Source organism: Mycobacteriales bacterium, assembly GCA_030697205.1.
Taxonomy (GTDB): Bacteria; Actinomycetota; Actinomycetes; order Mycobacteriales; family SCTD01; genus JAUYQP01.
This window is the reverse complement of the sequence record JAUYQP010000040.1, coordinates 1-57671: the sequence shown is the minus strand read 5'-3', so window position 1 is coordinate 57671 and position 57671 is coordinate 1. Positions and strand designations below refer to the sequence as shown.

Sequence of the window (57671 nt, the reverse complement as noted above, 5' to 3'; positions counted from 1 at the left end):
CTGAGGAAGGACTCGCTCTCGCAGCAGTGGACCCAGCGCAGCAGCTCGGGGTCGTCGACGCGGTACGCCGTGCCGCTCTCCGGCTCGATCCCGCCGAGCTTGCGGTGGATGCCGCGCACCCGCCCACCGGCGCGGCGCGCCTGCTCGGTCGTGCCGTAGGTGGTGATCCCGACGTACTCCGCAGTCCTGAACAGCCGGCCCCACGGGTCCTGCCGGAAGTCGCTGTGCTGCGCGACGCCGGCCATCGCGAGCGGGTGCACCGCCTGCAGCAGCAGGGCCCGCAGCCCCGCCAGCGCCATCGACGGGTCGGCGTGGACGCGCCACGTCACGCTGTCGGGCCCGTAGAGGCCGGGGTCGGGGGAGTCGCTGTGCTCGACGTTCATCTCGCCTCCAGTGTCGCCGACCGGCAGACTGGCCGCATGCCGTACGTCGCGATCAACGTCTTGTCCGTGCCCGAGGGCGCGGGGTCCACGCTCGAGGAGCGCTTCGCCGCGCGGCAGGGTGCCGTCGAGGGCGCGGAGGGCTTCGAGCGCTTCGAGCTGCTGCGCCCGGTCGAGGGCACCAGCGACTACCTCGTCTACACGCGCTGGCGCTCCGAGGCCGACTTCGTCGCGTGGCGCGACGGTCAGCGCTTCGGTGAGGGGCACGCGGCTTCGACGCAGCGCCCGGCCGGTGCGGGACCCGCGGCGACCGGCTCGACGATCATGGCGTTCGAGGTCGTGCAGAGCTCGGGGAGCTAGTCCCAGAAGGCCAGCAGCGCGGCCACGGTCTCGTCGGGCCGCTCGGCCGCGGGGGAGTGCCTCGACCCGGGTACGACGACGTGCGCCGCGCCAAGGCGCTCGGCCATCGCGGCCTGCACGGCGGGTGGCCACGCGTCGTCGTGCTCGCCATAGAGCACCAGCACCGGCAGGCCGGTGGCGGCGAGCTCGTCCACCCGGTCGGGCTCGGAGGTCAGTGCGTCGCCCATGCCGAGCAGGCCGGCCGCCGAGGAGGTGAGGAAGCGGCGGCGCAGGAAGTCGCGGATCTCGCCGGGGAGCTCCTGTCGCAGGGGGTCGAGGGCCGCGGCCGCGTCCATGAGGTCGGCGACCGCGACGAGATCGCCGGCCTCGACGAGCGGGCGGACGTGGTCCATCGCCTCGACCCGCGGGCCGGACAGCGCGGCGGGGCCCGACGACATCAGCACCAACGAGGCAACGGCGGTGGGCTCGGCGATGGCGGCGGCGCGGCAGACCAGGCCGCCGAAGCTGTGGCCGACGAGGTGCACGGGGCCGTCGAGCCGTGCGATCACCTGCCGCAGGTCGGCGGCGAGCGACTCGACGGAGTAGGCCGCGAGGTCGTCGGGGCCGGGTGACTCGTGCTGGCCGCGCTGGTCGAGCGCGACCGCGTGCCAGCCACCCCCGGCGATCCCCTCGAGGACCGGGGAGAAGTCCTCCTTGCTGCCGGTGAAGCCGGGAACCAGCAGGGCCGTGCCACGCGCGCCCGCTGGGCGGAGCGAGACGGCGGCAAGGCGCCCGCCGACGACGTCGTACGACGTGAGCTCGCTGCCGGCGGGCAGCTCGCCTCCGACGACGCTCATGCCCGGCTCGCGATGCGTGCAGGCAGGTCGTGCAGGACGACGTCGTGCAGTGCGCCGTCGGCGGCCGTGGCGGTGAGGTAGGTGCAGGTCGGCATCCGACGGCGGTCGGTCGGCGAGCCCGGGTTGAGCAGCCGCATCCCCGCGAGGGTCGTCGTGTCCCAGGGCAGGTGCGAGTGGCCGAAGACCAGGACATCGGTGTCGAGGTGGGCCAGGTCGGCGCGGCGCTCCCGACCGGACGCGCCACCGGTCTCGTGGACCACCGAGAGGCGGACCCCCTCGACCTCGGCGCGGGCTACCTCGGGCAGCCGGGCGCGCAGCTCGGGGCCGTCGTTGTTGCCCCACACGCCGAGCAGCCGCGCTGCGCGGGCCTCGAGCGCGTCGAGCAGCGCGACATCGACCCAGTCACCGGCGTGCACGACGAGGTCCGCGCGGTCGACCTCGTCCCAGAGCTCGGCCGGCAGGTCGCGCGCCCGCTTCGGGACGTGGGTGTCGGCGATCAGCAGCAGGCGCACGCGCGCCAGTCTGCGTCAGAGCCCGGCGACGACCTCGGCCAGGGGGGTCCCGTCGAGCACGACGTCGGTCAGCCCGTCGACGCGGCCGCACTCGACGCACCGGCAGGCCAGCACGACCCACTCGACGTGCTCGCCGTCGGGCAGGGACAGCCCGGCCGCGACCTCCGCGATCGACTGGCCACAGCCACCGCACGCCCACATGGGCGGGTGCGTCCAGCGCTCCTGCGAGTCGAGCAGGCCGACGGCTGTGCCGCACTGCAGGCAGCGGCGGCGCGCGACGCCCGCGACGGCGTCGGCCTCGACGTAGACCCAGGTGGGCCGGTCGTCGCCGTGCCCGCCGCAGCCGAGCACCACCGTCTCGTGCACGTCAGGGGCGCCGTCGAGCGCCTTGAGGAAGGCCCGCAGGTCCTCCACGTCCTCGCCTGTTCGGACTCCACCCACGACCCTCAGCACCATGATCCGGGCATCGGCACCCGGACACGCAGGACTGAAGCGTCCGAAGAGGGAAGATCAGTCCGCGGTCGGCGCGTCGGTGCCACCGGACTCGCCGCCGGCCGCGCCGCTGCTGCCACCCCGGCCCCGGCCACCGCGCCGGCGCCGACGGCGCGCGTCGTCGCCTTCGCCTGCCTCGCCGCTGGGGTTGCCGCTGCCTGCCCGGGTGGTCGTGCCGGCGGCCGTGCTGCTGGAGGCGCCGCTGGACGTCGTCGTGGAGGTGCCTGCCTCGGCGGCGGTGCCCTCACCGCCCCCACCACGGGTGCGGCGGCGGGCGCCACCGCTGCGCTTGGGCAGCTGCGGCGCGTCGTCACCACCGGCGTCGCCGCCTGCGTCGCCACCGCGCGGCTCGTCGCGGGCACCCGAACGGCCGCCCCGACTCCGGCCGCTGTCGCGCCCGCTGTCACGGCCACCGTCACGGCCGGCCGGGCCGCCGGTGCGCGGCTTGTTGCGCCGACCGGTCTCGCCGAGGTCCTCGACGGCCTCGGCGTCGAGGCCCGCGCGGGTGCGCGAGGACCGCGGGAGCCGGCCGGTCGTCCCCGAGGGGATCGAGAGGTCCTCGAACAGGTGCTTGCTGGAGCTGTAGGTCTCGACCGGCTCGGGGTAGGGCAGCTCGAGCGCGTCGTTGATGAGCTTCCACTTGGGCATGTCGTCCCAGTCGACGAACGTCACGGCGACACCCTTGGCGCCCGCGCGGCCGGTGCGGCCGATGCGGTGCAGGAAGGTGCTCTCGTCGTCGGGGCACTGGTAGTTGACGACGTGGGTGACGTCCTGCACGTCGATGCCGCGGGCGGCGACGTCGGTCGCGACGAGCACGTCGATCTTGCCGCTGCGGAAGGCACGCAGGGCCTGCTCGCGGGCGCCCTGGCCGAGGTCGCCGTGCACGGCGGCGGCCGCGAAGCCGCGGTCCTCGAGCTCGAGGGCGACCTTGTCGCAGGTGCGCTTGGTGCGGCAGAAGACCATGGTGAGGCCGCGGCCCTCGGCCTGCAGCAGCCGGGCGAGCACCTCGACCTTGTCCATCGCGTGGGCGCGGTAGACGAAGATCTTGGTGTCGGGAACGGTGCGCTTCTCGTTGGCCTCCTCCGCCCGGATGTGGGTCGGCTGGCGCATGAACTTGCGGGCCAGGGTCACGACCGGGCCGGGCATCGTCGCGCTGAAGAGCATGGTCTGCCGCTCCGGCGGGATCTGCTCGAGGATCCGCTCGACGTCGGGCAGGAAGCCGAGGTCGAGCATCTCGTCGGCCTCGTCGAGGACGAGGACCTTCACCGACCCGAGGTCGAGGTGGCCCTGACGGGCCAGGTCGAGCAGTCGGCCGGGGGTGCCGACGACGACGTCGACGCCCTTGCGCAGCGACTCGACCTGCGGCTCGAACGCGCGACCGCCGTAGATGCTCTGGACGCGGACCTTGCGGGTCTTGCCGGCGTTCTCGAGGTCGCCGGCGACCTGCACGCACAGCTCGCGGGTGGGGACGACGACCAGCGCCTGCGGCAGGCCGTCACCGCCCTCGGCGGCGTTGTGGACCCGCTCGAGCAGCGGCACGCCGAAGCCGAGGGTCTTGCCGGTGCCCGTGCGGGCCTGGCCGATGAGGTCGTGGCCGCCCATCGCGATCTGCAGCGTCATGTGCTGGATCGGGAAGGGGGAGGTGATGCCCATCGCGTCGAGCGCCGCGACCGTCTCGGCCCGGGCGCCGAGGGCCGCGAAGCCGTTGACCTCCGGTGCTGCGGGAATGCTGTCGGGAGTGGCAGCGGGCTCGGGGGCGGGCAGGGTCGCGTCAGTGTCGCTGGTGGTGGTCAGGGTCGTGCCTCTCGGGAGTCGCGCCGACCCTCGGCAGGTGCGGGCTCGCTGCGGTCGGCGCCGGGAAGGACCCGGTGGAGACCGGCGCGCCGGCGGGAGTGGAGGTCCGCGCACACGGTGCGGAGCGGCGTACGCCGGTCCGTCGAGCCTCAGCCTACCCACTAGGGTCCGTGCGCAGGCCTGATCGAGGGAGTGGCGCAGGTGGCGGGACGGCTGGACACGGCGACGGTGGACCTGCTCGGCGTGCTCGCCTATGGCGAGCTGACCGCTTTCGAGCGGCTCGCGAGCGACGCGCAGCTCGCCCCGACGATCGCCGACAAGGCCGCGCTCGCGCAGATGGCGGCCGCGGAGTTCGACCACTACCGACGGCTGCACGACCACCTCATCGCCGAGGGCGAGGACCCCATGGTGGCGATGGCGCCCTTCCAACGCGCGGTTGACGGCTTCCACGACTCGACACTGCCGAGCGACTGGCTCGAGGGGATCATCAAGGCCTACGTCGGGGACGGCCTCGCGACCGACTTCTACCGCGAGGTCGCGGTCTTCGTCTCCGACGCACCCACCCGCGGGCTGGTGCTCGAGGTCCTCGCCGACACCGGGCAGGCGCGCTTCGCGGTGGCGAAGGTCGCCGAGGCGACGGCTGCCGACCCGGCGGTCGCCGGTCGGCTGGCGCTGTGGGCTCGACGGCTCGTCGGCGAGGCGCTGATCCAGGCCCAGCGGGTGGCGATCGAGCGCGACGCCCTGGTCGAGATGCTCGTCGGCGGCAGCGGTGACCTGGCCGGCCTGGCCCGGCTGCTGTCCCGCCTGACCGACAACCACACCGAGCGGATGGCGTCGCTGGGCTTGCAGGCCTGACCGTCTTCACCTGCTTCGCGGTGAGATGTCCGTGATGCGGCGTGAGACAGGTCGCCCCTGACCGCTGTAGGTGCCCGTGCCGCCATGGGCGAAGGTGGTGTCCAAGAATCAGAGGACCGCCCCGACCTGTGGAGCCCCCATGCCCCGTCCCTCCCTCCTTCGTGCCGCTACCCGGGGGACCGCCCTTCTCGCCCTGGTCGGAGTCGCCTTGCCGGCCGTCGGCCTGCTCGCCACGACGGCGACGGCCTCCACCCCGACGGCGCCCGGCGCGTCGGTACCGGCGGAGCCGCCGAGCACCGCGACCATCGGCGGCCTCGCCATCGAGAACTCCTTCGTGTCGAGCGTCGGCTGGGTCAAGCCCGGTGACAGCTACCCGTCGCGCATCCTCGTCCGCAACCCCGGTACCGCCGCGGTCAGCGGGCTGTCGGTCCGGATTCCCGAGACACGCGGGATGAGCTGGACCGGGTCGCGCAGCCAGGTCGGCACGACCGCCGTGTCGGGCGGCGTCGTGACCTGGAGCGTGCCGTCGGTGGGCGCCGGCGCGAGCGTCGCGCTCGTGCTCGAGGCCGCCGCCGACACCCTCGCCGAGGAGCCGACCGTCGTCTGGCGCAACATCTCGAGCACCGCGACGGTGTCGGTGGGATCGACGAGCAAGGCGCTCGCGAGCCACGGGCCGAAGGTCATCCCGCCGTCCGGCGGCTACGAGACGGCGCGCTATGGCGACCGGCCGTTCCCCGTCGTGCCGGTCGACTACGTGGACTTCACGCACACCGCCTCGGCGGGCGACCTCGACAAGGTCATCAACGACCCGGCCAATCCCGCCTCGACGTTCAACCTCTTCCAGGAGATGAGCTACGGCCAGCTCTACCCGAAGGGCACCATCGGGTCGGTCGCCATCGGGGACGCGCCCTACGAGGCCGGCGAGAGCTCGCTGGCCTTCACGACCATCGACCCCGAGACGGTCAACACCTGCACCGGCGTCACGACGGTCGACCCCACCAACGGCGCCCCGACGCCGCTCTACACCGAGCGCATCGTCGACGGCTGGTACCAGCTGCCCGGTACCCGTAGCTACTACGGCCAGGACGCCAACGGCTCCGCGCTCGTCGGCGCGCTCGCCGGTGTCGGAGCGCTGCAGAACATCGACTCCGGCTGCGGCCCGGCGGCCAAGGCGGCGTACGACGCTGCCGTCATCGCCGACCCGGACATCGACTACAACGACTTCGACACCGACAAGGACGGCGTCGTCGACTTCTTCGAGGTCGTCTTCCAGGGCTGCGGTGGCAACGGCGTCAGTCAGCTGTCGGTCGCCGGTGGCTGCACCGAGGCGCCCAACGACAACGTCTGGCCGCACTCGTCCTCGCTGGAGTTCTCCTACACCGACGCCGTGACTGGCCTGACCGGTTACGTCTCGAAGGACCGGCTCAAGGACCTCGAGGGCAACCTGCTCTGGTACACCGACGACAGCTTCACCAAGACCACGACGACCGACACCGGTGACGCCCTCGCGGCGTTCGTCCGGGTCGGCCCCTACAACCTCAACCCCGAGACCTCGATCGAGTTCGCGAGCGTCATCTCCCACGAGTACGGCCATTCGCTCGGCCTGCCGGACTACTACTCGACCGGCTCGCGGGAGACCTACGGCGACTTCAACCTCATGGCCTCCGACGCGTCGCAGAACATGGACGTCATCGGCAAGAAGGAGCTCGGCTGGATCGTGCCGCGCGTCCTGCGGACCGGCACGACGACCCTGTCGGACTGGCGCGACAGCAAGCTCGACACGGGCCGCATCGACTGGGTCACCCCCGACGGCCGGCCCTACACGCTGTCCGCGCAGGGCGGCGACTACGGCATCCACAACGGTGAGGCCTACGTCGCATCTCTGCCGGGACGTCAGCTCATCGACCCGGCGATCATCGAGCAGGGCGCCTCGGGCAAGCGGGTCTGGTACTCCCGCCAGGGCAACGACTTCGGCTGCGCCCCGATCGGCGGGCACAACCTCGACGTCGTCGTCCCCGGTCTCGGCGACCTGCCGGACGGCGCGACCGTCACGGCGACCTTCTCGAGCTTCTGGGACATCGAGTGGGACTACGACTACGGCTTCGTCCTTGCCGGCACCCCCGACGAGAAGGGCAAGCTCACCTACGCCGGGCTCGCGTCGCAGAACGGCTACTCGACCCCGTCGACCCAGAACCCCAACGCCAACTCCTGCCTCACGAAGTACGGCAACGGCCTCACCGGCACGAGCGGCTCCTACGAGGCCGGCACCCAGGCCCTCGACCGCGTCCTCGGCAACACCCCCAAGGGTGGCTTCCTCGAGGACAGCTACGACCTCAGCTCGCTCGCGGGCGTCGAGGGTGGCGTGCTGCGCTTCAGCTACGCGACCGACCCGGGCCTGGCCCGGCCGGGCTGGCTCATCGACGACCTCAAGGTCGTCGCGACCGTCGACGGAGCCGAGCAGGTGCTCTTCGACAGCGACTTCGAGGACGGCGACGGTGGCAGCGACGACCCGCGCGTCTACAACGGCGGCTGCAAGGAGGACCTCTCGGTCTCCGGTGGCGTCTGCACCGAGGGCTGGAGCTACCTCGAGGCCGGCACGCCGTCGTCGCAGGAGCACGCCTACCTGCTCGAGATGCGCGACCGCTCCGGCTTCGACTTCGACGGCCGCGGCGAGTCCGAGCGCGGCGCCCCGTCGTTCCAGTCGGGGCTGCTGCTGACCTACACCGACGAGGCGCACGGCTACGGCAACGTCGGGACCGACAACCCGCCGGCGCAGAGCCCGCTCGACAGCACGCCGGAGCCCGAGTCCGACACGCCCAACCTCGACGACGCGACCTTCACGGCCGCCGACGCGCGTCGGTCGTTCACCGACTCCAAGGCCACGCCGCACGTCGACAACTACAGCGAGCCGACCCGTGACGCGGCCAAGGACCCCGACGCCGACGGCGTGCAGCCGTGGGTCTTCGACTACGACTGCCTCGCCTTCGACGTCACGTCGATGGACGGCGACAGCGGCGGTGCCACGGAGGAGTTCGACCTCGTCGGCGACGTGAAGGTCACGACGGCCGGCGGCTGCGCGGACTTCAACTACGGCTTCGCCGACACGCGTGCCGTCGCGCCGCCGATCGGCGGCCCTGGCCTGCCGAACGCGCCGAACCCCGAGACCGACACCCCGCCGACCGCTGCGCCGGCACTGCCGGCCACCGGCGGTCTCGGCGCGCCGGTCCTCGCGGCCCTGCTGCTCGCCGGCGCGGTCGTCGTCCGCCGGCGGCTCGCTGTCTGACCCGGCGACTGCACGACGAAGGCCGGTCCCCGCGGGGACCGGCCTTCGTCGTGCGCTGCTGGTGCTGCCCGGAGCTACATGGCTCCGAAGCCGACGCGGCGGGACTCCGCCTCGGCGATCTCGACGTAGGCGAGCTTGTCGGCGGGCACGAGGACCCGACGCCCCTTGTCGTCGACGAGGGAGAGGACACCGAGATCGGCCTTCAGGGCGTCAGCGACGGCCTTCTCGACCTCCTCCGGGCTCTGGGCGCTCTCCAGCACGAGCTCGCGCGCGGCGTACTGCACACCGATCTTGACCTCCACGACGGTCCTCCGGTCTCAGGGGTTCTCGGGCCAACGCTAGCCCGTGGGCGGTCGAGGGGCACCCGCGTACGCCGTGGGCGGAACGCGGGCCGGCGGTGAGGGTGCAGTGGAGGCGGCGGTGGGGGTGGGTCAGCCGTGCAGCGGGGCGCCGCTGATGCCGCGCCAGGACAGCCCGACAAGCAGCTCGACGGCGCGCTCCTTGGGCACCGAGCCCGGTCCGTCGACCTGGGCCGCGAGCCACCAGCGCGCGCCGACCTCGGCCATCCCGGTCAGCCCGACGGCGAGCAGCTTCGAGTCCTCGTGGCCGAAGCCGGTGTCGTGCGCGATGGTCTCGGAGATCGCCTCGACGCACTCCGCGGTCATCTTCTCGACCCGCGCCCGCACGGCCGGGTCGTTGCGCAGGTCGCTCTCGAAGACCAGCCGGAAGGCCTCGCCGTCGCCGTCGACAAAGTCGAAGTAGGCAGCGACGCAGGCCGCCACGCGTAACCTGTTGTCGGTCGTCGACTGCAGGGCGGCCACGACCTTGCGGGTCAGGTCGGCGGCGTGCTCGTCGAGCAGCGCGAGGTAGAGCTCGAGCTTGCCGGGGAAGTGCTGGTAGAGCACGGGCTTGGAGACGCCGGCGCGCTCGGCGATGTCGTCCATCGCGGCGGCGTGGTAGCCCTGCGCGACGAAGATCTCCTGCGCAGCGCCGAGCAGCTGCTTGCGCCGGGCCTGTCGCGGCAGCCTCGTGCCGCGCGGCACGTCGCGCTCGGCGGGCGTGGGCGTCATGCGCAGACCCTAGGCGACGGGTCGGGTCGTGGTCCGCTGCTCTCGCGCACCCGTCGTACCTGCGCGTCGTCCGGAGTGGGGCCCTTACTCCTGGCCCGCGAGCTCCCGTGACCCGTGGCGGGTGCGTCGCGCGTCGAGGACCCGGTCGGGGTTGCGGCGCAGGTAGTCCTCCTCGAGCTCGGTGGTACGGGCGGTGTGGAAGTGCAGAGCGTCCTCGCTGCCGTGCAGGAAGGTGTCGTGCCGGGTCTCGTGCAGGTGCTTGAGCTCGCGCTCCAGCGCCTCGTCGCTCAGCTGCACTGCAGGCACTCCGGACATCGCTGCCTCCACTCGAGTCGCGCGCGGTCGGACCCGTCCTGCCCTGGTGGGCCGGGGTCCATCACCGATCCTGCACCCCGGCGCAAGCGGCGCCGGTTGCGAGGGCGCGTGCCGGGGTAGCACGCGACCATGATCACCAGCACGCTGCCGGAGCGGCGGTCGCTCGCCCAGGTGCGCAGGGCACGCAACGCCAGGCGGGTCGCGCTCAGCCTCCTCGTCCTGTTCGTCCTCTGCGGGGCTGCAGGGGTCTTCGGCACCCGCACCGCCGAGCGGTCCGCGAGCGGCGGCGGCTTCGACGTCACCGTGACCTACCCCGCAGTGACCCGGCCCGGCCACGCGGTCAAGTACGAGGTCCAGGTGCGCCGGGCCGGCGGCTTCGGTGGCGAGCCGATCCGGATGCGCTTCGCGGCCGACTACTTCGACCTGTTCGACGAGAACGGCTTCACACCCGACCCCGAGGCCGCGAGCGCCGACGGCGACTATGACTACTTCGAGTTCCTCCCGCCGCTCGGCGAGGTCTTCCGGGTGTCGGTCGACACCCGGGTCGAGCCGGCGGTCCAGCGCGGTCGGCGCGGCGAGGTCTCCGTCCTCGACGGCAGTGCCCGGCCCGCTGTCACCGTGACCTACCGGACGAGGGTGTGGCCCTAGATGGACGTCGTCTACCGCGCAACGGTCATCTACTTCTTCCTGTGGTTCGTCACCCGCGCGCTGGGCAAGCGCGAGCTCGGCCAGATGACCGCCTTCGAGCTCGTGCTGCTCGTGACGATGGGAGACCTCATCCAGCAGGGCACTACGCAGGAGGACTTCAGCGTCACCGGAGCGATGCTCGCCGTCGGCACCTTCGCGAGCCTGCTGCTGCTCTTCAGCTGGATCAGCTTCCGCTTCCCCCGGACCCGTACCACCCTCGAGGGCGCCCCCGTCGTCGTCATCAAGGACGGCCGGCCGTTGGAGGACGTCATGCGGCTGGAGCGGCTGTCGGACTGGGAGCTCAAGGAGGGCCTGCGCGAGCAGGGGATCGACGACGTGCGCACCGTCGCCGTCGGCATCCTGGAGCCCGACGGCAAGTTCTCGTTCTTCACCGACTCGAGCCGTGACTCCAGCAGCGACGCGCCGCAGCCGGCCGAGGGTCCCGCGCTCTGAGGGCGCGGCTCACAGCAGCGGCGCGAAGAGGTCACCCGTCGCAGCCACGCGAGCGAGGACGTCGTCGGTGACGAACACCAGGTCCGACGGCGACGTGCAAGCGGCGACCTCGTCCCAGGTGACCGGGGTGGAGACGGTCGGCCGCTCGCGGGCCCGCAGGGAGTAGACCGTCACGGTCGTCTTGGCCGGTGAGTTCTGGGACCAGTCGACGAGCACCTTGCCTGGCCGGAGGTCCTTGGCCATCCGGTGCACCACGAGGTCGGGGCGGGCCCGCTCGAGCTCCTGCGCGACGGCCTTGGCGTAGTCGTTTGTGCTCGTGCCCTTCGGTGCTCGCGCGTAGAGCTGCATCCCCTTGCTGCCGCTGGTCTTCGCGACGGGATCGAGGCCGTCGGCGCCGAGCCGCTCGCGCAGCAGCAGGGCCACCTCGCAGCACTCGACGATCGTCGCGGGCGGCCCCGGGTCGAGGTCGAACACGAGGAGGTCCGGGCGCCGCGCGACGTCCTTCGTCCGCATCACCCGCCACATGTGGGTGTGCAGCTCGAGGGCGGCCAGGTTGGCCGTCCAGACCAGGGTCGGCAGGTCGTCGCAGACGACGTAGTCGATCGTCTCGCGCTGCGTCGACGACCCCGGCGAGGGCAGCGTCACGGTCCGCACCCAGTCGGGCGTGCCCCGGGGTGCGTTCTTCTCGAAGAACACCTGCCCGTCGACGCCGTCCGGGTAGCGCTTGCGCGTCAGCGCCCGGTCGGCCAGGTGCGGGAGCAGCACCGGCGCGATGCGGGTGTAGTAGTCGATCACCTCGGCCTTGGTGAAGCCGACCGCCGGGTAGAGCACCTTGTCGAGGTTCGACAGCACCAGGGTGCGCCCCTCGACCTGCACGGGGACCTTCACTCGCGCACCACCTGCCCGGGGTCGAGGTCATCGCGCAGGCCCTTCCACGACGGGTGCCGCAGCCGCCCGTCGCGCGTCCAGGCGGTGACCTCGACCTCCCCCACGAGCACCGGTTCCACCCATCTCGCGTGCCTGGCGTGCTCGCGGGGCACCTCGTCGGCGTACGCCGGTGATGCGCGCGCGAGCGGCTCGAGCAGCTGCTGCAGGTGCGCGAGGGCTGCGCTGCTGAAGCCGGTCCCGACGTGGCCGGCGTAGCGCAGACCGCCCTCGCCGTGGACGCCGAGCAGCAGCGAGCCGATGCGTCCGCTGCGACCCCCCTCGCCGGCCTTCCAGCCACACACGACCACCGACTGGCGCAGCACGTGCTTGGTCTTCACCCAGGCTGGGCTGCGGCGGCCGGGTGCGTAGCGGCTGTCGCGCCGCTTGCTCACCAGCCCCTCCATGCCCTGGGCGCGGGTCGCGTCCGCGACCGGACCGCCCGCGCCCAGGAAGGCGGGCGGGACCTGCCAGTGGTCGCCGGAGAGCCCCAGCCCCTCGAGCACCTCCCGGCGTACGTCGTAGGGCTCGGCGAGCAGCGAGCGCTCCCCGAGGTGCAGGACGTCGAAGACGAGCAGCGTGACGGGGGTGGCGCGCATCAGTGCGGGCGACGGACCGCGGACGTGCATGCGCCCCTGCAGCAGTCCGAAGTCGGGCCGCCCGCTGTCGTCGAAGGCGACGAGCTCGCCGTCGAGCAGCGCGGGCTCGGGCGCGGTGAGACCGGCGAGCTCGGGGTATCCGGCGGTCACGTCGTTGCCGTTGCGCGAGGTCACCCGGACACCGCCGCCCTCGACCGCGACCAGGGCGCGCACGCCGTCCCACTTCACCTCGTGGGCCCAGCCGTCGTCACCCTGGGGAAGCGCACCGGTGGTCGCCAGCATCGGGGACAGGCCGCGCGGGAGCACCTGGCCAGCATGCCCCCCCTTGCACGCGAGGGGTGTGCGACGGAGGCACGAGGCGATACCGTCCCCCCGGGAGGGGGCCGAGGCGGGTGTGTGGACCCGCCTCGGTCGCCTCTCAGCCCCGCGGGGCGGACGGTCGGACGGCGGCTCGACCTGCCGCGAACGGGGTAGGGAGACGGCGTGCGGGCGATCTGGAAGGGCAGCATCAGCTTCGGGCTGGTGACGATCCCGGTGAAGCTGTTCAGCGCCACCGAGGAGAAGGACGTGTCCTTCCACCAGGTCAGGCGCTCGGACGGCTCGCGGATCAAGTACAAGCGGGTCGCCGCGGCCGACGGTGAGGAGGTCGCCTACGGCGACATCGCCAAGGGCTACGAGCTGAGCTCCGGTGAGACCGTCGTCCTGACCGACGACGACTTCAAGGACCTGCCGCTCACCACGAACCGCGCCATCGACGTGCTGCAGTTCGTGCCGCTCGAGCAGGTCGACCCCATCTACTTCGCCAAGAGCTACTACGTCGAGCCGGACAAGGCCGGCACCAAGCCCTACGTCCTGCTGCGCGACGCCCTCGAGGACAGCGGCAAGGTGGCCGTCGTCAAGGTGGCGCTGCGCAACCGGGAGTCGCTCGCGACCCTGCGGGTCCGCGACGGCGTCTTCGTGCTCGAGACGATGCTGTGGCCCGACGAGGTGCGGGTCCCGGCGTTCGACTTCCTCGGCGAGGACGTCGAGGTCCGGCCGCAGGAGCTGGTCATGGCCGGCTCGCTCATCGAGACGCTGTCGGGCGACTTCGACCCGACGCAGTACACCGACTCCTACCGCGAGGCCTTGCAGGCCGTCATCGAGGCGAAGGTGGAGGGCCGCGAGGTCGTCCAGCCCGAGGCGGCGCAACCGACCTCGGGCACGGTCGTGGACCTCATGGCTGCGCTCCGCGCGAGCGTCGAGGCGGCCAAGAGGGAGCGCGCCGACACCGGGGGTCAGGCGGCGAACGAGGCCGCGGCCGGGAAGGCGCCGTCCCGGGCGCCCGCGAAGGCGGCTGGGAAGAGGGCCCCCGCGAAGCCGTCTGCCACCACGAAGAAGGCAGCCACCACCACGAAGAAGGCAGCCCCCGCGAAGAAGGCAGTGCGCAAGAGCGCCTGACTCAAGCGCGGGCTCTCCGCCGCCGATGCACGCAAGGGGGCGTCGTCGCCCTGCCACTGACAGGGAGCCGCGCTGTGACCGCCACGGACTATCGCGACGTCGTCGACGCGCTCCGTGCCGTGCCGGGCGTCTCCGAGGCGCAGGTCGAGCCCGACGACGAGGGCGGGTTGGGCGTGCTGCGGCTCGGCCTCGACCCCGGTGTCGACGAGGTCGAGGTCGCGACGAGCGTGGGCCGGGTCCTGCGCGAGCAGTTCGGCCTCGGGGTCGACGCCGAGCGGGTGCAGATCGTCGAGGACGCCGACATCGCCGACCCGATACCGCACGTCACCACCCTGGTGCCGGAGCAGCGCGTCCGGCCGGCCATCAACCGCATGCACCTCGTGTCCTCGGGGCTGGACGTCACCGCCACCGTGACCCTGTCCTCCGGTGACCGTCTGCTCGCCGGTGAGGCCAGGGGCACCGCGTCGCAGAGCGGCGTGCAGCGCGCGGTCGCGAACGCGACCTTGCGCGCCGTGGAGGAGCTGCTCGACCACGCGGTGCGCTTCGAGCTCGACCACCTCGAGGTCACCGCCGTCGGCTCCGACCGCACCGTCCTGGTGTCGCTCACGATGGTGAGTACGCGCGGCTCCGAGCGGCTCACCGGCGCGGCACACGTCCGCGAGGACGTCCGGCAGGCAGTCATCCGCAGCACCCTCGACGCCCTCAACCGACGGCTCGAGACCCTGCTGTCCTGACGGGTCCGCTCGGGGCTCGACCGTGGGCTAGCGTCCCCCGCCATGACGGGGACGGTGTGCCTGCAGGGCGGTGGCGAGTTCTCACCCGGCTGCCGCGCGATGGACGCCGACCTGCTCGAGCGAGCAGGCGGGCGCGCGGCGCGCGTCGTCGTCACAGCGCTCGCCGGCACGCCAGGCCGCGACTACGCGACCGCCACGGCCAACGGCGTCAGTCACTTCAGGGCGATCGGGGGCACCGACGTCGTCGCTGCGCCTGACGTCCGCGAGGACCGTGCCGGAGCCGTCGACGCGATCGGTGCGGCCCAGCTGCTCGTCCTGCCCGGCGGGTCGCCGAGCCGGCTGCTCACCGCGCTGCGCTCCACTCCCATCGGTGGGCTGGTGTCCGAGGTGCTGGCGCGAGGCGGCGTCGTGATGGGCGCGAGCGCCGGTGCGATGGTGCTGTGCCCGTGGACGGTCCTGCCGGACCGCTCCGGGCCGGAGGGGTTTGGGATCGAGGTGGGGCTGGCGGCCGTGGGCGACGTGTCGGTCGTTCCGCACTGGAGCGGTGGGTCCTCGCGAGGTGACTGGCTGCGGGCGCTGGCCTCGACCGGGACCGTCGTGCTCGGCCTGCCGGAGGAGTCCGGGGTGCTCGTGACGGGCGACCGGGTCACTGCCGTGGGACGGGCCGGCACGACCCTGGTGTCGGAGGGGCGGCTCCTGGAGCTCGGCGAGACGGTCGAGCTGGCCTGATCTGCGCGTCTGGGGGCGCGACAGGCACCCGAGATCATCGTTTCCAGGGCTTGCGGGTGGGATGCTCGCGCTGCCGCTCTCAGAACGAGGTGCGGCGCGGGTCGAGGAGGACAGGCGTGGACAGCTTCGCGGGCGGCGGTGCCGGCGCACAGCCGGGGCCGGCGCAGGTCCCGGGCATGGCCGGGCCCGGGCCCGACCCCCTCTCGGACCGGATGCGCGCCTTGCTCTCCCGCGCCACCGAGGACCAGCTGTCCGAGCAGCGCCGCGTCGCCGACGCGCTGTCCGACATCCGCATGCTCGTCGACGGTCTCGGTAACGAGCTGCGCGGCACGGCGTCGGCCGCCCGACTCGAGCGCCTCGGCGGTGAGCTCGCGACCGTCTCGCAGGAGCTCCGGACCTCCACCTCCGGCCTGTCCGAGCGCCTCGACCGCCTCGCGACCCGGGTCGACGACCTCGGCGGCGAGCGTGACGCGTCCGGTGACGCAGACGCGGCCGTCGCGGCCCTCGCCGCCGACCTGCGGGCGCAGAGCGCCTCCGTGGAGCGGGTCGGCGCCCTGCTGGGCTCGCTCGCCCCCGTCCTGTCCGGTCTCCAGGAGAGGGTGGCCGGACTCGACGAGCGGCTCTCCGTCCTCGCCGTGCTCCCCGAGCTGCGGGGCCGCCTCGCGGCGCTGGAGGACGTCGGTCCGGGAGTGCCCGCGGTGCGGACGGCCGTCGCGGAGCTGCGCGCCTCGGTCGACTCCCTCACCGACCGCTCCGACGGCGACCTCACCGTCGAGCTGCGCGGGGAGCTCTCCGCGCTCGCCGCGCGCATCGACGGGATGACCGGCGTCGACGCTCTGCGCCCTGACCTCGAGGGCCTGTCCACCAAGCTCGCAGCCCTGGGCGAGGCCGTCACGGCTCGCCCGGCCGACGACCCCGCCGAGCTCGCCGACCGGCTCCGCGACGGCGTCGTGGCCGCGCTGTCCGACCGGCTCGCTTCACTGGCCCCCACGTCCGACCCCGAGGTCACGGGGCGGCTGGACCGGCTCGACACCCGCCTGTCGGTCTTCGAGGAGCGACTGCTCGCCGTGGCGGAGCGCATCGGTGACATCGGTGACGCAGCGGGCGGGGTGCCCGCGCTCTCGACCGACGTGGCGTCCCTGCGCGCAGCCGTCCGCGACATCGCCGCAGCCAGTGCCCGCACCGACCCGACGGTCGCGCTGCAGGCCCTTCGCGAGGACGTCGAGGACGTCGGGAGCCGGCTCGCCGACATCACGCCCGCGTCGCCGGCTGTCGTCGCGCAGGCCGTCGCGGACAAGCTCGTCGACGCGCTCGCCCCGCGGGTCGCCGACGTCGTCCTGCACCGGCTCGGCTCCACGGTGGCCGAGCAGGTGGAGCCCGTCGTGCGTGCCCGTGTCGAGGCCGCGACGAGCGCGAGCGAGCAGCGCCTGGTCGCCCACGTCGACGAGGCCGTCCTCGCCCTCGCCGAGGCGCTTCTCAAGCGCCCGGTCCGCTCTCGCAAGTCGGCGGCGTCCGCGTCGGCTGCGCCCGCACCGACCCCCGAGCCGGCTGCCGACGCCGTGGCTCAGGACAGCAAGGCTCAGGACACCGAGGCCCAGGACAGCAAGGCTCAGGACACCGAGGCTCAGGACACCGAGGCCCAGGACACCGAGGCTCAGGACACCGAGGCCCAGGCTCCTCTCGACACGAATGCGGGTCAGGCCCCGATCGGGGCTACCGACGACGCCACCTCTACCTCCGCAGAGGCCCCGACCGCCGCAGACGCCCCGGACGCCCCGGACGCCCCGGACGCCCCGGCGACCTCCGCCGAGCCGCCGTCGGGCAACCGACGCCGAGCGAGCGCCCGGGTGCTGGACCCGACCCCGGGTCTGGACGAGGACGACAGCGACCCCCTCCCCGGTGTCGCGGACGGGGCTGAGGACCGCGAGCCGGGGCCGAGCCGGCGACCCACCCGCCCCCCCTTCACCCCCCGTGCCGCGGCGTCGCGGCCGACGACCCCGCGGCAGAAGGGCAACCCCAGCGCTGCCGCGCCCTCGGCGCAGCCGGAGCAGGGACGACCCACCCCACGCCCGAACAGGCCCGCCGGCAGCAAGCCCGCGCCCCCCACAGCTCCGCCCAAGGCCGCCCCGCCGAAGGCCAGCCCGGCCAAGGCCGATCCGTCAGAGGCCACTCCGCCCAGGAGCGGTCCGCGCCCGGCTGCGCCTGCTGCGGGGACACCCGGTGCGGCCGCACCGGACCCCTCGACATCGCGCCCCGCCACCACTACCCCGCCTGCCGCTCCGGCGAGCGATGAGCCCATGCGGGTCCGGCCGGCCGCTCCGCGACCTGTGCCCCCCGCTGCGGCGCCGCCTGCGCCCGAGCCTGACAAGAGACGGCCGTGGTGGCGGCCCGGCGGCTGAGCCGCGCCCCTTCCACCACAGGCCCCGCACACGACAGCAGGCCGGTCCCCGAGGGGACCGGCCTGCGTCGTACCTGCCTGTGACCAGCGCGAGCCAGTGACTAGCGCAAGGCGTCCTTGACCTTCTCGCCGGCCTGCTTGAGGTTGCCGACGGCCTCGTCCTTCTTGCCCTCGGCCTGCAGCGACTCGTCCTTCGTCGCGCCACCCACGCGCTGCTTCACGTCGCCCTCGACCTGCTGAGCGGCGTTCTTCATCTTGTCGACGGTGCTCATGGGGAGCCTCCTTCACTCGGTGACAGAGGTGTGCCCCCAACGGGAACGACGACACCGGCGGGTGAGAGGTGTCACCTCGAGGTCAGCGTGGGAGCGTCGAGGCATGGACCGCGACGTGAGGCGCACCGGCGGGGCCGCGACCGCGGTGCTGGCCGCGGCGCTCGTCGTGGCGCTGGCGGGCCCTGGCGGCCCGCAGGCCGGCGCAGCCCCGCCGTCCGCGCCTGTGCCGCTGGCACCCCTTGCGCCCTCGCTGTCAGACCCACCTCTCGCGCAGCCCAGCGCGGTCGTGCCCCCTCGCGCGCCCGTCCGCGCACCGGCGGTCGTCCGGCGCGGCAACGGTGATCTCGCGCGGGTCGCGGGCGCCGGCGCCCGGTCCGGCAGCGGTCCGCTGCGCCGCTACACCGTCGCGGTGGAGGGTGGCCTCGGCATCGACCCGGCCGGGTTCGTGCGCACCGTCGAGCGGGTCCTCGCCGACGAGCGCTCCTGGGGAGGTGGCGGTCGGCTGTCGTTCCAGCGGGTCGCCGACGGACCGGTGTCGTTCCGCGTCGTGCTGGCGAGCCCCACGACGACCGACCGGCTGTGCGCACCGCTGCGCACCAACGGCCGCTTCTCCTGCGGCACCGGCAGCACCGCCGTCGTCAACAGCATGCGGTGGCTGCGCGGCGCCGCGTCGTACGCCGGTCGGCTCGAGGCCTACCGGGCCTACGTCGTCAACCACGAGGTCGGCCACGCGCTCGGTCGGGGTCACATGTCCTGCCCTGGTCGGGGGCTGCCCGCACCGGTCATGGTGCAGCAGACGAAGGGCACCGGTGGCTGCGTCGCGCAGCCCTGGCCCTACCCCTGACCCCGTGTCCGGGAATCCCGGCGCCCCTGCGACCCTTGAGCCAGAGGAGAACAGCCCCGGATCGAGGAGTACGACGTGTCGCTGCCGCCCCTGGTCGAGCCCGCCGACGAGCTGACCCGTGACGAGGTCATGCGCTACAGCCGCCACCTGATCATCCCGGACGTCGCGACCGCCGGGCAGAAGCGGCTCAAGAACGCCAAGGTGCTCGCGGTCGGTGCGGGTGGGCTCGGCTCGCCGACCCTGATGTACCTCGCCGCAGCCGGAGTCGGCACCCTCGGGATCATCGACTTCGACATCGTCGACGAGTCCAACCTGCAGCGCCAGATCATCCACGGCCAGAGCGACATCGGCCGGCCGAAGGCGCACAGCGCCCGCGACAGCGTCCTGGAGATCAACCCGCTCATCACGGTCAACCTCCACGAGGAGCGGCTCGACTCGACCAACGTGATGGAGGTCTTCGCGCAGTACGACCTCATCGTCGACGGCACCGACAACTTCGCGACGCGCTACATGGTCAACGACGCGGCGTTCCTGCTCGGCAAGCCCTACGTCTGGGGCTCGATCTACCGCTTCGACGGCCAGGCGTCGGTCTTCTGGCCGACCGCGCCCGGTGTCGAAGCGCCCTGCTACCGCTGCCTCTACCCCGAGCCGCCGCCCCCCGGGATGGTCCCCTCGTGTGCCGAGGGCGGCGTCCTGGGCGTGCTGTGCGCGTCGATCGGCGCGATCCAGACCACCGAGGCCATCAAGCTCCTCACCGGCATAGGTGACCCGCTCGTCGGCTCGCTGATGGTCTACGACGCCCTCGAGATGACCTACCGCAAGATCAAGGTCCGCAAGGACCCCGAGTGCCCGCTGTGCGGCAAGAACCCCACCATCATCTCGCTCATCGACTACGACGCCTTCTGCGGTGTCGTGTCGGAGGAGGCGCAGGAGGCCGCCGCCGGCTCGACGATCCTCGCGACCGAGCTGAAGGCCAAGATGGACGCGGGCGAGGACTTCCTGCTCGTCGACGTCCGCGAGCCCGCCGAGTTCGAGATCGTGCGGATCCCCGGCTCCGTGCTCATCCCGAAGGGCGACATCCTCAACGGCAGTGCGCTGGCCGACCTGCCGCAGGACAAGCAGATCGTCCTGCACTGCAAGAGCGGCATCCGCTCCGCCGAGGCGCTCGCCGCGCTCAAGGCCGCGGGCCTCACCAACTCGGTGCACGTGCAGGGCGGCGTGCTCGCCTGGGCCGCCCAGGTCGACCCCTCGCTCCCGACCTACTGACGGGCCGACTGATGGCCCGCGCGGCCTCGGTGAGCGCGGGGCTGTCGGTCCGCCCGGGACCGGGCGGCGAGCCGAGCGCCTACTCCCGCGAGGTCCTCGAGGCGGTCGCCCACGTCCCCCGCGGCCAGGTCGCGTCCTACGGCGACATCGCCGAGTGGATGGGCCGTGGGACGGCACGCACCGTGGGGGCGGTGATGAGCCGCCACGGTCACGAGGTGGCCTGGCACCGCGTGGTGCAGGCGAGCGGGCGCCCCGCGGAGCCGCTGCTGCAGGAGGCGCTCGCGCTGCTGCGCGCCGAGGGCTGCCCGGTGGAGGGCGAGCGGGTCGTCATGGCGCGGGCCAGGTGGGACGGGCGCGAGGCATAGGCCGCTCGACCGTTGGGTAGGTACGTCAGCACAGCGGCTCCACCCAGTGCCCCCGCACTCTGTCGGGGTTGCCGCCCACCCGCTGTCTCCCCTCACCAGACGGAGTGTTCTCACCATGCGCCTGCGCACCCTGCTCGTCGGCAGCCTTGCCACTGCTGCCTCCCTCACCGGCACCGCCCTCGTGGCGTCCCCGGCCTCCGCCGCACCCGCCTTCGCACCGGCCGCCACGGCGACCGTCAAGCCCGGCGTGCAGACCTACACCCAGGGTGCCCAGTGCACCGCCAACTTCGTCTTCACCGACGGAGCCAGGGTCTTCATCGGCCAGGCCGCGCACTGCTCCGGCACCGGTGCGGCGACCGACACCAACGGCTGTGACGCGGGCTCGCTGCCGCTGGGCACGCCGGTCGAGGTCACCGGCGCGAGCAAGCCGGGCACGCTCGTCTACAGCTCGTGGCTCGCCATGCAGGCCAACAACGAGACCAACGGCGAAGCCTGCGACTACAACGACTTCGCGCTCATCGAGCTCGACCCTGCCGACGTCTCCCGCACCAACCCGAGCGTGCCGTTCTTCGGTGGCCCGACCGCGCTGGGCGCCGGCACGTCGTTCGGCGACAGCGTCTACAGCTACGGCAACTCCTCGCTGCGCTTCGGCATCAGCCAGACCTCGCCCAAGCGCGGGACGTCGCTCGGTGACAGCCCCGCGGGCTGGAGCACCACGGTCTACACCGTGACCCCCGGCATCCCCGGTGACTCCGGCTCGGGCTTCCTCGACGAGACCGGCCGCGCCTTCGGCACGCTGTCGACGGTCGCGCTCGCGCCGTTCGCCGGCAGCAACGGCGTGAGCAACCTCGCCAAGGAGCTCGCCTACGCCCAGGCCAACGGCTTCGCCGGCGTGACCCTCGTCCCCGGTGACGTGCCGTTCTCCGGCAGCCGCCTCGTCTAGCAGGCGCTTCACGTCGTACGACGAAGGCCGGTCCCTGAGAGAGGGGCCGGCCTTCGGCGTGCAGGGGGCCGGGCGGGTGTCGTACCCGCGTGATGGACTGCTGCGGTCGTGAGCACCCGTCAGCACACCCAGCCGCCCCAGCCGGGGCCCTACCGGCTGCTGCGCAACGCGCCACCGCCCGCGCGGGCCCTGCGGCCGGACGCCGCGCAGCAGGCCGTGCTCGACCACGGTGCGCGGGCCGGCTCCGGTCCGCTGCTCGTGCTCGCCGGTCCCGGCACCGGCAAGACCACGACGCTGGTCGAGCTGGTCGCCCGTCGGGTCGAGGCGGGGCTGCGCGCCGACGAGGTCCTCGTCCTCACCTTCAGCCGCAAGGCCGCGGGCGAGCTGCGCGACCAGATCACCGCGCGGCTCGGCACCCCCACGGCCGGTCCGTCGGCGTGGACCTTCCACGCCTTCTGCTACGCCCTGCTGCGCGAGCACGCGCCCCCGGACGCCTACGGCGTGCCGGTCCGGCTGCTGTCCGGCCCGGAGCAGGACGTCGCGCTGCGCGAGCTGCTGCGCGGCTCGCTCGAGCTCGGTCGCGCCTGGCCCGAGTCGCTGCGCCCCGCGGTCACGACGCGCGGCTTCGCGGAGGAGGTGCGCGGGCTGCTCAGCCGCGCCCGCGAGGTCGGCCTCGACCCCGACCAGCTCGGTGCGCTGGCCGTCCGCGAGGGCCGCGGCGACTGGGCGGCGCTGTCGTCGTTCTTCGGTGAGTACCTCGACGTCCTCGACGCGCAGGGTGCCCTCGACTACGCCGAGCTGGTCCACCGCGCGGTGCTGCTGGCCGAGCGCCCCGATGTCGCCGACCAGCTGCGCGGGCGCTTCGCCGCCGTCGTCGTCGACGAGTACCAAGACACCGACCCCGCCCAGGAGCGGCTGCTGCAGGCGCTCGCCGGGGGTGGCCGTGACCTCGTCGCCGTCGGCGACCCCGACCAGGCGATCTACGCCTTCCGGGGGGCGGAGGTGCGCGGGCTGCTCGACTTCCCCGACCGCTTCCCGACGACGACAGGCGCGCCTGCCCCCGTCCTCGCGCTGACGACCTGCCGGCGCAGCGGCGAGGCCTTGCTGGAGGTGTCGCGCCGGGTGGCCGCCCGCATCCCGGCGCCCGGGCTGCCGGTCGACCAGCTGCGACCCCACCGCGAGCTGCGGGCCGCCGAGGGCGCCCCGCCCGGCGATGTGGAGGTCCACACCCACCCGTCGGTCGGGGCGGAGGCTGACGCGGTCGCGGACCTGCTCCGCCGCGAGCACCTCGAGCGGGGCACCCCCTGGTCGCGGATGGCCGTCCTGGTCCGCTCCGGTGCCCGCTCCGTCCCGCTGCTGCGCCGGGTCCTCACCGCGGCCGGCGTCCCCCTCGACGTCGCCGGCGACGAGCTGCCGCTCGGGCAGGAGCCCGCGGTGGCGCCGCTGCTGCTCGCCCTGCGCGTCGCTGCCGACCCGACCGTGCTGACCGCCGAGGCTGCGCGCCAGCTGCTGCTGTCGCCGCTCGGCGGCGCCGACCCCGGTGCGCTGCGCCGGCTCGGGCGCGACCTGCGCGCTCTTGACCGGCTCGCCAACGAGCGCGACCCCGACGCGCCCTCGCGGCTGCCGGCCCCCTCGGCCGATCTGCTGCGCGAGGCGGTCGCGGACCCGCGCAGCCTCGTCGTGCTCGACCCTGCCGTGGTGCGGTCGGCGGTCCGGCTCGCCGCGCTGCTGGCCGCGGCGCGCAGGGTCCTGCCCGACGGCCCCGAGGCTGCGCTGTGGGAGCTCTGGAGCGGCTCGGCCTGGCCGACCCGACTCGAGTCCGCGTCGCTGTCCGGCGGCGCAGCCGGTCGGGCGGCCGACCGCGACCTCGACGCGGTGGTGGCGCTGTTCTCCCTTGTCGGGCGGGCCCAGGAGCAGCGCCCGGCGCTGTTCGCCCCTGGCACGGGGCACGACCCCGGCAAGGGCGTCGCTGCGCTGCTCGACGAGATCGAGGCGCAGCGGATCCCGGGCGACACCCTGTCCGAGACGGGGGTCCGCGGCGAGTCCGTGCGGCTGCTCACCGCCCACCGCAGCAAGGGGCTGGAGTGGGACGTCGTGGTCGTCACCGGTGTGCAGGAGGGCGTCTGGCCCGACCTGCGGCGCCGGTCCACGCTGCTCGAGACCGAGCGGCTCGGGGGCGACGAGCTGCGCGAGCCGACCGACCGCGCGAGCCTGCTCGCCGACGAGCGGCGCCTGTTCTACGTCGCGCTGACCCGCGCCCGCCGCCGGCTCGTCGTCACCGCCGTCGACAGCCCCGACGACGACGGGGAGCGGCCGTCGCGGCTGCTCGCCGAGACCGGCGTCGAGGTCCGCCAGCACCTCGACCGGGTCGCCCGCCCACTGTCGCTGCCGTCGCTGGTCGCGACCCTGCGCCGCCGCGCCGTCGACCCCCGCAGCACCCCGGCGATGCGCCGCGCTGCCGCGGCCCGGCTGGCCCGGCTCACCGTCGCGGTCGACGACACCGGTGCCCCGCTCGCCCCCGCGGCGAGCCCCGACCGCTGGTGGGGCCTGGTCGAGACCACCACCTCCGAGCACCCCGTGCTCGGCGCGGGCGAGCCGGTCCGGCTGTCGGGCACGTCGCTGTCCGGGCTCGACGAGTGCCCGCTGCGGTGGTTCCTCGAGCACGAGGTCCACGCCGACTCACCGGCCAGCACCGCGATGGGCTTCGGCGGGGTCCTGCACGCCCTCGCCCACGAGGTCGCCACCGGGCAGACACCCCCGGAGCTCGACGTCCTCATGACCCGGCTCGACAAGGTCTGGTCCCAGCTGGCCTACGACGCGCCGTGGCAGTCCCGCCAGCAGCACGACGAGGCCCGTGCCGCCCTGCAGCGCTTCCTCATCTGGCACAGCGCGTCCCGCGGCCGCACCCTCGTCGCCACCGAGATCGGCTTCGACGTGCCCGTCGAGGCAGGGTCGGGGGAGCACGCCGCCACCGTCCGACTGCGCGGCTACATGGACCGCGTCGAGCTCGACGAGGACGGCCGGGTCCACGTCGTCGACCTCAAGACCGGCAAGAGCGCGCCGGGCAAGAAGGACCTCGAGACCCACGCCCAGCTCGGCACCTACCAGCTCGCGGTGCGCGAGGGCGCGCTCGACGAGCACGTCGCCACCCGCGAGGTCGGCGGCGCCGAGCTCGTCATGCTGCGGCTCGACGGGCCCGACGGCCCGAAGGTCCCCCAGCAGCCGGCCCTGCCGCCCGGCCGCAGCTGGGTCGAGGACCTGCTCGACGCCGCGGTCCGCCGGGTGCTCACCGAGTCCTTCCCGCCCAGCCCGCAGGAGCGCTGCGACCGGTGCGCGTTCCGACGTGCCTGCCCCGCGCAGCCCGACGGCCGGCAGGTGGTGGAGTGAGCACCCCAGCACGTCCCTCGCTGCGCTCACGACGCGCCGGGGACCCCGCATGACTCCCGACGACCTGTGCCGCCTGCTCGACGTGCCCTTCACCGACGAGCAGCTCGCGGCCGTCACCGCGCCGCTCGCCCCCGGCCTCATCGTCGCGGGCGCCGGCTCGGGCAAGACCACCGTCATGGCCGCCCGGGTCGTCTGGCTGGTCGGCACCGGGCAGGTCGAGCCCGAGCGGGTCCTCGGCCTCACCTTCACCAACAAGGCCGCGGCCGAGCTGGCCGGACGCGTCACCAAGGCCCTCGCCAAGGCGGGCCTCGCGACCCGCGCCGACAGCCCGGTAGACGACGACTCCGGCGAGCCGGTGGTCTCGACGTACCACTCCTATGCCGGCCGGCTCGTGACCGAGCACGGGCTCCGGCTTGGCGTCGAGCCGCGCGCCCGGCTGCTCGCCGACGCCACGCGCTACCAGCTCGCCGCCCGTGTCCTGCGGCGCCACCGCGGCCCGGTCGTGTCGCTGACCAGGCCCATGTCGATGCTCGTCGGCGAGCTCGTCTCGCTCGACGCCGAGCTGTCCGAGCACCTCGTCGACCCGGCCGACCTGGTCGCCTGGGACGCCACGTGGACGGCCCTGCTCGAGCAGCGCTGCGCCGACGCCGCCGGGCAGAAGGGCCACAAGACCCACTGCGACACCCTCATGAAGTACGCCGGGGCGGCCCGCCAGCGGGCCGAGCTGGCCGAGCTGGTGCTCTCCTACCGCGACGCCAAGCGCGACCTCGACGCGGTCGACTTCGGCGACCAGGTCGCACTCGCCGCCCGGCTCGCGGAGGACGTGCCCGAGGTCGCCGAGCTGGAGCGGGCGGCCGCTTGTGTGGTGCTGCTCGACGAGTACCAGGACACCTCCGTCGCCCAGCGACGGATGCTGGTCGGGCTCTTCGGCGGGCACCCCGTCACCGCCGTCGGGGACCCGTGCCAGGCCATCTACGGCTGGCGCGGCGCGTCGGTGTCCAACCTCGACGGCTTCCCCGAGCACTTCGCCGCGGGGGAGCGCGCCCCGGTCTTCAGCCTGTCGGTCAACCAGCGCTCCGGGGGCCGGCTGCTGCAGCTGGCCAACCGGGTCGCCGACGCCCTGCGGTCCCGGCACACCGTCGTCGAGCTGCGCGCCCCGTCGGCGAAGGCGGAGCTGGGCCGGGTCGTCACGGCGCTGCACGAGACCTGGCGCGACGAGGTCGAGTGGGTCGCCGACCAGGTCGAGGCCGCCCACGCCGAGGGCACCACGTGGGGCGAGATCGCCGTGCTCGTGCGGGCCCGCAAGGACTTCGCCGACCTGCATGCCGTGCTCGCGGCGCGGGGCGTGCCCGTCGAGGTCGTCGGTCTCGGGGGCCTGCTGCAGCTGCCGGAGGTCGCCGACGTCGTCGCGACCCTCGAGGTGGTCGAGGAGCCGACGGCCAACGCCGCGCTGCTGCGGCTGCTCACCGGCCCGCGCTGGCGGCTCGGCGTGCGCGACCTCGCCCAGCTCGGGCGGCGCGGCAAGGAGATGCTCGTCAGCGGTGTGCGCGACCCGGGCCTCGACGACGTCGAGCCGCCCGAGCTCGACGAGACCGACCTCGACGTCGATGACACCGCGCTCGAGGAGGCGGTGGCCGGCATCGACCCGTGTGACGTCGTCTCGCTCGCCGACGTCCTCGACCGGCCCGGTCACCAGGGCTGGTCGCTCGAGGGACTGCAGCGCGTCACCGCCCTCGCCGCCGAGCTGCGCCACCTGCGCGCCCACCGCGGCGAGCCGCTGCTCGACCTGGTCCACCGGGTCGTCGAGGTGAGCGGTCTCGACGTCGAGCTGGCCGCCTCGCCGGAGGCGGTGGAGGCCCGCCGTCGCGAGTCGCTGTCGGCGTTCCTCGACGTCGTTGCGGGCTTCTCCGACCTCGACGGCGAGACCTCGCTGACGTCGTTCCTCTCCTTCCTGCGGGCCGCCGAGGAGCACGAGCGCGGCCTCGACGCCGTCGCGCCCAGCGGCGCCGACGCTGTGCAGCTGCTCACCGCCCACCGCGCCAAGGGCCTCGAGTGGGACGTCGTCGTCTGCCCCGACCTCACCAAGGGCGTGTTCCCGGCCGACACCCTCAAGGGACGGTGGACCACGACGGCGGCGGTCCTGCCCGGGCCGCTGCGCGGGGACGCGCTCGACCAGCCCACGCTCGACGAGGAGCTCGACAAGGCGGCGGTGTCGTCGTACGACGTCGCCTGTCGCGAGCACCTCGAGCGGGAGGAGCGCAGGCTCGGCTACGTCGCCTTCACCCGCGCGCGCCGGCTGCTCGTCGGCAGCGGTCACTGGTGGGGACCCACCCAGAAGCGGCCCCGGGGGCCGTCGCCGTTCCTCGCCGAGCTGCGCGAGCACGCGCTCGCCGGCCACGGCGACGTCGCGGCCTGGGTCGAGGAGGTCGACGCCGACGCGGGCAACCCGCTGCTCGTCGAGGCGGCCGACCACGTCTGGCCGGCGCCCTACGCCCCGGAGCCGCTGGCCCGGCGGCAGGCCGCCGCCGCGCAGGTCCGTGACGACGTCGCGCTGCTCGCCGCACGGCAGCCGCTCGAGGAGGACACCGGCCTGCTGTCGTGGGAGCGCGAGGAGCTGGCCCGGCTCGACCGGGAGGCCGCGCTGCTGCTCGACGAGGAGCGGGCCGCGCGCTCTGCGGTGCGGGAGGTGCGACTGCCCGCGTCGCTGTCGGCGTCGCAGGTCGTCCGGCTGCAGGCCGACCCTGACGGCTTCGCCCGCGAGCTCGCCCGGCCGATGCCCCGGCCCCCGGCTCCGGCGGCCCGGCGCGGGACCCGCTTCCACGCCTGGGTGGAGACGCTGTTCGACGCCCGCCCGCTGCTCGACGCCGACGAGCTGCCGGGGGCGGAGGACGACGCGGTCGGCACCGACGAGGACCTCGCCGCGCTGCAGGAGGCCTTCCTCGCCTCGCCGTGGGCGTCGCTGCGGCCGTACGCGGTCGAGGCGCCCTTCGCGCTGCCGCTCGCCGGTCGGGTCGTGCGCGGCCGCATCGACGCGGTCTACGCGCTGGGTGACGGCCGGTGGAAGGTCGTCGACTGGAAGACCGGCCGCGAGGCCGCCGACCCGCTGCAGCTGGCCGTCTACCGCCTCGCCTGGGCTGCGCTCGCCGGAGTCGAGCCGTCAGCCGTCGACGCGTCCTTCCTCTACGTCCGCACCGCCACAGAGGTCGTCCACGACGACCTGCCCGGCCGGGCCGCGCTGGAGGCGCTCCTGCGCGGCGATGTCAAGGCGGAGCCGCTCACTCTGCTGTGAGGCAGGAACGCGCGGGTGGGGCGTCGAAGTAGCGCTGGACAGCCCCCGATCCCAGGAGCACCTGTGTCGCGCCGCCTGCCCACCGCCCTGATCGCCTCCGCCGCCCTCGTCTGCGGCGGGGCGGCCGCACTCGCCGCGCCCAGCGCTGCGCCCGCGCCGCTGCGCCTCGCGCCCATCGAGGAGTCGCTGCTCGACGGCGGGATGCAGCGCGGGTTCGTCGAGCTGTCCTCCACCGCGACGGCGGCGGACCTCACGGCGATCTTCGCCGCCGGTGTCGTCAAGGCGCACCCGTTCCGGATCGTGCCGCAGGTCGCCGTGGTCGCGCCCAGCAGCGCCTTCCGCGCGTTGGCTGCGCTGCCGGGCGTCGTACGCCTGCAGGAAGACCACGGCATCAAGCTCAACCTCGACAAGAGCAAGGCGGCGCTCGGCGTCCCGACCGTGCGCGCCCCGAAGCCCAAGGGCCTCGGCTTGACCGGCAAGGGCGTGCGGGTCGCGGTCATCGACACCGGCATCGACGGCACCCACCCCGACTTCGCCAACCTGCTGCACGCCTACAACACCGAGTTCGCCTGGCTGACCGAGCCCGTGCAGGACGGCCTCTACGGCCAGGAGGCCTTCGAGCTGACCGAGCAGTACGGCAGCATCGACGAGAGCGGCCATGGCACCCACGTCGCGTCGACCGTCGCCGGCCAGGGCCAGGCCGCCCTCGACGCCGGCCTCGAGGAGGACATGACAGGCGTCGCCCCCGGCGCCGAGCTCGTGACCTACAAGATCGCCGGCGCCACCCAGACCGCGGCCGACCTCGGCTGGGAGCAGAACGCCATGGTCGCGATCGAGCACATCGTCGAGCACAGCGACGAGCTCAAGATCAAGATCGTGTCCAACTCGTGGAGCATCTACGAGGTCGACGACCCCGACGTCGAGCCGACCATCCAGATCATCCGGGCGGCGTCGCGCCGCGGCCTGCTCTTCACGTTCGCGGCCAGCAACGACGGTCCGGCTGACCAGACCGTCGGCTGGCCCGGCGCGACCGGCGAGGTGCTCACCGTCGCCTCGACCATCAAGACCAAGCCGTTCGGCGTCTCGTCGTTCTCGAGCCGCGGCTACCAGGTCGATGTCGCCGCCCCGGGCTCGTCCATCACCGCGGCCAAGGCGGCCCTCGCGAGCTACGTCCCCGAGTCCCGGTTGGGTGCGGCCGCGCCGTTCTACGCCTCGATCTCCGGCACGTCGATGGCGACCCCCCACGTCGCCGGCGTCCTCGCGCTGCTCGCCGAGGCCAACCCGAAGCTCACCCCGACCCAGCTCAACGAGGTCATCGAGCGCACCGTCACCGACCTCGGCGACACGGGCAAGGACCACAGCTACGGCTGGGGCTTCGTCGACGCGATCAAGGCCAGCAAGGTCGCCCTGTGCCTGGCCAAGAAGCCCGGCGCGGAGTCCTGCTTCACCGCCAACAAGGCGATGGCCAAGAAGAAGTGGGCGCTGGACTGGGACGACAAGGGCAACAAGAGCCGTACGTCGCAGAGCTGACCCGCAGCGGGCCGACCCGCCCGCCCGAACGGACTCCACGGGGCCGCACCGTCACGGTGCGGCCCCGCGGCATGTCCGGGCCTGTCCGGGCGCCCCGCCCCCCGCCCCCCGCTCACCCACCCGCCCACCCGCCCACCCACCCGCCCACCCGCCCGCCTGGGATTGGGCGGGTTTCATCGGCGTGGCGGACTGCGACACGCCGCCAAGAGCCACCCAATCGAGCCGGGGCGGGGCGGGGCGGGGCGGGGCGGGGCGGGGCGGGGCGGGGCGGGGCGGTCAGAGGTCGATCGCGAGGGCCCGGTGGTCCGACACGGGCAGCGGCGGCGTCGAGACCCTGCGCACCGGCGGCAGGTTGCCGTGACCCAGCACGTGGTCGAGTTGGATGCGCGGCCCGTTGCTCGGGTAGGTCGGGGCGCTCGCCAGTGATCGCCATCCGCCCGACAGCAGCTGCGGGAACGGCGGCGGCATGTTGAGGTCGCCCAGCAGCACCTTCGGCCCCGGCAGGTCCGCGAGCGCCGCGAGCAGCTTGCGGAGCTGCACGCCGTTCCAGACCGGCACGAACGACAGGTGCGTGGTCGCGATGGTCATCACGCCGAGCGGCGTCTCGACGACCGCGGCGAGACCGATCCGCGGCTCGTCCTGCAGCAGGATCCACTTCCGGGTGCCCGGCAGCATGATCGGGCTCTTCACCGGGGCGGCGGGCAGGGTGACGACGCGCCAGTCCAGGACGGGGAACCTCGAGACCAGCCCCACGCCGTACGACGCGGAGGTCTCGTCGAGGTCCGCATCCGTGGCCGCGCGCCAGACCTCGCCGGGGGTCCCGACCAGAGCCGGCACGAAGCGCCACGCGACCGCACCGCCCGCCTCGGCGACCTCGGCGGTGAGGTCGCGCAGGTCCGAGCGCGGCTGCGCGCGGTCGACCTCCTGCAGGCCGAGGACGTCCGCGTCGAGCTCGGTGACGGAGTCGCGCAGGCGGCCGGGGTCGCACGCGAAGTCGGTGATGGAGCGGCCGTGCAGCAGGTTCAGGGTCGCGAGGCGCACCTGGCAGACGCTATCGCCGTGGTCTCGCCCGGCGCCGACAGGAGAGTCAGCGGGTGATCGGGGGGTAGGGGCCACGCCATGAGCATCTCTGGCCCGATGACCGCCCTCGCCCTCGTCTGCACGCTGAAGCCCTCGCCTGCGCCGTCCAGCGCCGCCCGGCTCGCCGATGTGCTCCTGCAGCCCTTCGCCGACGCCGGCTGGCAGTCCTCGTCGCTGCGGATGGTGGACCACCTGGTCCGCCCCGGCACCGCGACCGACGAGGGCGACGGCGACACGTGGCCGACGCTGCGCGCGCGGGTCGACGAGGCCGACGTGCTGCTGCTCGTCACGCCGATCTGGAACGGCCAGCCGGCCTCGCCCTACCTCCAGGTCGCCGAGCGGCTCAACGCCGTGCTGTCCGAGAAGGACGACGCGCAGCGCACCCCGCTGTTCGGCAAGGTCGGCGTTGTCGGGGTCGTCGGCAACGAGGACGGTGCCCGCCACGTCGGCGGGATCGGGATGGCCGCGCTGTCCGAGCTCGGCCTGACCTTCGCCGCGGTACCGCTCGCCTACTACCTCGGCGAGGACCTCGTCGAGCAGGACGAGGTGCCCGACAGCGTGACCGAGATGGCTGCCCGCACCGGCTCCAACGCGATCCACCTCGCCGGGCTGCTGAAGGGGTCGGTCTACCCCGGCGTCTGAGCGAGGTGCGGCAGGAGCAGCCCGGCGAGGTCGTCGCCTGCCTCCTCCGGCACCCAGTGGCAGACTCCGGGCAGCACCTCGAAGCGGTAGGGCCCTGTGCACCACGCGGCGGTGCCCTCGGCGCCGGCGCGACCCAGCGCGCGGTCCTGGTCGGACCACACGTGCATCGTTGGCACCGTCACCGCGGGCGTGTCGCCGATGTCCTCGAGTCGCTGCGCGGCGTACCACCGCAACCACGCGTCCAGGGCTCCTGGCTCCCGCGCGGCGCGCACCATCGCGTCGACGTCGACCGCGGACGGCGACTCCCCGAACAGCGACCGCAAGGCCGCGGCGTCATCGGCCAGGAGCTCCACGGCGTACGACGGGCGTGCGAAGTCGCGCATGTAGAGCGAGCGTGCCCGCTGGTCGTCGTCGGTGCGCAGCGCCTCGACGAACGCCCGCGGGTGCGGAACCGACACGGCCGTCAGAGTGCGCACCCGGTCCGGGTGGCGGGCGCCGAGCTGCCACGCGACCGCCGCGCCCCAGTCGTGGCCCACCACATGAGCGCGAACGATCCCGAGCGCGTCGAGCAGGCCCAGGGCATCCTCGACGAGCCGCGGCAGCCGGTAGTCCTCCACGTCGAGCGGCCGGGCACCCGGGGAGTAGCCACGCTGGTCGGGGGCGACGACCCGGTAGCCGTGCAGGTGGGGGACGACGAGCCGCCACGAGTGCGAGGTCTGCGGGAAGCCGTGCAGCAGCAGGACCGCGTCCCCCTCCCCGCCTGTGTCGAGGACGTTGAAGACCAGCTCACCGACCGGCACCTGTCGCATGGTCCGACCCTAGGGTGAGCGGGTGCGGACGTCGTGGCGCGACTACCTGGGCGACTTCCACGCGGAGCGCCCCGGCATCACCGAGCAGCTGCTCGACCGGGCCCGTGACGACCGGGGGCGCACGCCCTACGACTGGGTCGCCGACGCGGTGCCCCGAGGCACGGCCGTGCTCGACCTCGCCTGCGGCAGCGCGCCGCTCGCCGAGCGGCTCGTCGCGTCGTACGTCGGGATCGACCTGTCCGCGTCCGAGCTCGCGCTCGCCGCGCGCAAGGGTGCTCCCGTCGTGCAGGGCGACGCCACGCGACTGCCCGTCGCCGACGACGCGGTCGACGTCGTCGTCGTGTCGATGGCGCTCATGCTCGTGCCGCTCGCCCCCACGCTGGTGGAGGTCCGGCGCGTGCTTCGACCGGGTGGTCGGCTGGTCGCGCTCCTGCCGACCACCGGTCCGATGCCCCCGCGCGACCTGCTGCGGTTCGCGCGGCTGTGCGTCGCGCTGCGCCAGCGCGGACTCGACTACCCCAACGACGCGGAGCTCACCGACGGCGTGCCAGGCTTCACGACCGTCCTCGACGAGCAGCGCGGCTTCGTCGTCGAGCTCGACACCGCTGACACTGCGCAGATGCTGCTGCGCTCGCTCTACCTGCCCGAGGTCGGTGATGAGCGGATGGCCCACGGCGCCGCGGTCGTGAGCCGCTGGGTCGGCAGCACCATGACGACCCCGCTGCGGCTGCTCGTCGCCGAGCCCGGAGCATGATGGGCGCATGAGCGTGCTCGACGAGTCCACCGGTGCGGCCACCCACGAGGTGACCAACCAGCCGCCGCCCCTGGTCGGCCATGACGTCGCCGACGACCCGGCGCTGCTCGAGGGCGTCGCCCGTGAGGGGGCCTCCTGGTACCTCGACGACCTGCACCGCGTCGGCGTCATGGCCGGGTCGGAGGAGGTGCAGCGCTGGGGTGACGAGGCCAACCGCGTCGAGCCGGTCCTGCGCACCCACGACCGCTTCGGTCACCGCGTCGACGAGGTCGAATTCCACCCGTCCTGGCACCGGCTGCTCGACGTCGCCGTCGCCGAGGGCCTCGCCGGAGCGCCGTGGACCGACGACCGCCCCGGTGCCCACGTCGCGCGGGCTGCAGGCTTCTTCACATGGGGCCAGGCCGAGGCGGGTCACGGGTGCCCCGTCTCGATGACCTACGCCGTCGTGCCCGCGCTGCGGACCACCCCGGAGCTCGCGGCGGTCTACGAGCCGCTGCTCACCAGCCGCGTCTACGACCCGGGCCTGCGCACGCCGACGACCAAGCGCGGCCTGCTCGCCGGCATGGGCATGACCGAGAAGCAGGGCGGGTCCGACGTCCGCGCCAACACCACGACCGCGGTGGAGGCCGGTGACGGGACCTGGCTGCTGCGCGGCCACAAGTGGTTCACCAGCGCGCCGATGTGCGATGTCTTCCTGGTCCTCGCGCAGGCACCGGCGGGGCTGTCGTGCTTCCTCGTGCCGCGGGTGCTGCCCGACGGCAGCCGCAACACCTTCCGGATCCAGCGGCTGAAGGACAAGCTCGGCAACCGCTCCAACGCGAGCAGCGAGCCGGAGTTCGACGGGACCGTCGCCGGGCTCGTCGGCGAGGAGGGCCGCGGGGTCCGCACCATCATCGAGATGGTCGCGATGACCAGGCTCGACTGCGTGGTCGGCTCCGCGGCCGGGACCCGCGCCGCGGTCGTGCAGGCCGTCCACCACGCCCACCACCGGTCGGCCTTCGGGTCGCGGCTGGTCGACAAGCCGCTGATGCGGGCCGTGCTCGCCGACCTGCAGGTCGAGTCGGAGGCTGCGACGACGCTGGCGATGCGGCTCGCCGGCGCGGTCGACCGGCGGGAGAGCGCCTTCGCGCGGCTCGCCGTGCCGGTCGGCAAGTACTGGGTCTGCAAGCGCCAGCCGACCGTCGTGGCCGAGGCGCTGGAGTGCCTCGGTGGCAACGGCTACGTCGAGGAGTCCGGGATGCCGCGGCTCTACCGCGAGGCACCGCTCAACGGCATCTGGGAGGGCTCGGGCAACGTCCAGGCGCTTGACGTGCTGCGCGCCATGGCCCGCTCGCCCGAGGCGGTCGAGGCCTTCTTCGAGGAGGTCGGCCTGTCCCGCGGCGTCGATCCGCGACTCGACACCGCGGCCGACGGTCTGCGCGAGGGGCTCTCGGACCTGGGCGACCTCGAGGCCCGCGCCCGTCGCCTGGTCGAGCGGATGGCCCTGGTGCTGCAGGGCTCGCTGCTCGTCCGCTGGTCGACCCCGGCCGTGGCGGACGCCTTCTGCGCGAGCCGCCTCGCGGGCGACTGGGGCCATGCCCTGGGCACCCTGCCGCGCGGCGTCGACACCGCGGGGATCCTCGACCGGGTCTGAGCCGAGGCCCCGCCGGGAGGTCAGCGCTCGACGGTGCGCATGTCCGGGCAGTACAGCCAGGTCCTCAGACCTCCAGCAGGCGCGCGGGGACGATCGTCACGGGGAACGGCAGCTCGACGCTGATCGCCTCCTCGCCCACTGCCAGGCCGCGCTCGACGTAGTCGTCGCCGTCCAGCTCGAGGACCCGCAGCGACGGGGCGTCGACGTCGAGCAGCCAGTACGACGCGATGCCGAGGCGGGCGTACTCCCTGCGCTTGCGGACCGCGTCCCGACTGGCCGTCGACGGGGACCGCACCTCCACGGCGAGCAGCGGCAGGTCGCCGTTCTCGATGAGCGCGAACTCCCTGCGCACCACCGTGACGTCCGGCTCGAAGTGCGTGGCGTCCGGGTCGTCCACATTGATCGGAATGGAGAAGACGGCCAGGTGGCCAGGACACGTGGCCCGCAGTGCATCGCCGATCGTGAGGCAGCCCCATTGGTGCCTCCTCCGAGCAGTCGGGCTCACGAGGAGCTCGCCGTGGACGAGCTCGTAGCGCCGGCCGTCCTTCGGCAGGTCCTCGAGGTCGGCGATCGTGTAGCGCCGCTCGAGGTCCACCGTCCCACCGCTCATGCTCCCCATCGTCGGCCTCCTCTCTGCCGCTGTCGAGCGTCTCAGCGGATGGCGTCCTTTGCTGCGGCTGTCCACAGGCTCGGCTAGCGTCGTCAGGGTGCCGACCCCGACAGCTGCGAAGACGTCCGCCAGCCCGCGCCGTGCGACCCGTCCGGTGGGGCAGGGGACAGCCGCGCTGAACCCGTCGTACGACGTGGTCCGCACGACCCTCGGCAACGGCCTGCGGGTGCTCGTGCAGCCCGACCGCAGCAGCCCGGTCGTCGCGGTCGCCGTCTACTACGACGTGGGCATGCGCTCCGAGCCCGAGGGCCGCACCGGCTTCGCGCACCTCTTCGAGCACCTGATGTTCCAGGGCTCGGCGAGCCTCGCCAAGAGCGAGCACTTCACCTACGTGCAGGGCAGCGGCGGGACCCTCAACGGCTCGACGCACGTCGACTACACCAACTACTACGAGGTGCTGCCGAGCAGCGCGACCGAGCTCGCGATGTTCCTCGAGGCGGACCGCATGCGGTCGGTCGCGCTGACCCAGGACAACCTCGAGAACCAGGTCGCGGTCGTCAAGAACGAGATCAAGGTCAACGTCCTCAACCGCCCCTACGGCGGCTTCCCGTGGCTGCTCATCCCGCCGGTGGTCTACGACGACTTCGCCAACAGCCACAACGGCTACGGCGACTTCGTCGACCTGGAGAGCGCCACCCTCGACGACGCCCAGGGCTTCTTCGACCGCTACTACGCACCCGGCAACGCCGTGCTCGTGGTGTGCGGCGACGTCGACACCGAGCAGGTGCTCGGCTGGGCTGAGCAGCACTTCGCCGACATCCCGGCGCGCGCCGTGCCGGAGCGCCCGAGCTTCGCCGAGCCGTGGCCGACCGCCGAGCGCCGCGAGGTCGTCACCGACCACCTCGCGCCGACGCCCGCCGTCGCCGTCGCCTGGAGGGTCCCGGACCCGTCCGACCTCGCGACCTACCTGCCCTACCTCGTGCTCGCCGAGGTCCTCACCGACGGCGACGCGGCGCGGCTCAACCGCCGGCTGCTGCTCGAGGACCGCAGCGTCACGAGCGTCGGCGGCTACCTCGGCCTGCTCGGCGACCCGCTTGACGCCCGCGACCCGACGCCGCTGCTGCTCGAGGTGCACCACCCGAGTGAGACCCCGGTCGACGTCGTCCTCGACACCATCAGCGAGGAGATCGCCCGGTTGGCCGAGCACGGCCTCGAAGACGGCGAGCTGCAGCGCACCGTGGCCCGGCTCACCGCGCGCTACCTGCGGGAGGTCGACCCGGTCCTCGGTCGCGCCCTGCACCTGGCCGTCTTCGAGCAGCAGCGCGACCGCGCCGAGCTCGTCAACGAGCTGCCCGGCCTGCTCGCCGCTGTCACCGATGCGCAGGTGCAGGCCGCCGCTGCCACCCTCACCCCCGACACCCGGACCGTGCTCGAGCTGCGTCCGGCCACGACCGGAGAGGCGTCCGCGTGACCGCCCCGACCGTTTCCCAGTCCCGGCCCGTCCCGGCCCTCGCGAAGGCCCGCCCACCGAAGCTGCCGTCGGTCGCCGAGCGCACCCTCGACAACGGCCTGCGTGTCCTGGCCGTCCGGCGGCCCGGTGTGCCGCTGGTCGAGCTGCGGCTGCGGGTGCCGTTCGCCGGCCCCAGCGGCAAGAAGCAGGAGGCCCACACCGCTCAGGCCCAGCTGCTCGGCGACACGATGCTGCTCGGCACCGAGCGCCGCGACGCGGCTCGCATCGCGGTCGACCTGCAGGGCCTCGGCGGCCAGCTCAACGCGACCGTCGACGCCGACCGGCTCGGGATGGGTGGCTCGGTGCTCGCCACCGGCCTGCCCGGTCTGCTCACGCTGCTCGGTGAGCTGCTGACCAGCGCCAGCTATCCCAAGGACGACGTCGTCGGAGAGCGCGACCGGCTGGTGCAGGAGCTCGCGATCTACCGCTCGCAGCCTGCGGTCCTCGCCCGCGAGGCCCTGCTGCACCGGCTCTACGGCGACCACCCCTATGGCCGCGACCTGCCCACCGCCGAGGCCGTCGAGGGTGTGAAGCCCTCGCAGCTGCGCGCGCTGCACGCCAAGCGGGTCGCGCCGCAGGGCTCCGTGCTGGTCCTCGTCGGTGACCTCCCGCCCGCCCGGCTGATCGCCCTCGTCGAGAGCGCGCTCGCCGGCTGGACCACCGTGTCCCCGGCTGCCACCACGCCCGCCCTGCCGACGCCGGAAGTAGGGCCGGCGCTGCTCGTCGACCGCCCGGGCGCGGTCCAGACGACGATCCGCATGGCGCGCCCGGTGCCGTCGCGCACCGCGCCGGACTTCGCGGCGCTGAGCCTGGCCAACCTCGTCTTCGGCGGCTACTTCTCCAGCCGATGGGTCGCCAACATCCGTGAGGACAAGGGCTACACCTACAGCCCGCACGCCGTCATCGAGCACCCGCCGGCCGGCTCGCGGCTGACGCTGTCGGCCGACGTGACGACCGGGGTCACCGGTCCGTCGCTGCTCGAGACGTCCTACGAGCTGGGCCGGGTCGCGACCGTGCCCGTCGCCCAGGACGAGCTCGACCAGGCGCGTCGCTACGCCATCGGCTCGCTCGCGCTCGGGACCTCCTCGCAGGCCGGCCTCGCCTCCACGCTGTCGCTGCTGGCCGGCAGCGGCCTCGGGGTCGAGTGGCTGCGCGACCACCCGAAGGCACTGGCCGCCGTCACCGTCGACGACGTCCTCGCCGCCGGCGAGGCCTACCTCGCGCCGACGACCTTCACCACGGTGCTCGTGGGTGACGCCGAGCAGGTCGCCGGTCAGGTCGGTGCGGTCACGCCCTTCGTCACCGGGTGAGGCAGGTACCTGCGCTGTCGCGCAGCACCGTCGACCGTGACGCCGCGACCCGCGACGACCCGGCGGCGCTGGCCCGTGCGTGGGAGACAGCCCAGGTCCTGGTGGTGTCGGAGGGTCGCGCGCTCGTCGACGGCACCGACCTCGTCCTCGTCGACGCCGTCGACGCCCCGGACGGCCTGCGCGTCTACCTCGGCAGCGAGGCCGGGCGGGCGGTCTTCGCCGTCGTCGGCGAGCTGCCCCGCCGGCTCGGCGCGAAGCCGCAGGGGCTGCGGGAGGTCGGCGCCGTGCTGTCCGACCGCGACGCGGGCCTGCTCGTGCATGCGGTCGGCGTCACGAACTGGCACGCCACGCACGTCCGCTGCCCGCGCTGCGGCGCCCCGACGACGCCGGTCAAGGGCGGCTCTGTCCGCCAGTGCGAGGTCGACGGCAGCGAGCACTTCCCCCGCACCGACCCGGCCGTGATCATGCTGGTCACCGACGGCGCCGACCGCTGCGTGCTGGGCCGGCAGCCGGTCTGGCCGCCAGGCCGCTTCTCGACGCTGGCGGGCTTCGTCGAGCCGGGTGAGTCCGCCGAGCAGGCCGTGGTCCGCGAGGTCCTCGAGGAGGTCGGTCTCCCGGTCCGCGACGTCCGCTACACCGGCAGCCAGCCATGGCCGTTCCCGTCGTCGTTGATGCTCGGGTTCACCGCGGTCTGCGACGGCGACCTCGAGCCCCTGGCCGCCGACGGCGAGCTCGACGACGCTCGCTGGTTCACCCGCGACGAGCTGCGCGGCGCGGCGCTGTGGGACGGCCGCGAGGGCCCGGTCATGCTCCCCACCTCGGTGTCGATCGCCTACCGCCTCATCACCGACTGGGTCGAGCAGGGCTGAGGGCTCCCCCACGGGCCGACAGGAGTACGCCGGGGCGCGTCCGGGTGTGGGTCGACCCGTGCTGGGGGAGGACCTGGTGCATGGGGGTCGGAGCGGTCGCGCGCGAGGCGCACGGGAGCACGGTGGTCGACCGGCTGGCCCGGGCCGGCCTGGTGAGTCGTGGCGTCGTCTACCTCGTCGTCGGGATGCTCGCCCTGTCGGTGGTCCTCGGCGGCGACGAGCGCACCGACAAGGCCGGCGCACTGCGGGCCATCGCCGACCGGCCGCTCGGCGAGCCACTGCTCGTCGTGATGGTCGTCGGCTTCCTCGGCTACGCCGCCTGGCGGTTGCTGTCCGCGGCGGTCGGCCACCGAGACGACGACGAGCCCAAGCGCACCGGCAAGCGGCTGCTGTCGCTGGGCCGCGGCCTGTTCTACGCCGGTGTGGCGGTGACGACGGTCCGCTTCCTCGCCGAGGGCCAGCGCAGCTCGGACGACCAGACCCCGAGCCTGACCGCGCGGGTCCTCGAGACCACGGGCGGGCAGAGCGCGGTCTTCGTGCTCGGCGTCGTCGTCATCGGCACCGGCCTCGGGATCGCCGTGCGGGCGGCCCGGCAGAAGCAGGAGAAGCGCCTCGAGAGCTACCGCATCCCGGGCGCCCTGCGCACACCGGTCACCGTCGTCGGGGTCGTCGGGCTGGTCGGGCGCGGGCTGGTCATCGCGCTCGTCGGCGCCTTCCTCGTCAAGGCCGCGTGGCAGTTCGACGCCGACGAGGCCCGCGGTCTCGACGCGGCTCTCCAGGAGCTCGCCGAGCAGCCCTTCGGTCGCGGTCTGCTCGGCCTCGCCGTGGTGGGGCTGGTCGGTTATGCGCTCTGGTCGTTCGTCGAGGCGGCCTACCGCGAGACCTGACGCACCAGGACCGCCGGGCGCAGCGGGTCCTCGGCGCGCACCAGGACGTCGCAGTGCTCACCGGGCCTCGCGTCGGCGTCGTACGCCTCGAGCGCCTCGACCTGCCACGGTGGGCGGCCGCGTCGCAGCAGCGCTGCGGGGGAGAGCGCGACGTGGACGGTGAGCGCCGCGGGCAGGCCGTGGTCGAGCAGGAAGAGCCCCGCGACGACGACCACCGCGTGGTCAGGGAGCGGTCGTCGTTCGTGGCGCACCGACCGGTCGGTCACCGGGTCGCGCAGCGCCGGCAGCCAGGTCTGCCCGCCGAGCACCTCGCGGCGCAGCGCTCCGACGTCGAGCCAGCGCTCGCGGAAGGACTGCGGGTCCTCGCGGCCGTGCTCGAACCGCTCGCCGGCCGGCCGCAGGAAGCCGCCCGACGGAACGACGACGGGCGCGCGCCCGCGCGTCACGAGCGGGTCGGCCAGCAACGTCGCCGGGGCGCGCGAGCCGACGCCGTCGACGACGACGAAGGTCGGCGCGGGAAGGTCCGCGCAGAGGTCGGCGAGCAGCTCCGCGACACCCGTGGGCGACGAGGGGGTCAGGGCGCCTGTCAGCGCCGCCCGGCCAGCTCGGGCGGGAGCGGCACGCCCTGGTCGGTCGCCGACGCGACGACCTCGCGGGCCAGGTCGTGGACCTTGCGGCCGCGCGAGCGGGCGACCTTGCGCAGTCGCTCGAAGGCGTCGCGCGGGGAGGAGTGCTGGCGCTCGGTGAGGACGCCGATGGCCTGCTCGACGACGACCCGGGCGGCGAGGGCGTGCTCGAGCTGTTTGACCGACAGCCGCAGCTGTCCGACCTCGTCGAGCGGCGCGTCGGTCTTGGCCGGGCGCGCACCGGGAGCGAGCTCGCCGGCGAGCAGGTCGGCCAGGACCATCGCGCTGGTGAGGTCGCCGGTGCGGTCGTCACCGACCGCCCAGCCGCCCTCGGGGCTGCGCCGGATGACCACGCCCTCCGCGATGAGCGGGCCGAGGTGTGCCGACACGACCGCGGCGAGCTGGCGCAGCACGTCGATGGTGTCGTCGTCGACAGTCACCGAACCGCGGTCGATGCCGCACAGCGTCGCGACCGCGTTGCCCTCGGCATCGTGCACCGGGACCCCGACGTAGGAGCCGATGCCCAGCGTCGTGCGGGCGGGTGCGTCGGCGTAGTCGGGGTCGTTCGCCGCGTCGTTGGTCGCGTGCGGCGCGCCCTCGAGCATCCGGTGGCAGAAGGAGTCGGTGCGCTCCGCGGTCCACCCCGGCGTGACCTCGGGCCACGGCTCTGAACCGCCCGTGTGCACCTTGTCGAACGTGAAGGTGTCGTCGGTCAGCCCGCCGAGGAAGACTACCTCCATCCCGAGCAGGGTCGCCGCTGTGGACAGCACGGCGTCGAGCGCGGGGTGGGCGTACTCGGGGGAGGACACGTCGTCCCTTCGGTGGTGGGTTCGGTGCAGGGCAGGGCGACTTCGCCCGGCCTGGATGCACTGTCCGGGGTGGGCGACATCATCCCCCATCCGAGCCCGAACTCCACGCACCGGCATGGTGAGCGTCAGGCGGGGATGCGCGCCTTGACCTCGGCGAGGCTCGGGTTGGTGAGCGCCGCGCCGTCCGGGAAGACCACCGTCGGCACGGTCTGGTTGCCACCGTTCACGCTCATGACGTAGTCCGCGGCGGCCGGCTCCTGCTCGATGTCGACGACCTGGTAGCCGATGCCCTCGCGGTCGAGCTGCTTCATCAGGCGGTGGCAGTAGCCGCACCACTGCGTGCTGTAGATCGTCAGCTGCTCGGGCACAGGGAGGGGTCCTCTCGTCGTCACGGGTCGTCGAGGGCTGCAACGCCCGCTTTCCGCCGGTGCTTCCCGTCCCGTTCGTCCCCAGGGCCACACGGCCTGTCGCAGCGGTCTGGGAGACTGGTCCGATGGGACCGGAGGCCGTGCTCGCCGCGCTCGACCCCGAGCAGCGCGAGGCCGCCTCGGCGGTCAGCGGGCCGGTCGTCATCCTCGCCGGGGCCGGCACCGGCAAGACCCGCACGATCACCCACCGGGCGGCCTACGCGACGCTCACCGGCGCCGTGCCGCCCGGCTCGATGCTGGCGGTCACCTTCACCGCGCGGGCGGCGGGGGAGATGCGCACCCGGCTGCGCCAGCTCGGCGTCGGAGGCGTGCAGGCGCGCACCTTCCACGCCGCCGCCCTCAAGCAGCTCGGCTACTTCTGGCCCAAGGTCGTCGGCGGGGCACCGCCCACGCTTCTGTCCAACCCGTTCGGGCTGGTCGCCAACGCCGCCGCCCGCACCGGCCTGCGGCCGAGCACCACCGAGCTGCGCGACCTGCTGTCGGAGGTCCAGTGGGCGGCCGCGTCCCTGGTCGGCCCGGAGGACTACGTCAAGGCCGCCGAGGTCGCGCGCCGCGAGCCGCCCTTCGACCCGGGCCAGACCGCCGCGGTCTACCGCGCCTTCGCCGACCTCAAGGAGAAGCAGGGGCTCGCCGACTTCGACGACCTGCTGCTGCTCACGGCCGCCGTGCTCGAGGAGCACCGCGACGTCGCGGAGGAGTTCCGGTCGCGCTACCGCTCCTTCGTCGTCGACGAGTACCAGGACGTCACCCCACTGCAGCAGCGGCTGCTCGACGCCTGGCTCGGCGGCCGCGACGACCTGTGCGTCGTGGGCGACGCCCACCAGACGATCTACTCCTTCACGGGCGCGTCCCCGTCGTACCTCCTGGGCTTCCGCCAGCGGTTCCCCGAGGCGACCGAGGTGCGGCTGGTGCGGGACTACCGCTCGACACCGCAGGTCGTGGGGCTCGCCAACGGCGTCATCTCCAAGGCGCCGCGCAGCGCCGTGACCCTGGAGCTCGTCGCGCAGCGACCGGCGGGGCCGGAGCCGCGCTTCGTCGAGGTCGACGACGAGCCGGCCGAGGCCTCGCTGGTGGCGAAGCGGTGCACCGAGCTCATCGCGGCAGGCACCTCCGCCAGCGAGATCGCGATCCTCTACCGCGTCAACGCGCAGTCCGCGGCCTACGAAGCCGCGCTGTCCGACGCGGGTGTGCCCTACCTCGTCAGGGGCGGGGAGCGGTTCTTCGACCGGCCCGAGGTGCGCGAGGCGATCGTGCACCTGCGCGGGGCAGGCCGGGCCGCCGACCTCGACGCCCCCGAGTCACTCGGCGCGCTCGTCGCCGACGTCCTGGGCGCCGGCATGTCGTGGCGGGTCGATGCGCCGCCCGCCGGGTCGGGCGCGACCCGGGAGCGGTGGGAGTCCCTCGCCGCGCTGCACCGCCTCGCCGTCGACCTCGGCACCGCCGACCCGGCCCTGACCGTGCGCGACCTCGTCGTCGAGCTCGACGAGCGCGCCTCGGCCCAGCACGCACCGACTGTCGAGGGCGTCACGCTCGCGTCGCTGCATGCCGCGAAGGGCCTCGAGTGGGACGCGGTCTTCCTCGTCGGGCTGGTCGACGGGACGATGCCGCTCGTCCACGCCGACACTCCCGAGCAGGTCGAGGAGGAGCGCCGGCTGCTCTACGTCGGGGTCACCCGCGCGCGCGAGCACCTGCAGCTGTCGTGGGCGCTGTCGCGCTCGCCCGGCGGGCGCGGCAACCGCCAGCCGTCGCGGTTCCTCGCCGGGCTGCACGCCGGTGTCGCGCGCTCCGCGAGCAGCCCCGCCGGTCCCAAGGCGCCCCGCCGCGAGCGCTCAGGCCCGGTGGCCTGCCGGGTCTGCGGCACCGCGCTGATGGCTGCCGTCGACCGCAAGCTCGGGCGCTGCGCGACCTGCCCCGCCGACCGCGACGAGGTGCTGTTCGAGGCCCTGCGCGACTGGCGCGCCGGGCGGGCCAAGGAGCTCGGCCAGCCTGCCTACTGCGTCTTCACCGACGCGACGCTGACCGCCATCGCCGAGCAGCGGCCCGGCTCGGTCGCGGCGCTGGTGAAGATCCCCGGCATCGGGCAGGCCAAGCTCGACAAGTTCGGCGACGACGTGCTCGCGCTGGTCTCCGGCATCGCCCCGGGCTGACCAGCGCCCCGCAGCTCACATCGCCCGGCCGGATGACAGTTCGACAACGCCCGGATTAATTCGCTTGCGCGCTTGCGCAGGCCTCTCTAACCTCCCCCTCACACGACCGGCGCTCGCCGGCGCCCAGACAAGGAGGTGGCCCTGATGATCAGCACTCTGACCTCGCGCACGGCCACCCGCGTCTCCGGGACCTGCCTCGCCGGCGCTCTCGCGATGGAGCGGCAGTCCGTCACGGCGCCCGACTTCGGCTCCGTGCACGGCACCGGTCTGCCCGCGGCCAGCAGCACGGCCAGCAGCACGGCCCGCAAGGCCGCTGGCATCACCGCCGGCATGACCTTCGCCAACCGCACCGCTCAGGATGCCGCCCTCCAGGCGTACGTCCCGGGTTCCCCTCCTCGAGGTGGACCGGTCTGAGACCCAGACCGACCAGCAGCCTCGAGGCCGCGGAACCCGACCAGGGATCCGCGGCCTTTGTTGTTTCTCCGACCCACCCGTCCGGCACCACCGACCCACCCGCACGCCCGTCACGAGGAGGTGACACCGCGATGCTCGCCCTCACCCACGACCTCTCGGTCGACGACAGCGACCTCGAGCCCGACAGCGTTCTGGACTCCGCCAGCACCCTGCCGTGCTGGACGGAGGACCCGGACCTGTGGTTCGCCGAGTCCCCCGCCGACGTCGAGGCCGCCAAGGCCCTCTGCGTCCCCTGCCCGCTGCGCGAGGCCTGCCTCGCCGGTGCCCTCGAGCGCCGCGAGCCCTGGGGCGTCTGGGGCGGGCAGCTCGTCGTGAGCGGCGTCGTCGTCGCGCGCAAGCGCCCCCGCGGGCGTCCGCGCAAGGACAGCTACGACGTCACGGCCGCATGAGCAGCCGCATGACCCCCATCGACATCACCCTGATCGCAAGGAGCGCCACCGTCATGAACACCGCACTGTCCGAACAGCTCGCCTACACCCTCGTGCGCGAGCGACAACAGCAGGCCGCCGCCGTCAACCGCGCTGCGCGCCTGCGCTCCGCCCGCCGCTGGCAGCAGCGCGCCGAGTCGACCGCCCGCCGGGCCCGGCTCGCCCGCCTCGCCGTCCGCTAGCCCGACCCGCACGACCGACCGCCCCGGCACCCGCTCCACAGGTGCCGGGGCGGCCGCGCGTCCCCCAGCCCGGTCCAACGACGCCGCAACGTCCGCTCCACCGGACGCGTCCTCGCCGGGCGCGAGCGGACGTCGTCCAGCGACGCCGCAACGTCCGCTCCACCGGACGCGTCCTCGCGGGGCGCGGGCGGACGTCCGTCCAACGACGCTGCGCTGGAGGACGACGCGGTGCGTCCTACGCTGGGCGGGTGCCGCTCCCGTCGCGCGACCTGTCCGCCACCACCTCGCCGGGGTCGTCCGGCACGCACCTGCCGACGCTGCGCGACCGGGCGATGGACGTGCTCCTCGACCCGGCGCTCGCCCACGTCGTCGACCTCGTCTGCTGGCTCGAGCGCGGCCTCGTCCACGTCGCGGACTCCCGCGGCCACAGCGCCTTGCACCCCGACGGCCGCGCCGAGGTCCTCGCCGGCCGCGACCCCGTCGCCGACACCGATCCCTTCTCCGACACCGGCTATCCCTTCGCCGCCGCGCGCCTGCACTCGCTGTTCGCCGAGGAACGCGCCCCGGACCTCTGCGTCGTGCACACCGGTGAGCACCACTGGCCCGCGCAGGGCGGTCACCTCGGTGAGCACGGCTCGCTCAACGGCCTGCAGTCGCGCGCTCCCCTGCTGCTCTCGGGCGCCGGCGTCACCGCGCGCGGCGTCGTCGACGACGTCTGCCGCACCGTCGACGTCGGCGCGACCCTGGCCCACCTCGCAGGAGGGTCGTACGACGGGATGGACGGCGCTCCGATCGCGCACGTCACCCCGGGCGGGCGCCACGTGGTCGGACTGCTGTGGGACGGCGCCCCGTCGGCGGAGGTCATCGCGCTCGGGCAGAGCGGCGAGCTGCCCGGCGTCGCGCGGCTGCTCTCGCGTGGCTGCGCCCTGCGCGGTGGCGCGGTGGCGGAGTTCCCCTCGGTCACCCTGGTCAACCACACCTGCGCGCTCACCGGGGTCGGCCCGGGTCGGCACGGCATCGTCAACAACGCCTTCTACGACAGGGCGAGCGGCGAGCAGGTCGTGCCCAACGCGTCCTCGACCTGGCACCTGTCGATGCAGTGGCTGCGCCCCGGGGTGCGGACCGTCTTCGAGCGGTTGCCTGCCGGGACGTCGTCAGCCTGCGTGAACGACCCGGTGGACCGCGGAGCGTCGTACTCGACCTTCGAGCTCATCCGGTCGATGACCGGCAGCGGGACCGGCTCGCTCATCACCTCGCTGCCGCCGGCCGTGCAGGACCCGCACGCGACCCAGGAGTTCGTCGCGGCCAACGCCGACTACACCTGGGCGACCCAGGTCGACGCGAGCGGCCTCGAGCAGGTGCTCGGCCTGTGGCGCGAGGACGTGCCGCCGCGCCTCACCTGGTGGAACACCACCCTCACCGACTCCGGCCACCACGCCGGCGGCCCTGGCTCGCCGATCGCCCGCGCCGCGCTGCGTGACGCCGACCGGCGCTTGTCGGTCTGGCTCGACCTGCTCGACGAGCGCGGACTCACCGACGACGTGACGATCCTGCTGACGGCCGACCACGGCATGCAGGGCGCCGTGCCCGGTGTCGAGGGCGACTGGGACGCCGCCCTCACCGCGGCCGGCATCCCGTTCCGCGACGAGGCCTACGGCTTCCTCTACCTCGGGGTCACCTGACGCCGCGCACCTGCTAGCGCCCGCCTGCGGACCGACGACTACGCTTCTCCCTCGCCGCCGGCGTTCGGCCTCCGGCCTCGTCGAAGCGGATCTCGAACCATGCCGGCTGCTGACCACGCTCGGGGACCCGCCGAGCCGATGCGCTTCGACGACGCGAGCAGCTCCTACGGCGCGGTGCTGCACGCGATCGGTCAGGCCGTGGTCGTGTCCGACCTCGAGGGGCGCATCGTCGTGTGGAGCCGCGGAGCCGAGGCCCTCTACGGGTGGGTCGCCAGTGAGACGGTGGGCCGCTGCCTCGCGGAGTTCCTCGGCCCGTCTGCCTCGCTCGACCGCGACGCGCCCGCAGGCGTGACGGACCCTCACGACACCTGGGTCGGTGAGGCGGTGGTGCTGCGACAGGACGGTTCGACGATGCCGGTCCTCGTGACCAGCTCACCGGTGCTCGGCCAGGCGGGTGAGCCCCTCGGTCGCGTGGCCGTCACCGTCGACCTGAGCGCGCAGAAGCGCGCAGAGGAGACGGCCCAGCACCTGTCCGCCATCGTGGCGAGCACGGCCGACGCGGTCTTCACCAAGGACCTTGACGGCACCATCCGGAGCTGGAACCGCGGCGCCGAGGAGATCTACGGCTACACCGCTGACGACGTCATCGGACGGCACGTGAGCCTGCTCGCCCCGGACAACGACGGTGCCGAGGTCCGCGCCATCCTCGCCGCCGTGTCGGCCGGTGAGACCATCCGAGGTCTCGAGACGGTCCGGCGCCGCCGCGACGGCTCGTCGGTCGACATCTCCATCACCGTTTCGCCGCTCTACGGCGAGGACGACGACGTGGTCGGCGCATCGGTCATCGGTCGCGACATCACCGATCGACGCGACCTCGAGCGACAGCTGGCCCGGCTCGCGACGCACGACACCCTCACCGACCTGCCCAACCGGGTGCTTCTGGTCGACCGCCTCACCCAGGCCCTCGCCCGGGCGGCCCGCCACGGTCGCCCCCTCGCCGTGCTGTTCGTCGACCTCGACCGCTTCCGGCTCGTCAACGCCGATGTCGGCTACCTCGTCGGCGACCAGGTCCTCGTCGAGGTCGCCGGCCGGCTGCGGGCCGCCGTCGCGCCGGGCGACACCGTCGCTCGCTTCGCGGGAGACTCCTTCGTCGTGGTCTGCGAGGAGATCTCCGCCGAGGATGCCGAGGCGGTGGCTGCGTCGATCCGCACTGCGCTTGCTCAGCCCACCGCGGTGACCGAGATCGCGCGGCCGGCCACCGCGACCATGGGCATCACCGACGCCGGCGGCTCGACCACGCCGTCAGCCGACGTGCTCATCCGCTGCGCGCAGGCAGCGATGTTCACGGCCAAGGCGAGTGCGCGTGGGGGGTGGCGCGTCTTCGACCGCGCGATGGAGGAGCAGTGGGCCGAGCGGATCTCCGTCGCTGCTGAGCTCCGCCGGGCGCTGGCGGCGGAGGCCTTCGAGCTGCACTACCAACCCGTCGTCGAGCTGGCTAGTGGTCGCCTGATGGGTGTCGAGGCGCTGATCCGCTGGCCGCACCCGGTGCGGGGATGGATCTCGCCGGACCTCTTCGTCCCCCTCGCGGAAGAGATCGGGCTTATCGTCGAGCTCGACGACTGGGTGATCAGCACGGCCTGCCGCGACATTGCCGGGCTGCGGGGCGCCGGCGCCCTCCCGCTCGACGTGGTGCTCGCCGTCAACGTGTCAGCGCGTGACGTCGGACCCGACCTCATTGCCCGGGTCATCGGCCACGCGGGTGACGCCGGTCTGTCGCTGGACCGGATCGAGCTGGAGGTGACCGAGACGGCCCTCATGGCGGACTCCCGGGCCGCGGGGCACGTCTTGCAGACCCTGCGGGATGCCGGGGTCGGCGTCGCGCTCGACGACTTCGGCACGGGCTACTCCTCGCTGACCTATCTGCGCAACCTGCCGCTCACCAACATCAAGCTCGACAGGGCCTTCGTGCAGCACATCGCGACCCGCCCGAGCGACCTCGCCATCGCCGAGGCCGTCATGGACCTCGGTCGTGCGGTGGGGGTGCGCACGACGGCCGAGGCGATCGAGACCCCTGAGCAACTTGCCCTCCTGCACTGCGCCGGCTGCCACGCCGGGCAGGGCTCGCTCTGGAGCAGTGCGCTGCCGCCGGCCGAGCTCGCCGATCTGGTGAGGCGGCACCCGCAGGGCTTCCTCACCCCGCAGCCCCTACCTGCGCGCCCGGCACCGCGACAGCGCACAGCGGTCGATGCCGACACCCCGGCGCACCACCGCCTTTTGCAGCTGCATGCCGCAGGCGCCTCGCTCGCGACGATCGCGACCGCGCTCAACACCGAGCGCTACCGGACCGTCCACGGCCACCTGTGGAACTCGGCCGGTGTCGCGCGGGTCATCGCAGACCGCGCCGAGCTAACTCGGATGCCCGCCCCTGGGCCGATGAACGACGCGCCGGCGTGACGCTGGGTCAGGCGAACAGCGCACTTCGCTGAGGCGTCGATGCCGAGCTCGGCCTCCGGCTCGGCGACCTCCACGGCCCAGCCCGCGAAGCGGTGACCGCCGAGCGGGTGGTCGGAGCCGCCGGCCGGGATCGGGTAGGAGGTGCCGCCGCGGGCCTCGATCTTCCGCAGCGCCTGCTCGCGGCGGCGGTCAGTAGGTACCGACGGGGTACTTCCCCTTGGGCTTCCAGACGCCGTTGGTGAGCTCGACGGCCCAGAAGCCGGTCTTGCCGTCGGTGTACCAGACCTGCTTGCGCGCAGGGTCGAAGGCGGGCGCGCTCATCGCGTGCGCCCCGCGGTCGAGGCCGCTCATGGTCTCGTCGGTGACGCGCGGCTCGTTGAAGTAGGCGATCTCGCGCGGCTTCTTCACGTCGTTGATGTCGAAGACCCGCAGGCCCGACAGGATCATCGAGCAGGCGAGGATGCCGGGGTCGACGCGGCGCGGCACCGAGCAGTAGTGGGCGGCGTAGCCCTGCACGCCGAAGGTCGCGTTGGGGTCCTGCTCCTGGTCGGACGCGCGCGCCTCGGGCTGGTGCACCTCGAGCCGGATCTTGGACACCACGAACGGCTTCTTCTCGTCCTGGATGTCGATGATGCGCACCGCCCCGACCGGGTTGGCTGCGTCGTAGTCGGTCGGCTTGCTGTCGAACTCGTCGAACTCCACGACGTAGCTGCGGCCCTTGACCTTGATCGGGATGACGTTCTGGGGGATCGAGATCTCCGGCCAGGTGAGGTAGCTGATCTGCTTCACGACCGGGTTGGCGACCCGCTCCTGCACCTGCGTGACGTCGAGGATCCGCAGCCCCGACGCGTCGCCGGTGTCGGCGGCGTAGAGGCGGGTGCCGTTGTCGGACAGCCCCATGCCGTGCGAGGTGAACTCGGTGCTGCGCCAGACGATCGACGGGACCATCGGGTTCTCGAGGCCGATCGCGGTGATGCCGGGCTGGCTCGTCGTCGACACCCAGTAGGTCTTGCCGTCGGGCGAGAAGCCGCCCTCGTGCCCGAAGAACCCGATCGGCAACGACGACTTCAGGACGGGCTTGCGGCAGTCGGCCTTCACGTCGTACACATCGACGAAGCCCACCTGCGTCGCGGGGGAGCCGGCGTTGGCGACGAGCAGACCGCGCACGTGGTTGACGCGCAGCGACTCGTGGGTGGTCTGCATTGCGGGGGAGCGCAGCGTGTCGGTCTGCACCGGCTTCGACGGGTCGGTCATGTCGAGGACGGTGGTGCCGAGCGCGCCGTTGCGGGCGTCGATCGGGAACAGCAGCGTGCTGTCGTAGTAGGCGCAGGTGCGGCCGGTCGCGTCGGTGTAGCGCTGGACCTGGAAGCCGCCGGTCTCGCCGAAGTGCCCGACCGTGCGGGTGTTGCAGAAGTAGCCCTCCTCGGCGCGCCCGCTCACGAACTCCGCGAGCGGCACGCGGCCCTGCCGGCCGGTCTCCGGCTTGGCGCCCGGGCCGCACTTCGCCCGGGGCGTCGCGCCGGTGATCGCCTTCTCCGCAGCGGCCCGCGACGACAGGTCGGGCTGCAGGCCGTGGCTCTGCGCGTAGCTCCGCAGCGCGTCGAGGTCGGCGGGCCCGACACCGGCACCCGCGGCGAGCGTGGTCGCGCCCAGGGTGGCGAGCACAGCCGTGGCAAGGACGAGGCGTACGACGGGACGACGCGCCGGCACGGGGGACCTCTTCGGAGCGGGGGCGGTTGCGGTCACTACTTCGACACGGGGCCGTGCTGCTCCTGCAACGTGTTCTCAGTCGCGCGGCCCGGCCCGCCCACCTACTAGCGTGGGTCGGTATGACGGCCCTTCAGTGCGCGCCCTGCCTCACCGACCTCGCCCTCGTGCGTGAGGCGGTGACCTCCGTGGCGGGCACCGCCTCCTGTGCGGCCCACGCGGTCCTGCTCACCTACCCGCGCGACGACGCCGGCCGCAAGAAGGCCCGCCTCACGACGCTGCGCGACCTGGCCCGCTCGAAGATGGAGACCGCAGAGCCGACGATGGCGCTGCAGCTCGAGCTGCTCATCCAGGAGTACGCCCTCGCCGGCGGCATGGACATGTCCTCGCCGATCCTGCAGGTCGCGGGCGGCAAGCGCCCCGAGCGCGGCGAGCGCCCGGACCGGGGTGAGCGGACGGACCGCGGCGAGCGCCCGGAGCGCGGCGAGCGCGGCCGTCGTGGTCGCGGTGACCGCCCGGAGCGCGGGGAGCGCGGCCCGCGGCCGCCGCGTCCCGAGGGCGCCGGTGATGCCCAGACCGAGTCCGGCGCGCCCACCGAGTCCAGTGCTCCGGTCGAGACCAGCGCCCCGACCGAGTCCGCGCCGGCTCTCGTCGAGTCCAGCGCGCCGATCGAGACCAGCGCCCCCACCGAGTCCGCCCCGGCTCCTGCCGAGGCCTCTCCGGCTCCCGCTCCGGCCGCTGCGCCCGCGTCTGCCGACGTCCCGCCCGGCGAGCCGGCCGCCCCGCCCACTGCGGCTCCCGGCGCGGCCCCTGCGGCAGCCCCCGCCGACCCGGCTGCTCCGCAGGACTGACACCACGCCGGCTGACCGGGCAGGATCGCCGTCATGACAGACGATGCCGCACCGGTCCCGGCGTACGTCACCTGCGGCTCCTGCGGCACCACCGCTCCCGAGCTGCCCCCGACCTGGGCGATGCAGGTGAGCGAGCGCGGCGCGTCGCACCTGTGCGACGCCTGCACCCGGCAGAACCTGCGCTCGATCGAGGGTCGTCTCGACGAGGCCTGGTGGTGACCCCTCAGTCGGCGAAGCCGGGCTGCCAGCGCTGCATCTCCGCGCGGTAGGCGGCCTCGCCGTCGAGCTGGCACAGCACCCCGATGGTGCCGAGGGTGACGCGGTGCAGCAGGAGGTACGCCGGGGGCAGGTTGAGCTGCCTGCCGAGCTGGGCGGCCGGTGAGCGGGGGTCGCCGAGGCGCAGTGCCTGGGCGCGCAGCCACGGGCGGGTGAAGCGGAAGGTCTCGTCGGCGACCGGCTCGAGCAGCGGCAGCAGGTAGTCGAGCAGCGCCTGCGCGTCGAGCTGCACCGAGTCCTTGACGAAGCCCTCGGCGCGCAGCGCGTCCAGCACGCCCTGCGCGTCGCCGGCGAGCGCGAGGCGGGTGATGCGGCCGATCGGCTCGGGCGCGCCGTCGGGCAGCCGGTCGACCGCGCCGAAGTCGATGACGCCGAGCCGGCCGTCGGGCAGCAGCCGGAAGTTGCCGGGGTGCGGGTCGGCGTGGAGCAGCCCGGCGAGGACCGGCCCGCTGAAGAGGAAGCGCGCGAGCAGTGAAGAGGCGCGGTCGCGCTGCTCCGGGGTGCCCTCGCGGATGATGTGTGACAGCGGCATGCCCTCGATCCACTCCGTCACGAGGACCTGGTCGGCGTCGGCGACGACCCGGGGGACGCGGATCTCGGGGTCGCCGTCGTAGGCCTCGGCGAAGGTCCGCTGGCTCTCGGCCTCGAGGCGGTAGTCGAGCTCCTCGGCCACCCGGGACTGCAGCTCCTTGAGCAGCGGCTTGACGTCGAGGCCGGGGGAGAAGACCGCGAAGGTGCGGGCCAGCCGCGACAGCTGCCGCAGGTCGGACATGAGCGCCTTGCCGGCCCCGGGGTACTGGATCTTCACGGCCACCGGTGTCCCGTCGGACCACACCGCCCGGTGGACCTGGCCGATGCTCGCCGCAGCCGCCGGGCGGTCGTCGAACTCCGCGAACAGCTCGCGCCAGCCCTCGCCGAGCTGGGTGGCGAGGACCCCGTGGACGGTCGCGGCCGGCAGCGGAGGCGCCGACTCCTGCAGCTTGGTCAGGGCCGCGCGGTAGGGCGCCGCGACCTCCTCGGGCAGTGCGGCCTCGAAGACGCTCATGGCCTGGCCGAGCTTCATCGCCCCGCCCTTGAGCTGCCCGAGCACCTGGAACAGCTGCTCCGCGGTGCGCTGCCGCAGCTCCGCAGCGACCAGCTCGGCCGGACGCCCGCCGATCCGCTTGCCGAGCCCGACGGTTGCTCGGCCGGCGACGCCGATCGGCAGCGTCGCGAGCCGGGCACCGCGGGCGACGGCCCGCTGCGGCACCCGCGCCGCAGTGGTCGGCTCGTCGCTGGGGGTCACCTGTGCAGTCTGGGGCCCCGGGGCGTGCGGCGCCCGTCCGGGTGCCGGTCAGTGGCAGGAGCAGTCGGGGTGCAGCGGCCAGCTCCGGCGCCGCCAGCGCCAGTCGGGCAGCGCCAGCTCGAGGGTGCCGCTCGCGGTCGCGGGCAGCGGGCCGCCGGTGGCGAGCGCGTCGAGGGCGAGCAGCGCCTGCAGGCAGGCTTGCGCGGCGACCGCGACGGCGAGCGTGCCGTCGCAGGCCGCCGTCCCGCGCCACGGCCCGGACAGCTGCGCTGCGAGCACCGGCCAGGCCGGGTCGCGGTCGCTGCGGTGCAGGTCGAGGCAGCGCAGGCAGGCGCTGCGTCCGGCGACCACCAGTGGGCCCACGACACCGACGGCGTCACGGACCTCCGCCACGAGGTACGTCGCACCCACCGGCAGTGCGGCCGCCATGTCGTCCAGCCCCGCCGGCGTCGTGGGTGCGAGCACGGTCAGGTCGGTGCCGCCGCCCGCGCCCAGCGCTGCCGCCTCGCCGAGCGCGGCGGCCCGCGCGACAGCCGCGCTGTCGCGACGGGTGCCGACGTCGTCGCGGCCGAGGCCCGCCGCCCCGGTGTCCTCCGGTGCGGTCGCGACCGCGTCGACGACCTCGACCCGCTCGACCCCGGCGGCGGTGAGCAGGGTCGCGAGCGCCGCCCCGACCCGCGCGGCGCCGAGCACCTGCACGCTCGCCCGTGCCCGGTTCGTCGCGCTCACCGGGCTGCCCACCAGCCGCAGGGACGCGAGGTCGGGCGCGAGCCGCTGCTGCTCGCCGCGCCGGACCGGAGCCCCCACGTCGGCCGCGTCGTCGAGCAGCCCGGCCCCGTCGAGCACCTGCAGCAGCTCGAGCGCCCGGTCGTCGGCGCAGCCGAGCAGCCGCGCGTCGCGCAGCACCGCCGCGACGTCGCGGGTCCCGTCGAGCAGCGCGAGCGCACCGCGGGTCGCCGGGTCGAGCCCGCTCAGCACCATGGCGGTCGCCGACGCCCGTCCGAGCTGGAGCGTCTGCTGGTCGCGCCACAACCGGCGGTACGCCGCAGGCAGCACCGGTCGGCGCACCCCTCTCGGTGGGCCGGCCAGGAACAGCGGCGGGTCGACGTCGTCGTGGGCGGTTGGGGTCATCGGTGGCACCTCCTGCCCGGCAGGCTCGCACCTACGCGCCGACCGTGGCCTCGCTCGTCCACAGCGCCTGTGGGCAACGCGACGCGCAGGCGGTCGCCGGCCGCGAGTGATCGGGCCGACCCGAGGGGCTGCCGGCCGCGCCGCGCCGTCTTCCCTCAAGATCGACAGCACATCTGCACGCGGAGGAGGGCCGCGCCGAGCGTGGCCTCAGGTGCAGATGTGCTGTTGATCATCGTGAGCCTGGACCGCGCGCGACGCACAGAGGAGGCCCTGAGACGCCGACGAGGCCGGCACCCGTGGTGGGTGCCGGCCTCGTCGTACGAGCTGTGCGGTGTGTCAGGCCTTGCCGAGGATGCGGTTCATCTTGGTGCCGCAGACCGGGCACAGGCCCTGCGCCATGCGCCGGCCGCTCTCGCTGACCTTGACCTCACCATCGAAGTCGCGCTTCTCCTTGCACTTCACGCAGTAGCCGTTGTAGGTCTCAGCCACGGGGTCCTCCAGGTCGGTGTGACGGGGCGTGCCCCGGTTCCGCGCGGCGGGTGCGGCGCGCGTGCTTCCGACGCAAGCCTAGCGGGACAGGTCGGTCTTACGGCGCAGGAGGGGCCGGGGGTGTCGGAGCGACGGCCCAGGGAGGTGCGCGGCGCGGCCGGGGGACGTGGCGCGCACCCTCGGGCAGCGGGGCGGCGACCGGGACCGGCGCCGGGGTCGGCTCGGGGCCGGTGCCGGCGAGCGCGAGGCTGAAGGTGAAGACCGAGCCGACACCGAGCGTGGACGTGCACGAGAGCGTGCCGCCCATCGCGGAGGCCAGCTGGCGGGCGATGTAGAGCCCGAGGCCGGTGCCGCCGGTGGTCATGCGCATCGGGTCCTCGACGCGGTGGAACTTGTCGAAGACCTTCTCGAGCTGGTCGGCGGGGATGCCGCGGCCGCGGTCCTCGACCTCCACGATCGCGCGGCCGTCGGCGACGGACAGGCGGACGTCGACGGGCGTGCCGGGTGCGGAGTACTTCAGCGCGTTGCCGACCATGTTGGTCAGCACCTGGATGACGCGGACCGGGTCGCAGCTGACCTCGACAGGACCCTCCGGGAGGTGGGTCGTGACGCGCGGGCCGTCCATCCCGAAGTCGCCGCAGGCGCGCCGTGTCAGGGCGACGAGGTCGTCACGACCCATGTCGACCTGCGCCAGGGTGCTGCCCTCGGTCGCGGAGATCCGCGACGCGAGCAGCAGGTCCTCGACGAGGCGGGCGAGGTGGGACGCGCGGTCGCCGATGACCTCGAGGCACTCGGCCCGCTTCTCCGGCGTCATCTGGTCGCCCCGGCGGCGGAGCAGGTCGGCGTAGCCCTTGATGGGGGTGACCGGGGTGCGCAGCTCGTGGGAGACGGTCGCGATGAAGTCGGCCTTGAGGCGCTCGACCTGCCGCTCGCGCGTGACGTCGTGGACGATCACGACGTCGCGGACGAGCTCGTCACCCTCGAACACGCCGGCATGGGCGCAGCGCACGACGCGCTGCTCGCCGTCGTCGCGCAGCAGGGTCAGCTCGACGACCGCCTGCGGGCTGTCGGGGCTGATCTCCGCCGTGCCTGCGGTGAAGGCGTCCTTGGCCGCGCCGTCGGTACCGGTGGTGACCATCAGGGCGCCGAGCGGCCGTCCCAGCGCGGACAGCGCGGGCTTGCCGGTGAGCGCCTCGACGGCCGGGCTCCACAGCTGCACGAGCCCCTGGCCGTCGAGCACGAGGATGCCGTCGGACGACGAGTCGACGACGGCCTGCAGCTTGGACGTCTCCTCGGTCAGGCGGTGCAGGTGGGCGGCGCCGCGCAGCGCGACGGCCAGGGCGCTCGCGAGCGGCGTGAGCAGGGTGAGCTCGCGCCCGCCGAGCGCGCGGTGGCGGTCACGGGTGACGAGGACGAGCGCGCCGACGCGGCGGCCCTCGGCCTCGAGCGGCGTGAGCAGCGCCCGCGTCCAGCCGACGGGCAGCTCGCCGTCGATGACGGACGCGCCGCTCTGGGCCGCGCGCAGCAGCAGGACCTGCTCGGTCTCGGAGGAGGTACGACGGAAGGCCCCGTCCTCGCGGTCGCTGGCGACGGTGGTCGGCACCGCCTGGCCGGGTGTCACCGAGCCGGGGTCGAGCACGGCGAAGGCGAGGTCGGCGCCGAAGGCCTGGCGCGAGAGCTCGAGGAAGGACTCGAGCAGCGCCTCGGAGTCGAGTCGCCCGGCCAGGACCTGGGACAGCGCGAGCAGTCGGCTGGAGCGCTCTCGCTCCTCCGACTCCTGGGCCGCCGCGCGGTAGGCGAAGGTCAGCGCCGCCGCCGGCATGATCGTGAAGGGCAGCAGCGCGGGCGCCGCCTCGGCCACGGTGAGGACGGTGCCGCCGAGGGCCACGGTGCCGACGGCCATGACCGCCGACAGCCTGACGCCGTCGCGGACCACGGCCCACGGGTCGTCGCCGGTGACGATGCCGAGCACCCGCGAGAGCGCGACGAGATTGACCGTCGTGAAGGCCAGCGTCCCGATCACGAGCGCGAGGACGGTCCGCCAGGACAGCCCCTGCCCCGGACCCGACACGAGGTGGACGGTGAGGACCAGCACGGCCGTGGCTGCTGCCAGGTTGGCGCTGTTGAAGACCGTCTTCACGGCGTCGCGGCGGCGGATCAGCGAGCAGATGACGCTCGCGACCACGGGTACGAGCAGCGCCGGGAGCGCCGGGAGCAGCAGGACGCTGACGACGACCGCGGCCTCGAAGAGGGTCAGCTCCTCGGACTCCTCGCCGTGACGGACGCGGACCGCGACGAGGTCGCCCACCACGGTGAGGACGAGCATCGCGAGCAGCAGCGGCCAGCCGTCCGGCACCGGCCCGCCGCCCAGCGCGAGGACCGCGACCGGGCCGTGGCCACCGACGGCCAGCGCGACGCCGGCCTGCAGGGCGATGCCCAGGGCGGCGATGGCGCCGACGAGCCGGGTCAGGCCCACCTCGGTCACCGCCTCTCGTCGTCTAGGTCCGGACACGGACGTCCCCCGCAGGGACACCCTGCGGGGGACATCGACACGTGAGGCGCTCGGGGACATGGCCACATCGGGCCATCTCGGGCCACGTCGGCTCGGGCGTCCTGGGCGCGGCTGCGCTCAGGCCCAGTCGACGGCGGTCCAGTTGCGGGCCGTCCAGTTGCGGGCCACCCACTCCTCGGCCGTCCAGTTGCGGGCGCTCCAGTTGCGCGCGGCCCACTCCTCGTCGCTCCAGTTGCGGGCGCTCCAGTTGCGGGCGGCCCACTCCTCGTCGCTCCAGTTGCGGGCGCTCCAGTTGCGGGCGGCCCACTCCTCGTCGCTCCAGTTGCGGGCGT

Annotated in this window: 54 protein-coding genes (1 of these 54 running past the window's edge); 31 read left to right on the top strand and 23 right to left on the bottom strand. The window is 73.8% G+C overall.

Annotated elements, in window-relative coordinates; genetic code table 11:
* Positions 1–383: the beginning of an oxygenase MpaB family protein gene (locus Q8R60_12440; protein MDP3713278.1), read on the bottom strand. Its footprint begins 457 nt before the window's first position; the window shows 383 of its 840 coding nt (coding positions 1–383); it begins with the start codon at positions 381–383; its stop codon lies off the left edge, out of view.
* A 36-nt stretch (positions 384–419) separates the two neighbouring features.
* Between Q8R60_12440 and Q8R60_12435 the strand changes: the two genes are divergently transcribed.
* A complete protein-coding gene (locus Q8R60_12435; GenBank protein ID MDP3713277.1) occupies positions 420–740 on the top strand; it encodes an antibiotic biosynthesis monooxygenase in 321 nt (106 codons plus the stop codon).
* On the opposite strand, the gene Q8R60_12430 is transcribed toward Q8R60_12435, so the two are convergent.
* From Q8R60_12430 to Q8R60_12415, 4 genes are all read right to left on the bottom strand, one after another.
* Positions 737–1576, bottom strand: a complete 840-nt coding sequence (locus tag Q8R60_12430) for an alpha/beta hydrolase (protein MDP3713276.1) — start codon at positions 1574–1576, stop codon at positions 737–739. The genes Q8R60_12435 and Q8R60_12430 overlap by 4 nt on opposite strands.
* Positions 1573–2088: a metallophosphoesterase gene (locus Q8R60_12425; protein ID MDP3713275.1), complete on the bottom strand. Its 516-nt coding sequence runs from the start codon at positions 2086–2088 to the stop codon at positions 1573–1575. The genes Q8R60_12430 and Q8R60_12425 overlap by 4 nt, the downstream gene beginning before the upstream one ends.
* 15 nt (positions 2089–2103) lie before the next feature.
* Entirely contained in the window at positions 2104–2529 is a 426-nt protein-coding gene (locus Q8R60_12420) for a hypothetical protein (GenBank protein MDP3713274.1), read from the bottom strand.
* Between the two features lie 69 nt (positions 2530–2598).
* Complete coding sequence (locus tag Q8R60_12415) at positions 2599–4308, bottom strand: DEAD/DEAH box helicase (GenBank protein MDP3713273.1); 1710 nt, start codon at positions 4306–4308, stop codon at positions 2599–2601.
* A gap of 267 nt (positions 4309–4575) precedes the next feature.
* Between Q8R60_12415 and Q8R60_12410 the strand changes: the two genes are divergently transcribed.
* Together Q8R60_12410 and Q8R60_12405 are read left to right on the top strand one after the other, a co-directional pair.
* Positions 4576–5229, top strand: a complete 654-nt coding sequence (locus Q8R60_12410; GenBank protein ID MDP3713272.1) for a ferritin-like fold-containing protein — start codon at positions 4576–4578, stop codon at positions 5227–5229.
* A 139-nt stretch (positions 5230–5368) separates the two neighbouring features.
* Positions 5369–8512 (top strand): immune inhibitor A, encoded by a 3144-nt coding sequence (locus Q8R60_12405; GenBank protein MDP3713271.1) that lies wholly within the window; start codon positions 5369–5371, stop codon positions 8510–8512.
* Between the two features lie 74 nt (positions 8513–8586).
* On the opposite strand, the gene Q8R60_12400 is transcribed toward Q8R60_12405, so the two are convergent.
* The 3 genes from Q8R60_12400 to Q8R60_12390 form a co-directional block, all read right to left on the bottom strand.
* Positions 8587–8814: a DUF3107 domain-containing protein gene (locus Q8R60_12400; GenBank protein MDP3713270.1), complete on the bottom strand. Its 228-nt coding sequence runs from the start codon at positions 8812–8814 to the stop codon at positions 8587–8589.
* A gap of 129 nt (positions 8815–8943) precedes the next feature.
* Positions 8944–9582: a TetR/AcrR family transcriptional regulator gene (locus Q8R60_12395; GenBank protein ID MDP3713269.1), complete on the bottom strand. Its 639-nt coding sequence runs from the start codon at positions 9580–9582 to the stop codon at positions 8944–8946.
* 84 nt (positions 9583–9666) lie between these two features.
* Positions 9667–9897, bottom strand: a complete 231-nt coding sequence (locus Q8R60_12390; GenBank protein MDP3713268.1) for a DUF6158 family protein — start codon at positions 9895–9897, stop codon at positions 9667–9669.
* A gap of 129 nt (positions 9898–10026) precedes the next feature.
* On the opposite strand from Q8R60_12390, the gene Q8R60_12385 reads away from it, so the two are divergent.
* On the top strand, positions 10027–10545 hold the full coding sequence (locus Q8R60_12385) for a hypothetical protein (protein MDP3713267.1): 519 nt from the start codon (positions 10027–10029) through the stop codon (positions 10543–10545).
* Positions 10546–11037 carry a DUF421 domain-containing protein gene (locus Q8R60_12380; GenBank protein ID MDP3713266.1) on the top strand — a complete coding sequence of 164 codons (492 nt, stop codon included), beginning with the start codon at positions 10546–10548 and terminating at the stop codon, positions 11035–11037.
* A 9-nt stretch (positions 11038–11046) separates the two neighbouring features.
* On the opposite strand, the gene ligD (Q8R60_12375) is transcribed toward Q8R60_12380, so the two are convergent.
* Together ligD (Q8R60_12375) and ligD (Q8R60_12370) are read right to left on the bottom strand one after the other, a co-directional pair.
* The gene (ligD, locus tag Q8R60_12375; GenBank protein ID MDP3713265.1) at positions 11047–11925 is read right to left on the bottom strand and encodes a non-homologous end-joining DNA ligase; all 879 of its coding nucleotides are present in this window, start codon (positions 11923–11925) and stop codon (positions 11047–11049) included.
* Positions 11922–12866, bottom strand: a complete 945-nt coding sequence (ligD, locus tag Q8R60_12370) for a non-homologous end-joining DNA ligase (GenBank protein MDP3713264.1) — start codon at positions 12864–12866, stop codon at positions 11922–11924. Before ligD (Q8R60_12370) ends, ligD (Q8R60_12375) begins: the two co-directional genes overlap by 4 nt.
* A gap of 177 nt (positions 12867–13043) precedes the next feature.
* On the opposite strand from ligD (Q8R60_12370), the gene Q8R60_12365 reads away from it, so the two are divergent.
* From Q8R60_12365 to Q8R60_12350, 4 genes are all read left to right on the top strand, one after another.
* Positions 13044–13997 (top strand): Ku protein, encoded by a 954-nt coding sequence (locus Q8R60_12365; GenBank protein MDP3713263.1) that lies wholly within the window; start codon positions 13044–13046, stop codon positions 13995–13997.
* 74 nt (positions 13998–14071) lie between these two features.
* Positions 14072–14731 carry a hypothetical protein gene (locus Q8R60_12360; protein MDP3713262.1) on the top strand — a complete coding sequence of 220 codons (660 nt, stop codon included), beginning with the start codon at positions 14072–14074 and terminating at the stop codon, positions 14729–14731.
* Between the two features lie 42 nt (positions 14732–14773).
* The gene (locus Q8R60_12355; GenBank protein ID MDP3713261.1) at positions 14774–15460 is read left to right on the top strand and encodes a Type 1 glutamine amidotransferase-like domain-containing protein; all 687 of its coding nucleotides are present in this window, start codon (positions 14774–14776) and stop codon (positions 15458–15460) included.
* 116 nt (positions 15461–15576) lie between these two features.
* Positions 15577–17859 carry a hypothetical protein gene (locus Q8R60_12350; protein ID MDP3713260.1) on the top strand — a complete coding sequence of 761 codons (2283 nt, stop codon included), beginning with the start codon at positions 15577–15579 and terminating at the stop codon, positions 17857–17859.
* 100 nt (positions 17860–17959) lie between these two features.
* Here Q8R60_12350 and Q8R60_12345 read toward each other — a convergent pair whose 3' ends face one another.
* Positions 17960–18130, bottom strand: a complete 171-nt coding sequence (locus tag Q8R60_12345; GenBank protein MDP3713259.1) for a CsbD family protein — start codon at positions 18128–18130, stop codon at positions 17960–17962.
* 103 nt (positions 18131–18233) lie between these two features.
* On the opposite strand from Q8R60_12345, the gene Q8R60_12340 reads away from it, so the two are divergent.
* The 7 genes from Q8R60_12340 (at position 18234) to Q8R60_12310 (ending at position 29754) form a co-directional block, all read left to right on the top strand.
* Positions 18234–18974 (top strand): DUF3152 domain-containing protein, encoded by a 741-nt coding sequence (locus tag Q8R60_12340; GenBank protein MDP3713258.1) that lies wholly within the window; start codon positions 18234–18236, stop codon positions 18972–18974.
* A 75-nt stretch (positions 18975–19049) separates the two neighbouring features.
* Positions 19050–20240, top strand: a complete 1191-nt coding sequence (gene moeZ, locus Q8R60_12335; GenBank protein MDP3713257.1) for an adenylyltransferase/sulfurtransferase MoeZ — start codon at positions 19050–19052, stop codon at positions 20238–20240.
* A gap of 11 nt (positions 20241–20251) precedes the next feature.
* Positions 20252–20605, top strand: coding sequence for an MGMT family protein (locus tag Q8R60_12330; GenBank protein ID MDP3713256.1), 354 nt, complete (start codon positions 20252–20254; stop codon positions 20603–20605).
* 115 nt (positions 20606–20720) lie between these two features.
* Positions 20721–21548 (top strand): serine protease, encoded by an 828-nt coding sequence (locus tag Q8R60_12325; GenBank protein MDP3713255.1) that lies wholly within the window; start codon positions 20721–20723, stop codon positions 21546–21548.
* A gap of 108 nt (positions 21549–21656) precedes the next feature.
* Positions 21657–24935, top strand: coding sequence for an ATP-dependent DNA helicase (locus tag Q8R60_12320; protein MDP3713254.1), 3279 nt, complete (start codon positions 21657–21659; stop codon positions 24933–24935).
* Between the two features lie 49 nt (positions 24936–24984).
* Positions 24985–28224 carry an ATP-dependent DNA helicase gene (locus tag Q8R60_12315; GenBank protein ID MDP3713253.1) on the top strand — a complete coding sequence of 1080 codons (3240 nt, stop codon included), beginning with the start codon at positions 24985–24987 and terminating at the stop codon, positions 28222–28224.
* Positions 28225–28287: 63 nt separating this feature from the next.
* A complete protein-coding gene (locus tag Q8R60_12310) occupies positions 28288–29754 on the top strand; it encodes a S8 family serine peptidase (GenBank protein ID MDP3713252.1) in 1467 nt (488 codons plus the stop codon).
* Between the two features lie 276 nt (positions 29755–30030).
* On the opposite strand, the gene Q8R60_12305 is transcribed toward Q8R60_12310, so the two are convergent.
* Positions 30031–30795 (bottom strand): endonuclease/exonuclease/phosphatase family protein, encoded by a 765-nt coding sequence (locus Q8R60_12305; protein MDP3713251.1) that lies wholly within the window; start codon positions 30793–30795, stop codon positions 30031–30033.
* 96 nt (positions 30796–30891) lie between these two features.
* On the opposite strand from Q8R60_12305, the gene Q8R60_12300 reads away from it, so the two are divergent.
* Complete coding sequence (locus tag Q8R60_12300) at positions 30892–31476, top strand: NAD(P)H-dependent oxidoreductase (GenBank protein MDP3713250.1); 585 nt, start codon at positions 30892–30894, stop codon at positions 31474–31476.
* On the opposite strand, the gene Q8R60_12295 is transcribed toward Q8R60_12300, so the two are convergent.
* Entirely contained in the window at positions 31461–32285 is an 825-nt protein-coding gene (locus Q8R60_12295) for an alpha/beta hydrolase (protein ID MDP3713249.1), read from the bottom strand. The genes Q8R60_12300 and Q8R60_12295 overlap by 16 nt on opposite strands.
* 22 nt (positions 32286–32307) lie before the next feature.
* Between Q8R60_12295 and Q8R60_12290 the strand changes: the two genes are divergently transcribed.
* Both Q8R60_12290 and Q8R60_12285 read left to right on the top strand, forming a co-directional pair.
* Entirely contained in the window at positions 32308–33039 is a 732-nt protein-coding gene (locus Q8R60_12290) for a class I SAM-dependent methyltransferase (GenBank protein ID MDP3713248.1), read from the top strand.
* Positions 33040–33046: 7 nt separating this feature from the next.
* Complete coding sequence (locus Q8R60_12285; GenBank protein ID MDP3713247.1) at positions 33047–34672, top strand: acyl-CoA dehydrogenase family protein; 1626 nt, start codon at positions 33047–33049, stop codon at positions 34670–34672.
* A 64-nt stretch (positions 34673–34736) separates the two neighbouring features.
* Here Q8R60_12285 and Q8R60_12280 read toward each other — a convergent pair whose 3' ends face one another.
* Positions 34737–35282, bottom strand: a complete 546-nt coding sequence (locus Q8R60_12280) for a Uma2 family endonuclease (protein MDP3713246.1) — start codon at positions 35280–35282, stop codon at positions 34737–34739.
* Positions 35283–35379: 97 nt separating this feature from the next.
* Between Q8R60_12280 and Q8R60_12275 the strand changes: the two genes are divergently transcribed.
* The 4 genes from Q8R60_12275 to Q8R60_12260 all read left to right on the top strand — a co-directional run bounded on the left by Q8R60_12275 (position 35380) and on the right by Q8R60_12260 (position 39858).
* Complete coding sequence (locus Q8R60_12275) at positions 35380–36753, top strand: pitrilysin family protein (protein ID MDP3713245.1); 1374 nt, start codon at positions 35380–35382, stop codon at positions 36751–36753.
* Positions 36750–38102, top strand: a complete 1353-nt coding sequence (locus Q8R60_12270; GenBank protein ID MDP3713244.1) for a pitrilysin family protein — start codon at positions 36750–36752, stop codon at positions 38100–38102. The genes Q8R60_12275 and Q8R60_12270 overlap by 4 nt, the downstream gene beginning before the upstream one ends.
* Positions 38099–38971 carry an NAD(+) diphosphatase gene (gene nudC / locus Q8R60_12265; protein MDP3713243.1) on the top strand — a complete coding sequence of 291 codons (873 nt, stop codon included), beginning with the start codon at positions 38099–38101 and terminating at the stop codon, positions 38969–38971. The genes Q8R60_12270 and nudC overlap by 4 nt, the downstream gene beginning before the upstream one ends.
* An 80-nt stretch (positions 38972–39051) precedes the next feature.
* Positions 39052–39858 (top strand): DUF1206 domain-containing protein, encoded by an 807-nt coding sequence (locus Q8R60_12260; protein MDP3713242.1) that lies wholly within the window; start codon positions 39052–39054, stop codon positions 39856–39858.
* On the opposite strand, the gene Q8R60_12255 is transcribed toward Q8R60_12260, so the two are convergent.
* The 3 genes from Q8R60_12255 to Q8R60_12245 all read right to left on the bottom strand — a co-directional run bounded on the left by Q8R60_12255 (position 39843) and on the right by Q8R60_12245 (position 41661).
* On the bottom strand, positions 39843–40304 hold the full coding sequence (locus Q8R60_12255) for a uridine kinase (GenBank protein ID MDP3713241.1): 462 nt from the start codon (positions 40302–40304) through the stop codon (positions 39843–39845). The genes Q8R60_12260 and Q8R60_12255 overlap by 16 nt on opposite strands.
* Before the next feature lie 140 nt (positions 40305–40444).
* Complete coding sequence (locus tag Q8R60_12250) at positions 40445–41293, bottom strand: GAF and ANTAR domain-containing protein (GenBank protein ID MDP3713240.1); 849 nt, start codon at positions 41291–41293, stop codon at positions 40445–40447.
* Between the two features lie 125 nt (positions 41294–41418).
* On the bottom strand, positions 41419–41661 hold the full coding sequence (locus tag Q8R60_12245) for a mycoredoxin (GenBank protein MDP3713239.1): 243 nt from the start codon (positions 41659–41661) through the stop codon (positions 41419–41421).
* A gap of 125 nt (positions 41662–41786) precedes the next feature.
* Between Q8R60_12245 and Q8R60_12240 the strand changes: the two genes are divergently transcribed.
* The 6 genes from Q8R60_12240 to Q8R60_12215 all read left to right on the top strand — a co-directional run bounded on the left by Q8R60_12240 (position 41787) and on the right by Q8R60_12215 (position 49088).
* Positions 41787–43868: an ATP-dependent DNA helicase UvrD2 gene (locus tag Q8R60_12240; protein ID MDP3713238.1), complete on the top strand. Its 2082-nt coding sequence runs from the start codon at positions 41787–41789 to the stop codon at positions 43866–43868.
* Positions 43869–44012: 144 nt separating this feature from the next.
* Positions 44013–44282 (top strand): hypothetical protein, encoded by a 270-nt coding sequence (locus Q8R60_12235; protein ID MDP3713237.1) that lies wholly within the window; start codon positions 44013–44015, stop codon positions 44280–44282.
* Positions 44283–44413: 131 nt separating this feature from the next.
* Entirely contained in the window at positions 44414–44731 is a 318-nt protein-coding gene (locus Q8R60_12230; protein MDP3713236.1) for a WhiB family transcriptional regulator, read from the top strand.
* Complete coding sequence (locus tag Q8R60_12225; protein MDP3713235.1) at positions 44728–44952, top strand: hypothetical protein; 225 nt, start codon at positions 44728–44730, stop codon at positions 44950–44952. Before Q8R60_12230 ends, Q8R60_12225 begins: the two co-directional genes overlap by 4 nt.
* Positions 44953–45200: 248 nt before the next feature.
* Positions 45201–46634, top strand: coding sequence for an alkaline phosphatase family protein (locus Q8R60_12220; GenBank protein MDP3713234.1), 1434 nt, complete (start codon positions 45201–45203; stop codon positions 46632–46634).
* A 138-nt stretch (positions 46635–46772) separates the two neighbouring features.
* On the top strand, positions 46773–49088 hold the full coding sequence (locus Q8R60_12215; protein MDP3713233.1) for an EAL domain-containing protein: 2316 nt from the start codon (positions 46773–46775) through the stop codon (positions 49086–49088).
* A 189-nt stretch (positions 49089–49277) separates the two neighbouring features.
* Here the strand turns inward: Q8R60_12215 and Q8R60_12210 are convergent, their stop codons facing one another.
* Positions 49278–50798, bottom strand: a complete 1521-nt coding sequence (locus tag Q8R60_12210; protein ID MDP3713232.1) for a hypothetical protein — start codon at positions 50796–50798, stop codon at positions 49278–49280.
* 119 nt (positions 50799–50917) lie between these two features.
* Between Q8R60_12210 and Q8R60_12205 the strand changes: the two genes are divergently transcribed.
* Together Q8R60_12205 and Q8R60_12200 are read left to right on the top strand one after the other, a co-directional pair.
* Positions 50918–51646 (top strand): hypothetical protein, encoded by a 729-nt coding sequence (locus Q8R60_12205; protein ID MDP3713231.1) that lies wholly within the window; start codon positions 50918–50920, stop codon positions 51644–51646.
* Between the two features lie 33 nt (positions 51647–51679).
* Positions 51680–51865, top strand: a complete 186-nt coding sequence (locus Q8R60_12200) for a hypothetical protein (GenBank protein MDP3713230.1) — start codon at positions 51680–51682, stop codon at positions 51863–51865.
* 4 nt (positions 51866–51869) lie between these two features.
* Here Q8R60_12200 and Q8R60_12195 read toward each other — a convergent pair whose 3' ends face one another.
* The 5 genes from Q8R60_12195 to Q8R60_12175 all read right to left on the bottom strand — a co-directional run.
* Positions 51870–53207, bottom strand: a complete 1338-nt coding sequence (locus Q8R60_12195; GenBank protein ID MDP3713229.1) for an AarF/ABC1/UbiB kinase family protein — start codon at positions 53205–53207, stop codon at positions 51870–51872.
* 48 nt (positions 53208–53255) lie between these two features.
* Positions 53256–54338: a hypothetical protein gene (locus Q8R60_12190; protein ID MDP3713228.1), complete on the bottom strand. Its 1083-nt coding sequence runs from the start codon at positions 54336–54338 to the stop codon at positions 53256–53258.
* Positions 54339–54674: 336 nt separating this feature from the next.
* Positions 54675–54827, bottom strand: coding sequence for a DUF5679 domain-containing protein (locus Q8R60_12185; GenBank protein MDP3713227.1), 153 nt, complete (start codon positions 54825–54827; stop codon positions 54675–54677).
* A 97-nt stretch (positions 54828–54924) separates the two neighbouring features.
* Positions 54925–57312 (bottom strand): ATP-binding protein, encoded by a 2388-nt coding sequence (locus tag Q8R60_12180; protein ID MDP3713226.1) that lies wholly within the window; start codon positions 57310–57312, stop codon positions 54925–54927.
* Positions 57313–57456: 144 nt separating this feature from the next.
* Positions 57457–57671, bottom strand: a 215-nt coding sequence (locus tag Q8R60_12175) for a hypothetical protein (GenBank protein ID MDP3713225.1), incomplete at its 5' end; no start/stop codon positions are given.

Coding starts and splice junctions, on each gene's coding strand:
- Q8R60_12435 (MDP3713277.1), top strand. CDS start 420: ATGCCGTACGTCGCGATCAACGTCTTGTCCGTGCCCGAGGGCGCGGGG.
- Q8R60_12430 (MDP3713276.1), bottom strand. CDS start 1,576: ATGAGCGTCGTCGGAGGCGAGCTGCCCGCCGGCAGCGAGCTCACGTCG.
- Q8R60_12405 (MDP3713271.1), top strand. CDS start 5,369: ATGCCCCGTCCCTCCCTCCTTCGTGCCGCTACCCGGGGGACCGCCCTT.
- Q8R60_12395 (MDP3713269.1), bottom strand. CDS start 9,582: ATGACGCCCACGCCCGCCGAGCGCGACGTGCCGCGCGGCACGAGGCTG.
- Q8R60_12390 (MDP3713268.1), bottom strand. CDS start 9,897: ATGTCCGGAGTGCCTGCAGTGCAGCTGAGCGACGAGGCGCTGGAGCGC.
- Q8R60_12385 (MDP3713267.1), top strand. CDS start 10,027: ATGATCACCAGCACGCTGCCGGAGCGGCGGTCGCTCGCCCAGGTGCGC.
- Q8R60_12380 (MDP3713266.1), top strand. CDS start 10,546: ATGGACGTCGTCTACCGCGCAACGGTCATCTACTTCTTCCTGTGGTTC.
- Q8R60_12355 (MDP3713261.1), top strand. CDS start 14,774: ATGACGGGGACGGTGTGCCTGCAGGGCGGTGGCGAGTTCTCACCCGGC.
- Q8R60_12345 (MDP3713259.1), bottom strand. CDS start 18,130: ATGAGCACCGTCGACAAGATGAAGAACGCCGCTCAGCAGGTCGAGGGC.
- Q8R60_12340 (MDP3713258.1), top strand. CDS start 18,234: ATGGACCGCGACGTGAGGCGCACCGGCGGGGCCGCGACCGCGGTGCTG.
- Q8R60_12330 (MDP3713256.1), top strand. CDS start 20,252: ATGGCCCGCGCGGCCTCGGTGAGCGCGGGGCTGTCGGTCCGCCCGGGA.
- Q8R60_12325 (MDP3713255.1), top strand. CDS start 20,721: ATGCGCCTGCGCACCCTGCTCGTCGGCAGCCTTGCCACTGCTGCCTCC.
- Q8R60_12315 (MDP3713253.1), top strand. CDS start 24,985: ATGACTCCCGACGACCTGTGCCGCCTGCTCGACGTGCCCTTCACCGAC.
- Q8R60_12300 (MDP3713250.1), top strand. CDS start 30,892: ATGACCGCCCTCGCCCTCGTCTGCACGCTGAAGCCCTCGCCTGCGCCG.
- Q8R60_12295 (MDP3713249.1), bottom strand. CDS start 32,285: ATGCGACAGGTGCCGGTCGGTGAGCTGGTCTTCAACGTCCTCGACACA.
- Q8R60_12285 (MDP3713247.1), top strand. CDS start 33,047: ATGAGCGTGCTCGACGAGTCCACCGGTGCGGCCACCCACGAGGTGACC.
- Q8R60_12280 (MDP3713246.1), bottom strand. CDS start 35,282: ATGAGCGGTGGGACGGTGGACCTCGAGCGGCGCTACACGATCGCCGAC.
- Q8R60_12260 (MDP3713242.1), top strand. CDS start 39,052: ATGGGGGTCGGAGCGGTCGCGCGCGAGGCGCACGGGAGCACGGTGGTC.
- Q8R60_12240 (MDP3713238.1), top strand. CDS start 41,787: ATGGGACCGGAGGCCGTGCTCGCCGCGCTCGACCCCGAGCAGCGCGAG.
- Q8R60_12235 (MDP3713237.1), top strand. CDS start 44,013: ATGATCAGCACTCTGACCTCGCGCACGGCCACCCGCGTCTCCGGGACC.
- Q8R60_12230 (MDP3713236.1), top strand. CDS start 44,414: ATGCTCGCCCTCACCCACGACCTCTCGGTCGACGACAGCGACCTCGAG.
- Q8R60_12225 (MDP3713235.1), top strand. CDS start 44,728: ATGAGCAGCCGCATGACCCCCATCGACATCACCCTGATCGCAAGGAGC.
- Q8R60_12215 (MDP3713233.1), top strand. CDS start 46,773: ATGCGCTTCGACGACGCGAGCAGCTCCTACGGCGCGGTGCTGCACGCG.
- Q8R60_12205 (MDP3713231.1), top strand. CDS start 50,918: ATGACGGCCCTTCAGTGCGCGCCCTGCCTCACCGACCTCGCCCTCGTG.
- Q8R60_12200 (MDP3713230.1), top strand. CDS start 51,680: ATGACAGACGATGCCGCACCGGTCCCGGCGTACGTCACCTGCGGCTCC.
- Q8R60_12190 (MDP3713228.1), bottom strand. CDS start 54,338: ATGACCCCAACCGCCCACGACGACGTCGACCCGCCGCTGTTCCTGGCC.